Below are 57,671 nucleotides of genomic sequence, written 5' to 3' on the forward strand. Positions count from 1 at the left end.
ATCGGCAACCCCGGTTCCGGTCAGCGTGGCACGATGGAAGTCCTGCTGGGCGAAATGGGTTGGACCACCGACGATTTCGAACTTGCGACCGAGCTGAAAGCGGCTGAACAGTCGGCGGCTCTGTGTGACAACCAGATCGACGCGATGGTTTACACCGTTGGTCACCCGTCGGGTTCGATCCAGGAAGCCACCACAGCCTGTGACTCGGTTCTGGTGAACGTCAGCGGCGACGCCGTCAGCAAGCTGGTAGACGACAACTCGTTCTACCGTACTGCGACAATCCCTGGTGGCATGTACCGTGGTTCGGATGGCGACACCTCGACCTTTGGTGTGGGCGCGACGTTCGTGACCTCGGCAGACGTGTCGGATGACGCGGTTTATGCGGTTGTCAGCTCGGTCTTCGAGAACTTCGACGACTTCAAAAAGCTGCACCCTGCATTTGCCAACCTCAAGCCCGAAGAGATGATTGCAGATGGCCTTTCGGCTCCGCTGCATCCGGGTGCCGAGAAATACTACAAAGAAAAAGGCTGGGTTCAGTAAGCCAGACCTAAAGCAGGGTGCCCAACGGGCGCCCTGCAACCAAAACCCGAACAAATCGGGTGGTTCAGAAGGCCAAAAATGGCCGCGACGGGGAGACATTTCATGAGTTCCGACACACAATCCAATCGTCCGCTATCCGAAGAAGAGCTACAGGATCTTGTGGCCTCATCCGATGCGGGTGGACGTAATCCGGTCGGTAATGTCGGGATATTCCTGGCCGTTGTGGCCGCGATCTGGTCGATCTTTCAGGTCGTCCTGGCCTCGCCACTTGCGAACTATGTGCTGCCCGGCAGCGTTGTGAACAACGCGCGGCAGTTTCACCTGGCCTTTGCGTTGTTTCTGGCCTTTGCAGCCTATCCGGCGCTGAAATCAAGCCCGCGCAACTATATCCCGGTTCAGGATTGGATCATGGGGCTGCTGGGCGCGTTTGTCGCGCTGTATGGCTATTTCTTTTACAACAAGATCGTCGATGCAGGCGGTCTTGCGGATGACACCGACAAATGGGTCGCCCTTGTTGGTCTGCTGTTGTTGTTCGAGGCCGCGCGTCGCGCGCTTGGCCCCGCGATGGCGATCATTGCGACGATTTTTCTGGTTTATGTCTTCTTCGGTTCATCCGACTGGGTGCCCGAAGTTATCCGCTGGAAAGGCGCAAGCCTGAAAAAGGCGATGAGCCACATGTGGATCACCTCTGAGGGCGTGTTCGGTATTGCCTTAGGTGTCTCCACCAAATTCGTTTTCCTGTTCGTTCTGTTCGGGGCCTTGCTGGATAAGGCCGGGGCAGGGAACTACTTTATCAAGATGGCTTTCGGTGCCTTGGGGCACCTGCGTGGTGGTCCTGCCAAGGCGGCCGTCGTGGGTTCGGCCGCGACCGGCCTGATCTCGGGTTCGTCCATCGCCAACGTTGTGACAACGGGTACATTCACCATACCGCTGATGAAGCGTGTTGGGTTCAGCAGCGAACAAGCCGGATCGGTCGAGGTTGCCTCATCCGTGAACGGGCAAATCATGCCCCCGGTGATGGGGGCCGCGGCCTTCCTGATGGTCGAATATGTGGGCATCTCATATGTCGAGGTGATCACCCACGCCTTCCTGCCTGCCGCGATTTCCTACATCGCGCTGGTCTACATCGTGCACCTTGAGGCCGTGAAGCGGAACATGCCCACGCTGGGCGACCGCGACGTAAAGCTGGCGCGCACAGTAGTCGGTATGTTGTCCTTCTTCCTGGTCTTTGCCGGGCTGTGCTACGGTTCTCAATTCCCGGTCGAAGCGGTTACAAACTGGGTGCCGTCATCGGCTGGGCTGGTCCTCAGCCTGATCATCTGTGCCATCTATGTGGCACTGCTGTATCTGGCCGCTCAGGTGCCGGATCTTGAGCCGGACGATCCAAACGCCAAAGAAGTGACCTTGCCGGTCATTGCCGACATCTACAAAGCTGGGCTGCACTACCTGTTGCCGATTATCGTGCTGGTCTACTTCTTGATGATCGAGCAGAAGTCACCGGGTCTGTCGGCTTTCTGGGCCACGACGCTGCTCTTCGTGATCCTGCTGACGCAGAAGCCGCTCAAGGCGATATTCCGCGGGCAAAGCAACGTCTACAACACGTTCATTGATGGTGTCGCTGACCTTTGGCAGGGCATGATCGACGGCGCGCGGAACATGATTGGTATCGCGCTGGCAACGGCAACAGCCGGCGTCATCGTGGGCACTGTGACGCTGACTGGTGTCGGACAAGTGATGGCCGACCTGGTTGAGTTCCTGTCAGGCGGCAATCTGATCCTGATGCTGATTATGGTCGGCCTGCTGAGCCTGATCCTGGGCATGGGCCTGCCGACCACCGCAAACTATATTGTGGTCAGTTCGCTGATGGCTGGTGTGGTTGTTGAGCTGGGTGCGCAAAGCGGACTTATCGTTCCGCTGATCGCGGTGCACCTGTTCGTCTTCTACTTTGGGATCATGGCAGACGTGACCCCGCCGGTTGGGTTGGCGAGCTTTGCGGCCGCTGCAGTATCCGGTGGTGACGCAATCAAAACCGGGTTCATCGCGTTCTTTTACAGCCTGCGCACCGTGGCCTTGCCGTTCGTGTTCATCTTCAACACGGACCTGCTGCTGATTGATGTGACGTGGGTCGAGGGGATAACGGTGGCGATATTTGCGACAATCGCCATTCTCGTCTTCACGGCCGGGACAATGGGGTACTTCCTGACCCGCAGCCGGATCTATGAAAGCATCGCACTGATCCTGGTGGCGTTCGCGCTGTTCAGGCCTGACTTCTTCATGAACCGCATCGCGCCACCGTTTACCTCGGTCGAGCCTGCTGCGTTTGTGGAGACCATCGGCGAAACACCTCCGGGTACCGAGGTGCGCATGGTCATCAGCGGGCCAGACTTTGACACGCTTGAGATGACGGACACGACGGTTGTTGTTCCCGTTGGCAGCGAAGAGGGCGGGCAAGCGCGTGTCGACGCGATGGGCTTGCTGCTGCTTGAAGAAGACGGGTTGGTCAAACTCGAAGAGCCATTGTTCGGGACACCTGTCGCGGATGACTTGGATATCTTCGACTACTACGGGGATGAGGCAGTGCGCCTGACCTCGGTCAGCTTGCCGGCTAGCCAGCCACCGAAACAGTTGATCTACATTCCGGCAATGCTCTTGCTGGGACTGATCGCTTTCCTTCAGCGCGGCCGCGCCGCCAGACAAGAGGTGACCGCATGACAAACGCTGTTCTCTGTGCCGTCGATATCAGCAACGGCGATCTTGATACGCATGTTCTGAAGAAAGCTGCGAAGCTGGCCGATCAGGAAGGTGCGCAACTGGATGTGGTGACCGTTCTGCCGGATTTCGGAGAAAGCTGGGTGTCTGGCTTTTTCGAAAGTGATTTTCACGACAAGGCGCTGGAAGAGGCACATACCAAACTGGCCGAGATGTGTGTGTCCACACTGGGGGCGGATCGGAATGAAAAGATCCGCCACGTGGTCGCGACGGGTACTGCTTATCAGGAAATCCTGAAAACTGCGGACAGTGCTGGTAGCGATCTCATCGTGATTGGCGCGCACAAACCAGACTTGAAAGATTATCTGCTGGGCCCGAATGCTGCACGGGTCGTGCGGCATTCAGACGTCTCTGTCTACGTGGTGCGCTAAGAAAACTGGGCGGATCAGTACCCTGTCATCTCAAGATATCCCCGTCCGGAATGGCTGCCGCTGATCTGGACGGGACCTTCCCAGTATTCAAACCGTGTGGCCATCCACGCGTCGGGTGTCAGCGCTGATACCTCGACGTCCAGATCCCGGTCAGGCAATGTGACGCGCCATCGTACAGGTACGTCGCGGCCAGCAACGGGCGCGGTCGTCAGCGGCTCAAACGCGACCGAACCATCGGGGATCGCGGTCGTCGTACCATCGGCGGCGATCCACGTGGCCGCGGTGAAATCACCTCGGTCGCCGCGCAACCGAAAAGCCATCATCTTGTCGCCATCGTCAAAGCTGAGCGAGAACCAGTCCCAGCCGCTTTGATCTGAGGCCAAAGGTTGTGATGACCATTCGCGGTCCAGCCACCCTTGTCCGGTGACGGCGACATCTCCACCCGGCAGGCGCAAGACGCCTTCGACTTCGTAAAACGGCTGGGAATAGTAATAGCTGGCTTGCCCGTCGCCGGATTTCACCGAAAACCCATTCAGGCCGTGAAAAACGAACGGCCCGTTGGCTTCGAGTTTTAGGTCATAGCCGAAATCCGCACCGTTCGCAGAAAGGCTGACCGCGTTTGGGTCTGACCCGCGCATGTGCCATTCGTCGATCCACGCCTCGAATGGCGCTGCCGTAACCCCTGCCTGACCGATGCCGCCGCGCGACAGACGCTCCGCGAAATAGTGTTTGTCGGGCGTGGTCACCGCAGCATGGCCCATCCATATCTGCGGGCTTTGCCACCCCTCGACCTCATGCGGTTTCAGTGCCGACCGAAACAGGGTCCACTGGATACCATAATCGCGCCCGTCTTCACCTTTCAGGTTTGCTGTCAGATACCACCACTCGATCCGGTAGTCCGGGTGGGGGCCATGATCCTGCGGAAATTGAAACGCATACCCCGGCTGCGGTACAGTGAACCCTTCGGCAGAACCGCCCAGGCCTGCGTATCCCTGCGCGCGGGCAATGTCCGGCACGGCCAGCAGCAAGACGATCAGCCAGATCCTAACGTTCATTGGCAAACACCTTCAGTAGATCCGCTGGCGGCAGGCGCAGCAAACGGGCGGCGGGCAGGGCCGCTGCGACGGTGGCCGCAAGAAGCGTGAGCCCCAACAGATAGACCCAGTCGACAGGGAACAGGTACATCGGCAGCCTCCAGCCGAATGCTTCGACATTGATTACGGCCAGCAACGCCCAGGCCAAAGCCAACCCCAGCGGCAGCGCAAGAAACGCTGTCAAAACAGCCAGCAACACACTGCGCAAAACTTCTAGCCTTGCCAGTTCCGAACGTGTCAGCCCGAGCGCCCAGACGGGCGCAATCTGCGGCAGGCGCTGCGTCCACAACGTCAGCAGGCTGGTCAGAATGGCGAACCCTGCAACCCCTAGCGTCAGGATGTTCAAGGCCGAGGTAACAACGAAGGTCTTTTCGAACACCTGCATGGATTGCGCCTTCATTGCAGCTTGCTGGACGACTGCTCGGCGGGGCAGGTCGAACTGCTCGCGCAAGGCCTGGGCCAGATCCGTGGCCCGATAAGGCGCGACACGAATGCCAAATCGGCGCGCCTCAGCGCCGGGCGCGATCTGATCAAGTTGGGCCATGGAAACGATGGCCTGACCGGTTGGGTTGCCATAGTCCGAATAGACACCTGCGATGGTCATCGTGTCGGCAGGTGTGATGGCCAAAGAGTCGCCAGGCCAAAGGTTTTCCCGGCGGGCAAGTTGTTCGTTGATCAGCACAGCGGTTCCGTCGTGGACCCGGTCCCAAACACGTTCCGAGGAACTGATCAGCGGCCATTTCTCACGATAAGTCTGATCGTCGATGATGCCATAGAGAAACAAGGGCCCCGACGAATGCGCCAGTTCAACGCTTCGGATCGGCAGGATGGCATCTACCTGCGGGTTCAGCCATTCCGCGATGTTCCGACCGTGCTGATCGGTGGTGGCCGTGACGTAGAGCTCGGATGTCATGCGCTGATCCAGCCAGCCAGTAAAGGTCAGCCGAAAGCTGGAAACCATTGTGCCCACACCGATATTCGCGGCAAGCGCCAGCAACAAGGCCATCAGCGCCAAAGATAGGCCCGGCAATTGAGCGCGCATGTCCGACCAGACCCATTGGGCGATCGGCCCTTTCGCTGAACGCTGAAACAGGATCAGGACGCGCGACAAGGCATAGGGCAATACCAACGCGGACCCGACCAGCATCCCGGCGACCATGACGAAACCGGCCACCAACCCTCCGAACAACAACAGGGTCAGAATGCCACCGACAATAGCGGCGACACCGGCAAGGGCGACGACCCAGCTGCCCGAAGCCGCGCTGCGCCAGGCCTGTAAGCCTGCGCCGCTTAGAATCGGCATTCGCGACAGGCGATACAAGGCGTGTCCGCTGGCCAGAAAAGTGCCACCCAAGGCCATCGCCAACCCGGACAGTGCCCATTGTGGTTGCAATGATATCTGGCCGCTGACAGGTGCGCCGTAAAGTCCACGCAAACTTGCAGCCACATCCGGCAACAGCGCGCCTGCGAGGAAAAAGCCAAGCACCAAACCGAGTACTCCGCCGACAATCGCCAGCACGGAAAGCTCAGCCATGATCAGCCAAACCAGCCGCCGCATCGAAACGCCCAAAGCGCGCACGGTCCGGATCATGCCGCGCCGTTGGGCAAAGGCCAGGCCCACGGTTCCGTGCACGATGAACAGTCCCACCGCAAAGGACAGCAGGCCAAAGGCGGACAGGTTCAGGTGAAAACTGTCGGTCAGTTGTGCGGTATCCAGTTGTTCCTGTGCCGGGACCCGCTCCAGTTCGGGGGCAATAGTCGACAGCGGTGGAATTGAACCGGGCTGATCCGGTAAAATGATCAGGTGCGAAATCTCTCCCGGCTTCTTCAGTAACGACTCGGCCACACCAATGTCGGTCAGGATCAGATCGGGCGGTAAGGCATCGCTGATCAGGATCGGAGGCAAACCGGTCTGGCCGGCCAATAGCGGCTCCAAAACCGGAGCCGTCAGCAATCGCCCCGGCGCAGTCAACATATCGGCAGGGTTGGGTGGCGTGCCGCTTTGTTCCATCTGTGTGACAGCGGGCAGGGCGGGATAGGCCACCATATCAACGCCAAGGACCCGTAAGGTCTGACCCTGAACGCGAAATGGGCCTTCCAGTACCGCTGCAACCTGCCAGCCCGCGCGCCTCAGCTCGACGTAACGCGACAGGGGGATCGGGCCGGAGGGGTTGTGCAATTCGTCAAACCGACCTAGCGCCAGTTGATCTGCGGCCCGGTCATAGCTGGCACGAGCCTCGGCATTGATGGCCTGCACCGCAGACCAAAGACCGGTTGCAAGGGCCAGGCCGATCAGCAGGGTCGCCAGTTGCAGCCGGTGTGCCCGCCAATGAGATGCCAGCGCCTGAATGACGGTCAGCGTCATGCGATAAGCCCGCCAGACAGATGCACACGCCGATCCAAACGGGCCGCAATCTCGTGCGAATGGGTGACCAAAAGCAGCGCGGCCCCGGTATCTGCGACAAGAGCCAACATCAGTTCAAGAACGGTGGCGCTGGCGGTTTCGTCCAGGTTTCCCGTAGGTTCATCCGCCAGCAGCAATTTGGGCCGTGCGGCCATGGCACGACCGATGGCAACGCGCTGTTGTTGCCCGCCCGACAGGTTCTCGGGATATCGATCAAGCAGATCGGAAAGGCCCAGCCGCTGGGCCAGATGGGCGCACCAATCGGGGTCGTGGCATCCGGCCAACCGGGCATGAAACGACAGGTTTTGACCTGCTGTCAAAGATGGGATCAAGTTAAATTGCTGAAACACCAACGACAAGGACGTACGGCGCAGGGCGGCACGGCCCGGATCATCCAGTTGCGACAGGGCTACCCCGTCCAGTGTGATTTCCCCGCTGTCCACAGTGTCCAATGCAGCAGCAAGGTTCAGCAAGGTGCTTTTACCGCTGCCGCTTTCGCCGGTCAGGGCTAGCGTTTGGCCGCGATCCAGCGACAACGACACGTCGCGCAGGACCGGCCGACCACCGGGATAGGATTTCTGAACCTTGTCGAATACTACAAGCATGTTCGCCCTCATTTTCACAAGGATTTGCAACAGTTTCGCCAACTGTCCAGCGCTGACACGTCATAGGTTCCTTTCGCCGCACTATGAACATGGGTGATCGGGTTGTCTCAGCCGAAAGTGCAGGTCATTGTGAGGCGATCCGTCGTCGGTACAATTCAGGATGCGAAAACATGACCTTGTCACAGCAGATCCTTTGGGGCAGCACGTTTCTCGGGCTTTGCTTTCTGGTCGAAATCTTTCTTCTGACAATGTGCACGCTAGCCATCAACAGGCTGATCGAGCGTTGGGAAGCCAGAGGTGCAATTTTGGCAACGGCCGGACCAATTGCAACCGCGCTGGCCTTTATCGTCGCGACCCACACCATTCAGGTCTGGATTTGGGCCATCGTCTGGGTGTTCGGCGATGTACTGCCCGACTGGAACACGGCGCTGTATTTCTCGCTGGTGTCGTTCACAACGCTTGGCTACGGCGACATCGTCTTGGGCGAAGACCTGCGGATTTTCGGTACATTTGCTGCAGTTACAGGCCTGTTGGCCTTTGGGTTGTCCACGGCCTATATGGTCGCCCTTATGACCCGGGTGTTCCAGGAAAGGTTCATGGCCTAAAGGATGGGCGAGAATAGTCGCGCCAGCGGAGCGCCGAGACGTATATGCACGGGTTGCTGTTCCAGATAGCGCGTCAGCTCATAGCTTTTGGCAAAATCGTCTTGCAGCATCGCATCGACTGCGGCGGTTGTCTGGGGATCAAAGAACAGGGCCATTGCCTCGAAATTTAACCGAAATGATCGATTGTCCAGATTGGTCGTGCCCACTGCGGCCAGTGAGTCATCCACAACGAAGACTTTTTGATGCATGAACCCGTGCGTGTAACGCAGGACTTGTGCACCACAGGCGCGAACTTCATCAAAATAGGCAAAAGCCGCCAGCCACGGCAGGCGGTGATCAATGGCGTCGGGCACAAGAATACGAACATCGACACCACGCAAAGCTGCGTGTTTCAGGGCGGTCATGATATCGATGTCGGGTACGAAATACGGCGATGCGATCCAGATCCGGTTCCGTGCCTCAGTGATGGCGGCGAAGAACATCATCGACCCGGTTTCGGTTTCATCGCCCGGGCCTGTTGCGACCAGCAATGCGTTGATATCCTGATCCGCCTCGGACCCGGCCCAATCCAACTGGTCGATCAGATCTTCTTCATGCGCCCAATGCCAGTCTTCGATGAAGATCAACTGCAATTGCCGGACTATGTGGCCGGTCAACCTGACATGGGTGTCGCGCCAATGTCCGAAATGCGGGTCTTCGCCCAGATACTCGACCCCGATGTTGTGACCGCCGATAAATCCCGTTTCGCCGTCGATAACCACGGTTTTGCGGTGGTTGCGGTAGTTCAATTGGAAACGGAATTTTGGTCCGCGTTGTTCTTTTGGATCCGAAACCGCGATACCGGCCTCGCGCATCTCTTCGATGTAGTCATTGGAAAGGGCGTAACTGCCTACGGCATCCATCATGAACCGGACGCTGACTCCGCGTTTGGCTGCTTCGATCAACTTGTCTTTCAGCTTCTGACCCAGCGCATCGGCCCGAACGATATAGAACTGGATCAGGACGTAAGTCTTGGCCGCATCAATCGCCTCAAAAATCGCATCGAAGGTGGCCTGGCCATCGACCAACAGCTCTGCCCCGTTGCCGCGCGACACGGGCATATGCGCCAGCGCCTCGAACGGTTTGGGGTTGATAAGCAATTTGTCGGCATCGGGTTTTGAGTAGTCGGCGAAAGTCTTGATCCCCTGAACCACGCGCTGACTTTCCTTGCGCGCGATACGGTAACCCCGAAATCTATGATGTCCCAAAAACAGGTAAAGCGGCACGCCAAACATCGGGGCCGAGATCAGGAAGACCACCCAACCGACCGCGCCCTGAGGTGTCCGCGCGGTTTGGGCCGCGCGGACAGAAAAGAAAACTGCTGTTGTATAAAGCGCAAAGACGAAGGCGGAAACAAGCAGTGTCCACATAGGGTTATCGGGCTCCGTGGTGGTTCAGTTCGCCCCAGTGTAGATGCGCGACCAGTCTTGCGCCATATCTACAATCACCCAACCCATGTCTGGCCCTTTGTCCAATCCATCGACCAGTTTGCCGATTGAGCTTTCCCGGTCATAGGCCCACTCTCGTTCTGCATCGGTATGGTGAATCAAAACACCCAACCGTGGCCCATCGCCTGCCGTGGTCCATTCCAACATGGCAAAATCGCCATCCGAATTTCCCCCGGCCAGAATCGGGCGTCTGCCGATCGTCCTCTCGATGTTGATCGGTTTGCCTTCTTTGTCGTCCACAAAAGCGATGCCATCGGCTTTGGTGATAACCGGTTCGCCTTCCGCGCTGTCATAAGTGGTGTCCATGTATGTACCCAGAATCTGTTCGGGCGGAATGCCATAAGCGTCTTCGGCGAAGACGCGCATAAAGTGTACTCCACCGCCGGAGACGATGTAGGTCTTGAACCCTTTGTCTCGCAGATACCGCAGCAACTCGACCATCGGCTGATAGGTCATCTGGTCAAAGGGCAGGTCGGTTTCCGGGTGGCGGGCGGTTTCCAGCCAGTCGGCTACGGAAGCTTGGAAATCATTCACTGAGACACCTGAGTGCGAGGCATTCAACACCTCGATCAAAGCATCATGACCACCTTCCGCGACCGTCTTCAGATCGCCTGTCGCTGCGGCCTGCAAAACGGGCGTAGTCAGGATCGAGGGGTCATCCTCAGCCATCTGAGCTAGCCGGTCCATCGCAAAGATTAGTTGAAAATACACAGGCTGTTCGGCCCAAAGCGTGCCGTCATTGTCGAAAACGGCGATCCTTTCAGCCGGCGTCACGTATTCCGGGCGCTGTGGGTCGGTCACGGCGGCGACAAACTCGATGATCCTGTCTTTGCTTTCGGTCTCGGTCCAACTGGGCAGAGGGTCCGCAAGCAGGGACAGAGGGACACAGGACAGCAGGGCGCTTAGAACAAAATGTCGCATGAATTTCTCGTTCAATTTCAAGATGAAAAGGGCCGCCTTTTAAGGGGCGGCCCGATTGGATTTTAGATACGACTTAGTTGTTTGTCGGTGTCGTCAGCTTGTCCATGACCTGATCCAGGTTGAAGCTTGCCGCTTTCTGGCGCGGCGGGAATTCCTGGAAGGTTGCCAGGAAGTTGCCCACGTATTCCTGTGCCGGAACCAGGAAATATGCCCGATCCAACAACCAGTCATAATATGTGTTGGAGGTGCGATAGGCGCGCTCATAAGGGTCACGACGCAGGTTCACGATCAGAGGAATACGCAGCTCGGTCCAGGGCTCGATCCATGCACGCAGGGTCGCCCATGCTTTCTGCTCAAGGAAGATCAGCTTCCAGTCGTCATAGCGCAGAGCCGTCAGGTCACCATCATCCGAGAAATAGAAAATCTCGGCGCGTGGGCTTTCGGTTGTTTCGCCGGTCAGCATGGGCAGGATGTTATATCCATCCAGATGCACCTTGTAGTCACGGCCCATGCCGGACGAGCTATAGCCAGTTTTCAGCTTTTCCTTGATGTCCGGGTCGCCAGCAACCGCCAGGTATGTCGGCAGCCAGTCCATGTGGTGCACGATCTCATTGGTGATCGAGCCCGCTTCGATCTGACCAGGCCAGCGAACCATTGACGGAACGCGCCAACCGCCTTCCCAGTTGGTGTTCTTTTCACCCCAGAACGGCGTCGCAGCAGCATCCGGCCATGTGTTCATGTGCGGACCATTGTCGGTCGAATAGTGCACGATGGTGTTGTCCGCGATGCCAAGCTCGTCCAGCAGGTCCAGCAATTGCCCGACATGCATGTCATGTTCGATCATGCCAGCTGTGTATTCGTCAGCAACGCCACCAAAGATCTCGTTGGCCTGTTGGCGCATTTCATCTTTGACGTGGGTACGGAAGTGCATACGCGTGCCGTTCCACCAGACATAGAAAGGCTGACCTTGCTCGTGTGCCCGCTTGATGAAGTCAATCGCGGCTGCGACGGTTTCATCGTCAACGGTCTCCATGCGCTTCTTGGTCAGCGGGCCGGTGTCTTCGATGGTTCCGTCCGCTTTGGATTTGATCACGCCGCGCGGGCCATAGGCTTCTCGGAACGTGCGTCCATCGGCCAGAACCGCATCGCCCGGATAGTCTTCATTCTCCGGTTCTTCTTCGGCATTCAGGTGGTAGAGATTTCCGAAAAACTCATCAAAACCGTGGTTTGTCGGTAAATGCTCATCTTTGTCGCCAAGGTGGTTTTTACCAAACTGACCGGTCACATAGCCGTGGTCCTTCAGCAAACCCGGAATGGTCGGGTCTTCGACCTGCATACCCAGATCAGCGCCCGGCAGGCCAACTTTCGACAGGCCCGTGCGGAAAACAGACTGGCCCATAATGTAAGATGAGCGACCGGCGGTGCAGGATTGTTCACCATAATAGTCGGTAAAGATCATGCCTTCTTTCGCGACACGGTCGATGTTCGGCGTCTGGTATCCCATCAGGCCCATCGTATAGGCCGAGATATTGGATTGTCCGATGTCGTCGCCCCAGATCACAAGAATATTGGGCTTTTGATCCTGGGCCCAGGCGGGCAGGGCCAGCGCAACCGCGACGGAAGCTACGGCGAATTTGCGCAATGTGCCGCGCCAACTATCTGCAATCAATAGGGGTGGTGACATGGTCTACTCCTGAATTGGCCGGATCTTAATGATCCGTTGATCTAAAAGTAATTGATGGCGGTGACTATCTTTTCCGCCAACAACGTATTGATTCCCGGTAGGAAAAATTCACATTACGTCGAGAATCGAATAGCCTTACCTTAGGCTATGACAATGCTCGGAAACCTATCATATGATGAGATTGATGAATACTAATGTTTGAAAACCCACGTGACCGACAGATGCTGCTTGCCTCAGGGTGGTTCGGGGCGCGAGGCGCAAGCTTTCAATCGGATTTACTTGCATGTGGGGTCGCAAAATCTTTCGATGAGGGTGAGGCGCTGTATAACTACGGAGATCCCGCCAACGGGGTCTTTGCGGTTCTAGAGGGTTCCGTTCAAATCACTGCACCTGCGGATGATGGACAGGACTTCGTTGTCCACAGACAGGGTGGCGGGTTCTGGATCGGTGATCTTGCGTTGTTAGCCGAGTCCAACCGACTGGTAAGTGTTGTTGCGACACAGAAAACGCGGGCATTGTTTTTTCCATCTCGGCGGCTGGACCGACTTGTTCGTGACAACCCCGAATATGTTCGTGATTTCTATGCTTTATCGCATGAGAACATGCAAACTGCGCTGCGTATCATGGCAAATCTGGCGGTGACCGGGGCGGAAAAACGGTTGGTTCTGCGCCTTTTACACCTGGATGAAGGGGCCTCAAAATCCGATGGGTGGATCGTCGTGTCACAGGATGAACTGGCCGAAATGGTGGCAGTGTCGTTGCCTACGCTACACCGTAAATTGCACAACTTGGTAGAGCTGGGATTGATCGAGCTTGGGTATGGCCGCGTACGGCTTAAGGATAGGCGCAAGCTGATCGCCGCCTGCCAGTGCTGACCTTACGGGTTAAGCGGCGGTAACGAGTTCCAAGCGCGGTGTTCCGCCTGTTTCATACCCTTGAGTTCGGACAATGCCGCAGCCCAATCCTTGGGGTTTGAGCCGGTGCGGGATGAGTATTTTGCGGCCCCGATCCTAGCCAGTTGTTCCTGCAGTCCAATTGCCTTTTCGGGCGCATCGCTGCGCAGTTTCCACAATTCCAAGGCGGAATAAGACATTGAGATATCATGCGCTTGCAAGGCTTTCCTCAATGCATCCAGCGCAAAGTCCGAAGATTTCTGATATCTGTCCCGCCGCGCTTTTTTCCATCTTTTGACACGCGGACCAAGGAACCGTACCAAGCCCCAAATAACCAGCGTCAACGCGGCCGCCAAGGCGAGCAACCTGAAAATCGTATCTGCATCCGGCGGTTGCCACTCCGGTGGCGCAAGCGTTAGTTCAACTGCACCGATATCAATGTTCTCAACCTGATTGGTATCCAGATTGTACCACCGGATCGTGACAGGCGGCAGTTGGGTCTGGCCACCTTGCTGCGCAAGGTAGACGATCTCATCAACGCGCTGCCCGGACAGAACGCCCCGGTCTTCGCTTTCGGTAAAACGCGGCTCTTTCGGATAAGCGCTCAGCAGCGGGTCCTGCATGTCGGGGATCAATTCAGGCACCAGAAGGGGCGTCGTGCCGGCAATTTTTGCGGTCAGGCGTCGGGTGATGGCACCCCCGTTTTCCATATCGGTTGATCCGTCGATCTGCTGGTCGACCGTGAACCCCGTGGCCAGGATCAGCGGGTCCAGATCGCGAGCGCCCTCTGGTACAACGGCGTTCAAGGCCATTTCGGGCAAGGGAACACTGACCGTCGTTGGAGCATTCGTTTCGGGATCGGCAAAGGTCACCACAACCTCTTGCTTGCCGAATTCAATCGGCCCAGCCTGAAGCGGATACAGACGGTAGCTGCGTTGAACACCGGACCAGGTCTCGCCATCCACAGTTTCGCTGATTGGGCCGGAAGCACGCTCAGGCAGGCGAACAAGCATGTTTTCTTGTTCGAGCGACGGAAAAACCGGCGGGGACGGCATGAAAGTGGGGACAAGTACTTTTATCCGTACGATGGCCGGTTGCCCGACAGTAACCGGATCGGTCGGTGCCTCGGCTGTGACCTGCGGTTGAACACCTGTCTGCGCGCCCAGTTGTAGCGGGAAAAACAGCATGAGGAATATGAGGTATCTCATTGCTGCTGCTCCTGATTTTCCAACAGGAAGCGATTTCGCAGAAAGTCCTGCATATCTGTGTCGATCGTGCTGATCCACTGATCGGCAGACATAGCCTGCGCACCTTCGGTCGGGGCCTGAATGGTCGTGTCCTCGCCGCGCCCGGCTTCATTGTCAAAGACTGTGTCATCGGCCCCGATGCCCGCTTCTTCGCCTGTGTCCGACTGCTCCCGGGTTGTTTCAACGAAGTCGAGGATAGCTTTGGAAACTTCCAGGTTGTGCTGCGCTTCGGACCAGTCTGGTCGACGCTCCAAAGCTGTTTCAAACGCTGCTATGGCCGGCCTGTACTCGCGGTTTCGAATGCGCGCCATTCCCTCGGAAAAGGCAGCCTCGGGTGTGTCCAGTTCGGCAAAGACTGCCGCGGCTTCGGGGTACTGACCTGCTTTCAGCTGTGCATACCCCCTGTGGTATGGGTCTCCAAACAGCTCTGCCGCCTGAACGTAGCGTTTCTGGTTCATCGCAATCTGTCCCTGTTGATCCGGGGTCAGGAACCAATCTCGCCAACCATCGGCTTTTGCGGGTCCTGATGGAGCCGCAAAAATCACTGCCAGCAACAACAAACGGATCACCCAACCGCGCCGGAACCAAAGCAACGACAAAAACGCGGCGGGCCAGGCCAACATCCACCCTCTCTCCTGCCAGTCCAATCGATCATCGTCGTCCAGCGCCGCAGTGTAAGCGGATTGAATTTGACGCTCTAAGCGATTGATATCACGTTCATCGTTAGAGAATGGAACAACCGTCGCGGTCCTCAGATCACTTAACTGAGCGATGTTTTGACCGTTCGGCAGCATTGTCAGAAAAAACACGGGCACGGTTGTGTTCTCAAAAGCAGAGAGTTGAGACGGGTCCAGATCGTCCAGAACAAACAGGACTGCGCCGGGTGTATCACTGTCGTTCAGGATCGTTTCGGCAAGGGTCAGTGCGTCTGCGGCTGCATCCCCTTGTTTTGGCATGACTGCTGGCGCGAGGCCCTCCAAAAGCGGGCGCAGGATGTTGGCGTCTTCGGTCAGGGGAGCAACGCTGTGTGGGGTTCCGGCGTAGGCAATCAACGCCGTCTGTGCTCCGACACGTGCATTGATAAGATCAGTCACTTTGAACTTGGCCCGATCCAGCCGGGATGGTGGCAGGTCCGGGTCCTTCATACTGTCCGTGACCTTCAGTGCTATTACCAGCGGTGCCGTGTCCGCGACCAAAGGGTTCGGGGCCCGTGACCATGTCGGTCCGGCCGCGGCTAAGGTGACAAAGATTGCTGCGATCATCGCGACGTCTATCGGGTACACACGCTTCTTGTTTTCTGCCCCCAGGGTCAGGGCGGCGGCAAGGTGCGGCGCGATGCCGGTTATGGATTGGGAGTGCGAATTGGGTTTGGGCCGCATCACCCACCAGAGTATCGCAATAGGGATGAGGAACAGCAGCCAAGAGGCTCGCAAGAAATGGAAATCCGCCAACGCGTCGCTCATGCTGCACCTCGGCGCCGCTGGATTACAAGTTGACCGGTCATAGTGACGAGCATTGTCAGCAATGCCAACGCAAGCGGGTAATGTGCAAGGCTTTCACGTGGTCTATAGCTTTGTGTTTCCACGACGCGGGGATTGAGTTCGTCAATGCGTGCGTATGTGTCAGCCAATGCCTCTTCGTCGTCTGCAAAAAAGTATTCGCCGCCCGTACGGTCTGCAATGTCCTTCAAGGCATCCAGATCCACCCGGTCCTCGCCCGAGGCGTCTGGATCACCAACGCCGATCGTGTAGATGACGACGCCTTTCTCGGCCGCGATTGCTGCGGCATTTACCGGCGTCATGCGGCTGGACGTATCCGCCCCGTCGCTTAAAACGATCATCAGGCGCTGGTCGACCTCGCTGGAGTCAAAGGTGCGTATGCCCAGACCAATTGCATCCCCCAACGCGGTATTGGGACCGGCCATGCCAACTTGAGTTTGATCCAGGAACCCATTCAAACTGTTCAGATCTTCGGTGAAAGGGGCTTGAACAAAGGCCCGAGTACCAAAGATGATCAAAGCCATCCGGTCGCCTTGGCGTTCGGCAATAAATTGACGCAGCACATCCTTAACCGCGGCCAGTCGTTGCTTTGGAGCGCCGTCCGTTGTTGTGAAGTCCCGCTGGTCCATTGATCCTGAAATGTCCAAGGCAAGCACCACGTCGCGCGCCGACTTTTCGATAACCAATGGTTCACCAAGTTTTTCGGGGCGGGCCATGGCTGCTACCAAGAGAAGCCAGATTAATGCGATTGTGGCGGACTGAAACCGTGCTCGGCGGGGAATGACGGATCCTGACTTGGGTTCAACTCCAGCGGCCTGTACGACATGGCGAAAGAATGGGATGCGGATCGAGCTGCTTTTTTCGCGATACGGTGGGGCAAGCCGATACACTAAAAATGGCAACGGGAGCAGGAGAAAAACCCAAGGCGCGGCAAAGGAGAACATCACGCTGTCCTTTCCCGCTTATGGGACTTGATCCAATTTCGCGCGAGGATTTCCAGATCAGGATCGGCTTTTACATCTCTGTATGGTGCTTCCAAAAGTTGGCGGCCAGCGCCATCAGTAAAGGTAACATTATCAGAGGTTTGGTTTAGGAAGTTTGTCCATTCTTCTCCATGCAATGCAGCGACTTTCCGACGTGGATATGCAGCCAGAGCCGTGCGGCGGAGTATCTCGGCTATCTTTGCGGCGTCATTGTCTGACGCGGCCAATTCGATCAACGCTTCACGCCGGTATGCATTCAACTGTCGGTGGCGAAGAAAGGCATAAACGCCAAGGATGATAAGCCCAGCAAGGATTAAGGCTAAAACGCCCCATCCCCAGGTCTGCGGCATCATGGATATGGGCTCGGGCACCGGGGCAGGTTCCAGCATGTCCAGCAGGTCGACCAGTGATTTGCCTTCGACATCGACGCTCATCTTCGGCCTCCGGAATGACCAAATAGCTTGAGCAACTGGTCGAGCGTTGGTTCCGCAGTGGTCAGAGGCACGACCGGAAACCCATAGCGGCGCGACCACGTCTGCAGTTGAGCAACGCGATCTTCCAGCGCTGTTCTTATTCGGTGCGACAAGTCGGGGTCCGAGCTGTCGAGCTCAATCTGACGGTCGCCATCGGACACCGTAAGCTGAAGGTTCGGGGCAAGTTCACGCGAACTGGGGTCAGAAATATTGAACAATATCAGATCATTCGAGGCGGAAAGTCTGCTAAGTAGTTTCTCTGACACCTCGTTCAGCCGATCGAAATCGGAAAAGACACACACCAAAGTATTGGTATGCGCGATCCGCGCGGCCTGTTTCAGTACATCATTCAACGCCACGGTTGGTTCATCCCGCAGCGTTGCACGTAGGTTTGAATTCAGCGCGCCCACCGACGACAGGAACCGCGTCAGTGCAGCGGGTCGGCGTTGGGGTCGGTGCTCGGCCACATCAGTATCGCCAAAGACGATCCCGCCGACCCGGTCGCCTTGCCCCAGCACCCGGTGCGCCGCGATCGCCGCGGCTTCGGCTGCGATGACCGATTTCATGTAGACTTGCGTGCCGAAAAACATCGAAACGCGCTGGTCCACAAGCAAAAGGGCGGGGCGGTCGCGTTCCTCGGTATAGACCCTAACATGGGGCTCTCCGGTGCGCGCGGTCACTTTCCAGTCGATCGTGCGGATGTCATCCCCGGGCAAGTAGTATCGCAGTTCCTCAAAGTTCAGGCCGCGCCCCCGCAGGCGCGAGGCATGGCGACCGTTAAGGATCGAACGGGCCGGTTGCCTGGGCAGCAGGCTAATCGCGCGGGATTTTGGGCCCAGCTTTAACAGGTGGTCCGCATCAACGTGTATGCGTGGGTCGTCGGGATATGCGGCGGTCTGGGACACGCGGCTTTCCTTTGGTTTCAGGGCAGCGCAACAAGCTGCAGGATTTCCGAAATCACATCATCCGCCGATTTGGCGCTTCCTTGTGCCTCGAAGCTCAGGGTGATGCGGTGGCGGAATACATCATGTGCGATGGCGCGAATATCGACGGGGTCGACATAGTCGCGTTGGTTCATCCAGGCATGCGCGCGACCGCATTTGTCCAATGCCAGCGAGGCGCGTGGGCTTGCTCCTATGTCGATCCAGCTGGCCAGCTCGTCACTGAGCGCGCCGGGCGTTCGCGTGGCCTGCACCAGATCGGCCATGTAGCGGTCCATTGCGTCGGATACGTGGATCTGGCCGATTTCGGCCCGTGCAGCAAAAACAGCGTCCTGAGGGATTGCTGGTGGTGTATCTTTGGATGCGCCCTTGCCCGCAGAAATCTCTTCCCCGCGAACCAAGCGGATCACCTCAACCTCATCCTCGACCGGAGGGTAAGTGATCTGAACGTGCATCAGGAACCGGTCCATCTGCGCTTCGGGCAAGGGATAGGTGCCTTCCTGTTCAATCGGGTTCTGGGTCGCCATCACAATAAACAGCGGTTCCATTTTATGCGTGGTTCCCGAGACGGTTACCTGCCGTTCCTCCATCGCTTCAAGCAACGCAGCCTGAACCTTGGCGGGCGCGCGGTTGATTTCGTCCGCGAGAACGATATTGGCGAAGATGGGGCCTGGCTCGAAACGGAATGTGCCACCGTCATCGGTCTGCTGAAACACCTCGGTCCCCGTAACGTCCGATGGCAGCAGATCTGGAGTGAACTGAATCCGGCTGAAACGTGCGTCCAGATTGCGGGCCATTGCCTTGACCGCGCGGGTCTTGGCCAAACCGGGAAGCCCTTCGATCAGCAAGTTTCCGTTGGCCAACATCCCGATCAGCAGGCGGTCGATCACGTCAGTCTGTCCGATAATGGATTGTCCCATTCGGGCTTTGAGATCATTTATCTGATTAAGTGCATTCATTTGGCGGGTCCAATCGACGTCAATTTTCCAAACTGACTTTGTTATTTTGTGCGGTAATTAGAAAATGTGTCGTAGCAGCGGTATGTTAGCAGCCTTTATTTCGCCGATCTACTGTGAAATCCGCGCGGTCAGTCGGTGCAAGTCCTCATTTAGTTCTGGCCGGATAGGACCGTTGTTTGGTGTGTCACGCAGGGTTTGAAGCCAATGGATCGGAGGGTTTCGACCGGCTGCCCGGCTCCAGTTCAGGGCTTTAAGGATGGCCTGTGCGTCCACGCCCAGCGCATTGGGGATATCAAAGTCATTCAATGTGGCCCAAACACCGGTCCACAAGCGGCCAACCGACCATGGGTTATACCCGCCGCCGCCCAGAACCAGAACCCGGGGCGCAATGCCCTTCAGCGCGGCAACGGCCTTCCAGTGAGAGTTGTTTGACAGCGCCAGTCGAGACAACGGATCCTCGGCAACCGCATCGGCACCACATTGAATGACAAGGGCCTGCGGTTTGAAGGCCGCGGTGGCAGGTAGGATAAGCTGGTCGAGAATGGCGTCAAATTCATCATCGTTGAGGTTTCTGGACACCGGAAGGTTGAACGCCGCGCCATCCGCGTCATCATCAAGCCTGCCGGTGAACGGCCAACGGCGGGCTTCATGAATGGAGATCATCCGAACCGTGTCTGAACCCTGAAAGGCGGCCTCGACCCCGTCGCAGTGATGGGCGTCGATATCGACGTAGACAATCCGGTCCAGGCCCATTCGCAACAGTGTCAGGATCGCCAGCACCGGGTCGTTCAGATAGCAAAAGCCATTGGCACGGTCGGGCAAGCCGTGGTGTGTTCCGCCGGCAGGATTAAATACGATGCCGCCGTCGCGGATCAGTTCGGCGCCCAGCATCGATCCTCCGGCCGCTGTAGCCGGTCGTCGATACATCTCGGGGAATATCGGGTTGGACAATGTGCCCAGCGCATAGGTCGTGCGCACGTCATCCGAGACGCATTGAGTTCTTTCCGCAGCCTGCAGCGCATCAATGTAGTCCGGCGTGTGAAAGCGGTACAACGCGTCGGGTTTTGCGCGTGGGCTGACCCTGTAATTTTTCGAATTGATCCAGCCCAGCGCGCGGCACAGGTCCATGACCGTGGAAACGCGCGGGATGGCCAGCGGGTGTTTAGATCCATAGGTCGAATGGCGATAGATTTCGGACCCTATGAAAATCGGGCTATGCACAGGTTATTGAGTCCGTGCAGGCACGTTGTCATCACCAAGGCGGCCATCAAGAGACATCAGAATAGCCACCGGTCTAAGCGCAGGAATATGGCTGAAGATGATCAGAATGCAGACAGTCAACGGAACACTCAGGAACGCACCGATAAGCCCCCAAACGGTTGTCCAGAACGTCAGCGCGAGGATCACCAGAAACGTAGACATGTTCAGCGACCGGCCCAGCAAGGCGGGGTCCACAAAATTGCCGATCAGAAACTGGATGGTGCCGCAGCCAAGCACGATGATCAGGAAAGGCCCGATCGTTTCATATTGAACCAGCGCAATCATGGCAGGAAAAATCACCGCGATGATCGAACCGATTGACGGGATGAAGTTCAGCGCAAATGTCAGCACGGCCCATGTCTCGGCGTATTCAAGTCCAAGCGCCTTGAAGACCGAGTAACTGATGCCCGCGGTGACCAGACTGATGAAGGTTTTTACCCCGACATAGCGCTGCAGGCTGAATGTGATCGCATCCAGAATTGTGGTGAATTCGGCCCCGGTTTCGGGATTGCCCGCAGCCAGTTGTATCTTTTTGCGAAAGGCCAGACGCTCGGCCATCAGGAAGGCCACGTACAGGCTGATCAGGAAAAACTGGTTCAGCAACGATGTTGCACTGCTGAGCAACACACGCGCGACATAGGACATATCGATACTGACCAGATTGTCACGGATAAACGTGGTGACGTCATTGCCAACCAGCCCCGTGACCCGGTTCACGGCGCCGTCGAATTGGGTTTCATACGTGCTGATGGATCGGGCGAACTGCGTCGCCTGGCTGCCGAGGATGTACATGATCACGAACAAACCAGCCAAAACAACTGTGACCGCGGCGATGTTGGCCAGCCAGACGGGCACCCGCGCCATCGAGATAACCCGGTCGCTCAGAGCGATAATCAAAACGTTGATCAACAAAGCCATGGTCAGCGGGATCAAAAAAGCCGAGCCGGCGTAAAGTCCCAGCACAATCAGCGTGGCAACAATTGTCGTATCGCGGACAACCGACAGCCTTAGCCGCGGGCCGCCCGTGTTCTGATCAGGTTCCAAAGTCATCGCTTAGCCCGCCTGTGATGCCGCGTGGCACGTTACAACGATTGGTGGTCGCTCTGGAAGATGATCCTGCACCGCTGGTCGAGATTCTGCAATGTGCCCAAACATTTGGGCCAGATAATTTACGTTCTGAAGGGATTTGCCATTTCAGAGCAAAGCCGAGGCGGGTTAGGCTGAGCGCATGAATGCACGTGTGATTCCTTTCGTTGGTAAACCGTTTCAAGCCCTGTGGCTGGCCGTAGGGCGGTTCAACAACAAAAACGGGTTCGTGATGAGCAGCCACGTCGCCATGTCTCTGATGATGGCCTTGTTTCCATTTGTGTTGTTCACTGTGGCTTTGGCGGGGTCGTTGTCTCAGGGTTATGTCACCGACGAACTGATCGAGCTTGTGTTTGGGGCGTGGCCCAAAGACGTCGCGGGGCCGATCGTGGCTGAATTGCGGGCCGTTCTGCAGGAATCCGGCTCGGGCGTTATAACGCTGGGTGGTCTTTTGGCGATCTTCTTCGCCTCGAACGGCGTGATGGCGGTGCGGGCGGCGATGAACCAGGCTTATCACGACAGCGACGTTTGGCCGTTCTGGAAAACCCGGTTGCTGTGCCTGGGGCTGGTGATTGTTGGTGGTGTTGCCATTCTAGGCATTGCAGCGGTCGAAGTCGTTTTGCCTGCATACACCCAATTGGTGAGCGAGAAGACTGATGTGAATGTCTCGGACTGGTTGTCGGTGGACAGGTTGCGCTGGACCTTCACGGTCGCGGTTCCGGCGGGCACTGTCCTGTTGGCGCATCTGATCCTGCCAACGCGGCGGCACAGGCTGATGCAAATACTGCCGGGTGTTGTTCTGACGTTGGCCTTGTGGGCGGCCGGCGGGTGGGGGTTCTCGATCTATATCGCGCAATTCGCCAGCTACAGCGCCACGTATGCGGGTTTGGCGGGCGTCATGGCGGCGCTGATCTTTTTGTACCTGTGCGCGGCAATTCTGATCCTTGGTGCCGAATACAACGGCGCTTTGATGGATCTGGAAGACAATCAGGATCGGGGTTCTCAGTGAAATTTCTGACGTTGTGCGTCGGGCTGTTTGTGCCTGTGGCCGCCTTTGGCCAGTCTCCGGCCTATGTCGGGTCGGATCAATGTGCCGAATGCCACAAGGACGAGGCGGCGGCATGGTCCAAATCCCACCACGCACTGTCCTGGACAGAGGTTGAAGACGGGGCTGTAGTTGCCGATTTTGACGGAACGCAATTCGACCATGACGGGATGTCGGTTGAATTCAACGACACCGAAGGCGCGTTGAGTGCGAAAGTCACGGAAAAGGACGGGGTGACCACCGAATACGGCGTACATTCCGTCGTCGGCATTGAACCGTTGCAGCAATACTTGTTCGAAACAGAACCCGGCCGGTTGCAGAGTTTCGATGTTGTTTGGGATACCGAGAACAAGCAGTGGTTTCACCTCTATCCCGATCAGGATTTACCCCCTGATGACGGGTTGCACTGGACCGGACCTTACAAGAACTGGAATGCGCGGTGTGCGGAATGTCACGCGACCGGTTTTGAGAAAAAGTACAACGCTGAAACCAGAACATACGACTCGGTTCAGGCCGAGATCGGGGTAGGGTGCGAAAGCTGCCATGGCCCGGGTTCTGCGCATATCGATTGGGTCGGGGGACAAAGTCTGCCGCAGGGTCTGGGCGATACCGGGTTCCTGATGGATTGGGGTAAAGGGCAGACCGAGGCTGAGATCCAGCAATGTGCCGGCTGTCATTCCCGCCGTGAGGCGCATGGAGACGGCAATCCGCTGCCCGGAACGCCTTATCATGACGCGTATAATCTGGCAGTCCTGCGTCCCGGGCTGTACCACCCGGACGGTCAGATTTTGGATGAAGTCTATGTTTATGGCTCGTTCCTGCAATCCAAGATGTATGACCGCGGCGTAGGTTGCATGGATTGTCACGAGCCGCATAGCGCAAGTCTGAGGGCAGATGGAAACGGGGTGTGTACGCAGTGTCACTCGCCTGCCGCGAATCCCAAGTTTCCAACTCTGGCTGCCAAAGAGTACGATGTGCCGGAACATCACAATCACCCAGCGAATAGCGAGGGTGCGCAGTGCAAGTCCTGCCATATGATCGAGCGTGTCTATATGGGTGTCGACGGTAGGCGCGATCACAGTTTCCGTGTTCCTCGTCCCGATTTGGGGCTTGGGCAGGACGCCTGCACCGATTGCCATTCGGATCAGGATCAGACATGGGCCGCCCAGCAGATCGAAGGCTGGTTCCCCGACAGCGCGCATCGAAAGCCGCATTTCGGGACGGCCTTTCAGGCGGCAGCGTTGGGTCGCGCGGATGGGCCGGAGGAACTTCTGGACATTGCGACCGACCGTGATCAACCCGGTATCGTGCGCGCCACGGCCACCTATCTGCTTCAACCTTTTGGGTCCGTTGATATAGCGGCCAGAACGGCTGGGCTTTTGGAGGACGAGGACGCTCTGGTTCGCGCAAACGCAGCGCCGTTGCAGCGTCAGGCCAGCTTGCCCGATCAAATCCAACGGCTTGAGCCGCTGCTGTCCGACCCGTTGCGAAACGTCCGCATTTCGGCGGCAAAAGAGTTTCTGAACATTCCGCCGCAGGCCCTGACTGCGGAACAACAGCAATTGTCGGGGCAGGGCATGTCCGAGTGGCAGTCGGCGATTTCCAACCGTCTGGATTTTCCTGAAACGCATCTCGTGCTTGGCGGTATGGCCCTGACGTTCCGCAATGCTCCAGCTGCCGAGCGGGCGTTTCAAGAGGTCGTTGCGCTGGACCCGCAACGCGCCGAAGCCTGGCCAATGCTGGTGCAACTGGCGCAGATCAATCGTGGGCCTCAGGCCGCACGCGATGTTCTGGAGCAGGGGTTAGGGATCATCCCAGAGGACCCGAACCTTTTGCAGTTGAAACAACAACTGGGCCGCTGAAACGGCACGGCTTGGCCCGGTTTCCGTCATTTTCCCGGCAAATTTCATAGTTACCGATCAAGCTGAGGCAAGAATTGCCCCAGCTTATAGGTGACACATGTTTCTCAAACCGGTCCACACGTCCAAGCTGAAAAAGCCACTGGCTTTGTCGCAACGGATCGAGGAATTGCGGGCCCGACCACCGGAATACATCAATCACGGCGAAGCGTTGTTGATACAAGGTATTGCCGCCGCTTCACTGCGCGAACAGGTGCTGACAGAGGATCGGATTTCGCTGGACGACTGATCTAGCCCCGGAACCCGGTTGCGACAACGAACTTCTCGGAACTGTCCGAACGCGACGCGGGTGGTTTCACATTCGCAACCTTGTCGAATTTCTGCTTCAGCAGCTTTTGCAGATCGCCTTCGGCGCCACCGGCCAGAACCTTGGCAACAAACGTGCCGCCTTCTTCCAGTACGTCAAAGGCGAAATAGGCCGCCGTTTCGCACAGAGCCATGATGCGCATGTGGTCGGTTTGCTTGTGCCCAGATGACGACGCGGCCATGTCCGACATCACCACGTCAGCCTTGCCGCCCAGCCACTCTTTGACCTTGTCGTCGGCATCGTCTTCCATGAAGTCCAGCACATGTGCCTCGGCACCTGCGACCGGTTCGACCTCTTGCAGGTCGACACCCAGAACTGTGCCTATCCGTTTGCCGGAACGTTCGCCCAGCGCATTCACTCGTTTGACCGCGACTTGCAACCATCCACCCGGCGCACAGCCAAGGTCGACGACACGTGCACCCGGCACGAGGAACCGGTACTTTTCGTCCAGCTCCAATATCTTAAACGCTGCGCGCCCACGGTACCCTTCGACCTGCGCACGTTTCACATAGGGGTCGTTCAGCTGCCGCTCGAGCCAACGGGTCGAGCTGAGCTTACGCCCGCGTGCAGTCTTTACCTTGACCTTCAGGTCACGCTGCCCGCGCCCCGAGTTGTTTTTGCCACTTGGTGTCTTCGCCATCAGAACGGTCCGTCTTCCAGTACGCCGTCCGCACTCATCTGCGCATAAAGCAGGCCTTCGCGCAGCCCCCGGTCTGCCACTGAAAGGCGATCGGTGGGCCAGCATCTTAACAGCGCCTGCAAAATGGCCGAGCCGGACATGATCAGCGCCTGCCGGTCATCCCCAATCCGGGGATCACGTCGGCGACCCTGAGGGCCGAGTTCTAGATACCCTCGTATGACTTTGTCAATCTGATCGCTGGTCATGCGCAAACCATCGACCTTGGTCCGGTCATAGCGCTTGAGTCCAAGGTGAGAAGCCGCAACGGTTGTAACCGTGCCACTGGTACCGACGATCTGGAACCCGAGGCGGGCTTGCTCGTCCTTGTAAGGTGCGAAATCGGCAAGGTTTTCTTCGAAAAACCAGCTCATCAGGGCAAAGCGAGCGGAGTCATCTTCGACGTCGTTGAACTGATCGCGCAGGGTTGCAACACCCAGGGGTACGCTGATCCAGTCGACGACTTTTGCCGCAGGGAAGGGGCTGTCAGTCGTGTGAAACCCATGGTGCAGCCGCATGATCGCGGCGGGGCGGTCCCGGCGCGGTACGGATGAGATGTCGATCCACACCAGTTCGGTTGATCCGCCACCAATATCCACGACCAGCAACTGCTCGGTCTTGGTGGATACCAGAGGTGCACAAGAGATCACGGCCAAGCGTGCCTCTTCCTCGGGCTGGATGATCTCAAGCGTCAGTCCGGTTTCGCGTTTGACCTGTCGGATAAATTCGCGTGAGTTTTTGGCACGCCTGCACGCCTCGGTCGCGACCAGACGCATGCGCCTGACCTTGTTGCGTTTCAGCTTTTGCTGACAGATGCGCAGCGCCTGAATGGTGCGCGCCATCGAAGACCGAGACAAACGTCCGGTCCGTTCCAAACCCGCGCCCAACTGCACGGATTTGGAAAAACTGTCTACCACATGAAACCCACTGCCCTTGGGCTGGGCTATCAACATGCGGCAACTATTTGTCCCCAAATCCAGCGCCGCATATAACGCATCTGGATCGGGTCTTGCCGGCGCGGGGCTTTCGACCGCCTTCGGGAACGCGCCCGCACCTTTGGGACGCTTGGGCGCCATATTAAACGCCCTCCGATTTTCGAGTTACCCCGACCATAGGTCGGGCGTGTGCGTCGTGCAAGACGCTCATTAAAGTGATGAGAATTTTGATATGCGCGTTTGGTTCAGTCTTCGTTACAACCCTGGTATCCCATCGCGGGCAAAAACGTCGCTGAAAATGCGCCTTGTGTCGAAAATCGACCGACTTGCCCCCACATAGACGTTTAGAACCGGTCCATCTGGTTAGGAGGAATCAAACGCAATGCCTGACGTCACCATTGTTTACTGGCGCGATATTCCCGCCCAAGTCATCGTCGGCAAAGGCCGTCGTGGCGCTAAGCGGCAATTAGAGGAACGGTTCGAACAAGCCATCGACCGCGCGGCCATGAAGGTGAACGCCAAGGACAGCGATGCCTATCTGGCCGAATGGCGCAAGGCGGCCCCCTTTGCAGTCGACGGCGACCCGTCCGAGATTGCCGAGGCCGAAGCCACGCGTTTGGAAACGGAATACGATCAGGACCGCATCAAAGCCCTGATCTCCAATGACGGTTGGGCTTGAGCCCGAGACATCTATGGGAGGCCGCAATGGCTTTGCTGAACTTCAAGAAACGTGATGCGGTCGAAAACGGCCCTGTAAACCCGACCGTCGAAGCCTTTTTGCAAGGCTATTCGATCGAGGTGATGCCGCGCACCGTCGAAAAGGTCGAAGATTTCCGCGCGTTGCTGCCCGAAGGCACGCGCGTTTACATCGCCCATATCGAAGGCACTCCGATCGAGGATATGGTCAAGACCGCCAAGCGGATCGCTGACGAAGGTTATCCGGTGATGCCGCACTTCCCTGCGCGGATCATCAAGGACGCCGCCACGCTGGAAAACTGGATTTCCATGTATCAGGGCGAGGCGGGCGTTGATCAGGCATTGCTGCTGGCCGGTGGTGTTACCAACCCGCACGGCGATTTCGACAGCTCGATGCAGTTGCTGGAAAGCGGTTTGTTCGACAAGGCGGGTTTCAAGCGCCTGCACGTCGCAGGTCACCCCGAGGGCAACAAGGACATCGACCCCGACGGCTCGACGAAGAATGTCGACGACGCCCTGCGCTGGAAGCAGAAATTCAGCGAAACCACGAATGCCGAAATGGCGCTGGCAACGCAGTTTGCGTTTGAAGCCAAACCGATCATCGAATGGGCCGACAGTCTGAAAGAAGCTGGTATTGATATTCCGATCCATATTGGTATCGCGGGTCCGGCCAAGCTGCAGACCCTAATCAAATTCGCCATCGCCTGCGGTGTTGGCCCGTCGCTGAAGGTCCTGCAAAAGCGTGCGATGGATGTGTCGAAGCTGCTGCTGCCTTATGAGCCGACCGATGTGATCACCGAACTGGCCAACCACAAAGCGGCCAACCCGGATTTCAACATCACCAATGTACACTTCTTCCCGCTTGGCGGCATCAAGACCAACGCCAACTGGGCCATCAATAACGGCGGCGCTTCGGCAAAGCCTGTAAACTCCTAAGGAACGGACATGACGCGTACAGTCGTAGAATCAAAAACAAAAACTGCCGTTCTGGGCTTTGACGAACCGTTCTGCGTGATCGGTGAGCGGATCAATCCGACGGGCCGTAAGAAACTGGCGGCCGAGCTGGAAGCCGGCGATTTCTCAACCGTTGAAAAGGACGCCATTGCGCAGGTTGCGGCCGGTGCGACCGTTCTGGATATCAATGCGGGCGTTGTCTACAACTCGAACCCCAACCCGAACGAGACCGAACCGCCACTGATGCGTAAGATCGTCGAGCTGGTGCAGGGTCTGGTTGACGTTCCGCTATGTGTCGACTCGTCCGTTCCCGGCGCACTGGAAGCTGGTCTTGAAGCTGCCGAGGGCCGCCCGTTGCTGAACTCGGTCACCGGCGAAGAAGATCGTCTGGAACTGGTTCTGCCGCTGGTCAAAAAATACAACGTGCCGGTTGTTGCGATCTCGAACGATGACACCGGTATTTCCGAAGATCCCGATGTGCGCTTCGAAGTGGCCAAGAAGATTGTTGAGCGGGCCGCCGATTTCGGCATCCCGGCGCATGACATCGTAGTTGACCCGCTGGTGATGCCCATCGGCGCGATGGCAACCGCTGGTCAGCAGGTCTTTGCGCTAGTCCGTCGCCTGCGCGAAGAACTGGGCGTTAACACCACTTGTGGTGCTTCGAACGTGTCCTTTGGTCTGCCAAACCGCCACGGCATCAACAATGCGTTCCTGCCGATGGCAATGGGCGCAGGCATGACGTCGGCAATCATGAACCCGGTGGCGCTGCCTGTGGGTCCCAAAAAGCTGGCCGAGAAAAAGGCCGAGGTCGAAGCCAAGGGGATCATTCTGCCTGCGGACATGGATGACGAAACCTTCTGTCAGCTGTTCGGTCTGGGTTCGACCAAACCGCGCGCCGGTAAGGAAATGGAAGCCATCCGTGCCGCCAACCTGCTGACCAATAATGACCCGCATGGTGGCGAGTGGATTCGGTTCAACAAATCCCCGGAAGAGGCCGGCGCAGCGGGCGCTGTAGGTGGCCGTCGTGGTGGCGGGCGTCGTCGTCGCGCCTGATCCAATCACTTGTTCCAGTGAACAAAGGCCGGACCATGTGTCCGGCCTTTGTTCGTATTGGTGCTGATCGCCGCCGGAACCTGACAAGATCGCTAGATTAGTGGCGATATCGCGATACCCGTCACGTACGAAGATGAGCCAACATCGTCGCCCAACACAGGCAGACGCTGACTTAAGCAAGCGTTTGGGAAAAATGAATATTTCGAGGGGCTGGTCGATCTGCAAGCGCAACTGGCGTTGAGGCAGAAGATATTTCTATTTAACGGAACCAGGTGCGTTGTCCTGTTCGAAGGTTGGTGTGTGTCAGGACGGAACAAGGCGATGCCGCTTTTCCGATGATGGGTTCTTGAAGTCGATAAGCCTCTGGTGATATCGGTGAAAAACGCGGCGGGTATGATGTAATGGTAGCCTGTCAGCTTCCCAAGCTGAACGCGCGGGTTCGATTCCCGCTACCCGCTCCAGAACTCAATTTGTCATCGGAAAAGCTTAGAAATCAGCGCTTTGAGCGTGGTTGTGTCTGTGATCATTTACTCCGGGCGACGCGCCTGAAATAGGTTGATATCAGCCGGGATGTGCACCGCACCATTTTTGGCAAAGGGGTGAAACGCTTCGGCGACGGCGTGTTGGATCGTAGTCACGTCTTCGGGGTTACCGTCGAAATGGGTAATAACACGGGCGGCGGGGCCAACGCGGGTGCACAGGGCGGCGCAATCCAGCAAAGAGCCTTGAAAGTCCAACATCAGTTTAACAGAATCGGCGCGAGTATTGCTTAGACCTGCCTTTTCCAGCAACCCGGTAACACGCTCACGATCATGAAACGCCAAGGGGCCCGGTACATTCCGGTCGACCTTGGGCGGCGTGCCCAGCCGTTCCGTGGCCGCGATATGGGGCATTCTGAACCATGGGTTTCCGGGCAATGGCCCCCAGGCGGCAAAGGTCATCGTGCCGCCGGGTTTAAGCGCGCGGGTCATGTTGGTAAAGGCGGCAACCGTATCCTCAAAAAACATGACCCCAAATCGCGAGATCATGGCGTCTCGGTCTGCTGCTTCAAAGGCGTAGGTCTGGGCGTCGGCGAACTGGAAGGTGATGTTTTGCGATCCGTCATCGGATGCCCGTTCCGATGCGCGGTCCAGAAATGGCTGCGAGACATCTGCAGCCAGAACGTGGCCTTCTAGCCCCACGGCATTTGCGGCGGCGATCGCGCTTGCACCCGTACCACAGCCGATATCCAGAACACGCATGCCGGGTTTTAATCCGGCACGTTCTAGCACCAGATCAAGGACCGGGGCCATCAGTTGATCCAGCTGGTCCTCATAGGTCAGCCATTTGGCTCCGGACGGGGATTTCCCCCAATATTCAGCCTGTTCCTCGTTTGCGATTTGCATGCCGCCCCCTTTGTCAGGAGTGACTATGACCGTCTGCGGCGTCTGCGACCAGAGCCTTCTTCTCCACCACCGGCATTGAAGGAGGGCGAGGGCAGAGTGACCACTTGCGACAATTCCGGGAACGGATCCGTCTTGTGCGGGATGGCATTGGCGGCAACGAAATGGTCCTGAAATTTCGGCTCAATGGCCGTTTCGACCTTGGTGATCTCACGCACGACACGCTCAATCTCGGACCGGGCACCAATGTTGCACAAGGCAATCCGCGCGCCGGTGCCAGCCGCGTTGCCTGCACTTGAGACTTTGTTCAAGGGCGCATCGGGGATCATACCCAGAACCATCGCGTGCTTGGTCGAAATATGTGCGCCGAACGCCCCGGCCAGCACAACGCGGTCCACCGTGTCGACGTTCATTTCATCCATCAACAGGCGTGCACCGGCATAGAGCGCGGATTTGGCCAGTTGGATGGCGCGGATATCGCCCTGCGTGACCGTGATGCGCGGACCGCCCTTGGCGCTGGCGTCGTGGATCAGATAGGCGTGGGTGCGGCCTTCGGGGACGCAACGGGTGGTGCCGGTCTGTTCTGCAGACCCGATCAGCCCGCTTTCGTCCAATAGCCCGGCAATACGCATCTCGGCGACCGCTTCGATGATGCCCGAGCCACAGATGCCTGTGATGCCGCTTGTGGCAATCTCTTGATCAAAGCCTTCTTCATCGGACCATTTCTCGGACCCGATCACGCGGAAACGGGGTTCTTTGGTGACCGGATCAATTTCGATACGCTCAATGGCGCCGGGTGCTGCGCGTTGGCCGGAGCTGATCTGGGCGCCTTCGAACGCCGGACCTGTGGGCGAAGAGCAGGCCAGAACGCGGCTGGTGTTGCCGAGCAAGATTTCTGCGTTTGTGCCCACGTCCACGATCAGCACAAGGTCTTCGGACTTTCCCGGTTCTTCTGACAGTGCCACCGCGGCGCAGTCGGCGCCGACATGGCCCGCAATGCAGGGCAGGATATAAACCTGAGCGCGCGGGTTCATATTTGTGAGGTCCATCTCCCGCGCGGGCAGGGACATGCTTTCCGATGTCGCCAGCGCAAAGGGGGCCTGACCCAACTCAACCGGGTCCAGTCCCAGCAGCAGGTGGTGCATCACCGGGTTGCAGACGAACACCGTTTCCACGATCAGTTCGGAACTAATCCCGGCTTCCTTAGAAATTGAGGTGGTCAAATCGTTGATCGCCTCACGCACGGCTTTGGTCATCTCCTTATCACCGCCGGGGTTCATCATCGAATAGGAAACTCGGCTCATAAGGTCTTCGCCAAAGCGGATCTGCGGGTTCATCAGGCCGGAAGACGCCTTGACCTCACCTGTTTCCAGATCGGTAAGGTGGGCCGCGATTGTGGTTGAGCCGAGGTCGATGGCCAGTCCGTACAGCCCATGTTCGTGCAGACCGGGCCAGATTTCGACCACGCGGGCGACCTCGTCCTTGTGGCCTTTGTGAACGGCGACCGTGACTTCCCATTTGCCTTTGCGCAGAACGGGTTGCAGTTTGGACATCAGGGACAGGTCAGCGGTGACGGCCTCAATGTTCCACTGCTCGCGCAGGGCGCGTTCAAGCCGTTCCAGATCACCAGTGGGCGAATGCATGTCCGGCTCTTCTACCACAACGAAATACAGCCGTGTCGCCGGATCCATTGTGATGGCACGCGCCGCGGCGGCTTTGCGGACAACCTGACGGTGGACCTGGCTTTCGGGTGGGACGTCGATCACAACGTCGCCTTGGACTGTCGCCTGACATCCCAGGCGACGACCCGGCTTCAGACCGCGCTTGTCGTCATAGCGCTGTTCGACCGCGTTCCATTCACTCAATGCGCCTTCGGAGACGGACACGCCGTGCTTGGGAAACTCGCCATAGCTGGGCGTGATTTGACACTTCGAGCAAATCCCGCGACCGCCACAGACCGAATCCAGATCAACACCCAACTGCCGTGCAGCGGTCAGAACCGGAGTACCCACGGGGAAATGCCCGCGTTTGCCCGACGGGGTAAAGACGACAAGGGGGTCGGTGGTCATGTTTGGCCTGCCTTTTGTATTCGCGCGTATGTCGCGCAAGATATGGGTTTGTGCGCAAAGTGAAAGGCCAATCAGCGGCACGTTTTGTACGTCTAGCGTCGTTTTTTGCTGCGGCATCTGCCCGCAACGACAAACTAGTTTAGGTCAGGGGCTTTTCCTTAGGTTAAATCCATGTAATAGGGTCACCGCCAAACGGGCTTTTGCATGGGGTTAACAGATGCAGATTCGTGAGGCACTTACCTTTGACGATGTTCTTTTGGTTCCGGCGTCCTCGTCGGTGCTGCCGGCGACGGCGGATACGACCACGCGTGTGACGCGTGAAATCACGATGAACATCCCGCTGCTCAGCTCGGCCATGGACACGGTGACCGAGGCGCGCATGGCCATCGCAATGGCGCAGGCAGGCGGTATCGGCGTTGTTCACAAGAACCTAACGGTCGAAGAGCAAGCCCGAGAGATTCGTCGCGTGAAGCGATTTGAGTCGGGCATCGTGTACAACCCGGTCACGCTGAGCGTGAACCAAACGCTGGCGGACGCGAAGGCGCTGGTGCAGCGCTATAACTTTACCGGCTTCCCGGTCGTCGATGAAAGCGGGCGCGTCGTGGGTATCCTGACCAATCGCGACATGCGCTTTGCGACCTCGGACGAGACGCCGGTTCACGTGATGATGACATCGGACAATTTGGCGATGCTGCAGGAACCTGCAGATCTGGAAGAGGCCAAGAGCCTTATGAAAGCCCGCCGGATCGAAAAACTGCTGGTGGTCGATGGTGAGGGCAAGCTTACAGGCCTGCTGACCCTGAAAGATACCGAGCAAGCCGTGCTGAACCCGACCGCCTGTAAGGACCGGCTGGGACGCCTGCGGGTCGCTGCGGCGACTTCTGTTGGTGATTCTGGTTTCGAACGGTCCGAACAGTTGGTGGATTCGGGCGTTGATATCATCGTGGTCGACACTGCTCATGGGCATTCGCAGGGCGTTCTGGACGCGGTGCGGCGGGTCAAGACACTCTCAAACGAGGTCCAGATCATTGCGGGCAATGTAGCGACGAGCGAGGCCACCAAGGCGCTTATCGATGCCGGTGCGGATGCAATCAAGGTTGGCATAGGGCCGGGCTCCATCTGCACAACCCGGATGGTTGCAGGCGTCGGCGTACCCCAATTGACAGCGATCATGGACTGCGCGACGGCTGCCGGAGATGTTCCGGTCATCGCCGATGGTGGCATCAAATTCTCAGGCGATTTCGCCAAGGCCATTGCCGCAGGCGCGTCCTGTGCAATGGTTGGCTCGATGATCGCGGGAACGGATGAAAGCCCGGGTGAGGTGATCCTGTACCAGGGCCGTTCGTTCAAATCCTATCGTGGTATGGGCAGCCTTGGCGCCATGGCACGCGGGTCGGCGGATCGCTATTTCCAGAAAGACGCGGCCAGCGACAAGCTGGTTCCCGAAGGGATCGAAGGGCAGGTGCCCTACAAGGGATCGGCCAGTGCAGTAGTTCACCAGCTGGTCGGCGGCCTGCGCGCGGCGATGGGTTATACCGGCTGTGCAACGGTCGAAGAAATGCGCAAGAACTGTAACTTCGTCAAAATCACCGGCGCTGGCCTGAAAGAAAGCCATGTGCATGACGTTCAGATCACGCGTGAAAGCCCGAACTACCGGGTAATGTGACGCAACAGAGTTTGCAGCACGGCGCTCCAACGCGGGCGCCGTTTTGCGTTTTTTGGGTTTGGCAGAGAAATCGGAAATATCTTATGACCCCAGCAGCGCGTGTTCAGGCTTCGATTGAAATCCTTGATGATATCCTCGCAGGGGCACCGGTTGAAAAGGCTTTGACAGGATGGGCGCGCCGCAGCCGGTTTGCGGGCTCGAAAGACCGGGCCGCCGTGCGCGATCACGTTTTCGAAGCGCTGCGTTGCAAACGGTCCTTCTCGGCCTTGGGCGGGGCAGAAACCGGGCGCGGGTTGATGATCGGTTCGATCCGGTCAACCGGCGGTGATCCAGAGGCGCTGTTTACAGGCGAACGATATACGCCAGAGCCGTTAACCGCCGCCGATGCACCGCGCGCGTTCAGCTCGGATGCCGAGCGGTGCGACATCCCCGAATGGCTCTGGCCGCGCTTTCAAACGTCGCTCGGGGATCAGGCAGAGGCGGCGGCACAGGTATTGCAAACCCGTGCACCTGTTCATTTGCGTGCTAATCTTGCCAAAACCGATCGTGCTGGTGCGATTGCTGCTTTGACCGTTGATGGGATCAGCGCGCAGGACCATCCGGCGTGTGAAACCGCCCTAGAGGTCACTGAAGGGGCCCGGAAAATTGCCCAAAGCCGCGCTTATTCCGAAGGTCTGGTTGAATTGCAGGACGCAGCCAGCCAAGCCGTGGTCGCAGCGCTCGATCTCCAGCCAGGTCTGCGTGTTCTGGATTATTGCGCAGGCGGTGGCGGCAAGTCCTTGGCTCTGGCGGCCCATTCGGGTGTCGAGGTCTTTGCGCATGATGTGAACGTAGGGCGCATGCGCGATCTGCCGACGCGGACGAAACGGGCCGGTGTGCGTGTTACCTGCCTGCAGCCGGAAGATGTGGCCCGTCAGGCGCCGTTCGATATTGTCCTGACGGATGCGCCATGCTCGGGCAGCGGCTCGTGGCGGCGTGCCCCGGCAGGTAAATGGTCACTGTCGGAAAAGGGGTTGCACGCGCTAAATGTACTTCAGTCCGACATCCTGAATTCCGCCGCTCAACTGGTTGGACCGGGTGGAATTTTGACCTATGCAACCTGTTCCATGTTGGATGACGAAAACGGCGATATTGTCGACGGATTTCTGAAACTGAATCCCGACTGGACCGAAACGCTGCGAAAGTCGTGGCTTGTGACACACGGTGTAGACGGGTTCTTTACGTCGCACTTGACGCGATATCACGTCATTGAATAACAACCTTGGGTAGAAGTTTCCGCTGTCCTTAAGGAGGCGTTAACCAAATTCGGGCTGAGTGTGACAAAGCCTTTTGACCTGAGTTGTTAATGTCCGACACTGCAGAGATCTTTTCTGAACCGACCTCGCGAAAAACGCCGGCCTTCTCGCGCCTTGTACCGCTCGTTGTTCTGGGCACATTGCTGAGCGTAACACCGTTGACAGACGTGTTACCGACCGCCTGGAATACGGGGCTTGTTGTTGCTGGCGTCTCGCTGTTATCCGCCGGTCTTCTTGTTGTTTTTCGGGGGTTCACGGCCGAACGGACGGCACGCAATTCGGCAGAAGTGATGGCCGTCTTCACCGAACAGGACTTGTGTCCGACGGTGATCGCCAACGCAAATGGCGATATTCTGAGCGCGAACACGCGGGCAAGGGCGCAGATAAATGCTTTTCCGGGTGCGCGATTGCAGCATTGCCTGAAATCCAAATTCGCTAACCCCGCAGCGATCCTGCTGCGCCTGCAATCCATCGCAGAAATCCACGAACGCGCCCGCGAAGATATCGTGACCGTTGGCTCGACAATCCCGATCTCGGTTTTCAGCGTGGGGCAGGATGTGTTCTGCTGGCGGTTTCATCTAATTGAAGGCGGGCAATGGGATGACGCCCCTGTTCCAGTGCTGACAGAGGGTCGCAATGGGGCAATTCTGCGCGTGAATGGAATGGCAGAGGCCATGATCGGTCACAGGCCCGACGTTATGGGTAAGATATTTCCCAATGACATCCCGCAACCGGGTGAAATCTCGCTGGCTGAAACTTCGGACGGGCGGGTGCCTGTGACCGTGTCTGAGCTGTCCCGCTCGGGCACTGTGCGCGATCTGCTTTTGTTGCCGATGAAATCTGCGGGTCCATCCGGGGGCGATGCCCCGTTCGCTGAGTTGCCAGTGCCGGTGATGTGTCTGTCACCCGAAGGCGAAATTCTGGATGCGAACCGGATGGCGATCAAGCTGATCGGAGAGATCCAGCCGGGCAAGTCGAATGTGGCCGAAATCATGCACGGGCTCGGCTATCCCATCCTGGATTGGTTGACCCGCACCGCGACCGAAGAGAATGCCGTTCCCCGGTCGGAATTTCTTCGCCTGTCACGTCAGGACAAAGAAGTTTTCGTGCAGGTCACACTGAACCGAGTGACGTGCAAGGGACAGACTTGTCTGATCGCCGTCCTGAATGATGCGACCGAGTTGAAGACACTGGAAGCTCAGTTCGTGCAGGGGCAAAAGATGCAGGCTGTCGGGCAATTGGCGGGCGGCGTGGCTCATGATTTTAACAACCTTCTGACTGCGATTTCGGGGCATTGCGATCTATTGCTGCTGCGGCATGATCAGAATGATCCGAACTATGGTGACCTGGTTCAGATCAACCAGAACGCCAACCGGGCCGCGGCGTTGGTCAGTCAACTTCTTGCATTCTCGCGAAAGCAGACTTTGCAGCCCGAGGTTCTGGACCTGCGCGACACAATTTCCGACCTGATCCATCTTTTGAACCGCTTGGTGGGCGAAAAGGTTCGCCTGACGTTAAGCCATGATCCCGTGCTGAAGCCTGTGCGCGCAGACAAAAGGCAGCTCGAACAGGTGTTTATGAACCTGGTTGTGAACGCACGGGACGCGATGCCCGAAGGTGGCGAGGTGCGCATCGAGACTGAGGTTATTTCTCTGACTGAACCGTTCCGGCGGGATCGTGCAACGGTTCAACCCGGCGAATACGTCACCGTGAAAGTGATCGACAGCGGCACAGGCATTCCCGCAGACAAGCTGCAAAAAGTGTTTGAGCCATTCTATACGACCAAGCGCACCGGTGAGGGGACCGGTCTTGGATTGTCGACGGTCTACGGCATCGTCAAGCAGACCGGAGGGTTCATCTTTGTCGATAGCATTCAGGGCAAGGGAACCGAATTTACCGTGTATCTGCCGGTTTCAACGGCACCGCAGAAAATTGATCAGGACATCACCAGCCTTCCGGAAAACCCAACGTCCCGGCAGGGTGAAGGCGTAGTTCTGCTGGTCGAGGATGAGGCCCCGGTTCGGGCCTTTGCCACACGTGCATTGCGATTGAAGGGCTACACCGTGCTCGAAGCCGGGTCCGCTGAAGAGGCGCTGCACCTGCTGGAGGATGGGTCGGTGCATGTGGATGCTTTCGTGACAGACGTGGTCATGCCCGGCATGGACGGGCCAACCTGGGTGCGCAAAGCGATGAAGACCCGACCGAACGTGCGGGTGATCTTTATGTCTGGCTATACCGAAGGCGCCTTTGGTGATTCAGGCCCCGAGGTTGCGAATTCCACCTTTTTACCCAAGCCGTTCTCTCTGACGCAGTTGACCCAGGCTGTGTTTAACCAACTAAACTGACTAAAGCGCCGTTTCGTGGCAGGAAAATTCGGCGGCGTGGTGTTTGCGGAACTTCTTTTCCGTTTCCGGCGACAAGAATAGGTCGCGCTTTGGTGAGACATTCTCGCGCTGCAGGGTGATTTCCATGTTCAACCGGTCCTGCAGAAAGTTCAGGATCTTGTCTTGATTTTCGTATTTAAAAACATGCGTCGCACCGAAACCGTTGTTACGGGTGCGGAAAAACTGGCTTTGACTGCCGACATCTGCGAATTCCGGGCGGGGGTTTTGCATGTAACCTTGCACAAAATCATCAAAGTTCAGGTCGCGGGTTGAATGCGGATGCCCGATGCGATCGTCCCGGCTGCGGTATTTGTACCAACTGCCGAGCCAATCAATAGGTTCGCGCACGACGGCCATGATTTCCATCTCGGTGTCATACATTTTGCGAAAAATGTTCTGAAAAAACCTGTCATAACGGCGTACAGGCGCATGTTTCAATTCGGGCGGGCCGGTGACCACAAAGTCGGCCCGCGCGCTCAGGGCGGTGTGATAGGCCGTGCTGCCTGTTTTTGGAACTGCCAGAAACGCAAGGCGTTCTTTATAGAAAACAAGCATTTATTCGCCCTTCGCAGCTTGATTTTGTAGTCGCAGATTGGCGTAAACGACTCTTTAACACAATTGCCGAACAGTAAGTATTGTAAGTTTTAGTTGAAATGTTCTCTTTTTGGTCCCATAAGGAACAAGAGGCGAACAAAGCAGTGATTGCCGCCCGATCATGGGTGTGACAAAAGAGAAGGCGACAGGACAATGGCGGATCTTCTGACAATGAGCGACAAGAAAAACGCAGACAAGCAAAAGGCGCTTGATAGCGCGCTGGCGCAAATCGAACGGCAGTTCGGCAAGGGCTCGATCATGAAGCTGGGCGAGGATGCCAAGCAGGACATCGATGCAAGCTCGACCGGGTCTTTGGGCCTGGATATCGCGCTGGGTATTGGTGGTCTGCCGATGGGTCGGATTGTTGAGATTTATGGCCCGGAAAGCTCGGGTAAGACCACGCTGACGCTGCATTGCATTGCAGAACAGCAAAAACGCGGTGGTGTGTGCGCATTCGTGGATGCCGAACACGCGTTGGACCCTCAATATGCCCGCAAACTGGGTGTTGATCTGGATGAGCTTCTGATCTCGCAGCCCGACACCGGTGAACAAGCGCTTGAGATCACCGATACGCTAGTGCGTTCGGGCGCTGTGAATATGGTTGTCGTCGACTCAGTTGCGGCTTTGACGCCGAAATCGGAACTCGAAGGCGACATGGGCGACAGCAGTGTTGGCGTGCAGGCCCGATTGATGAGCCAGGCGATGCGTAAACTGACAGGCTCGATCAGCCGCTCGAATTGCATGGTGATCTTTATCAACCAGATCCGGATGAAGATCGGCGTAATGTTCGGCAGCCCTGAAACCACGACCGGTGGTAACGCGCTGAAATTCTACAGCTCGGTTCGTTTGGATATTCGCCGCATTGGCGCGATCAAGGACCGCGACGAAGTTGTCGGCAACCAGACGCGCGTCAAAGTGGTCAAGAACAAGGTGGCGCCGCCCTTCAAGCAGGTGGAATTCGACATCATGTATGGCGAAGGCATCAGCAAGATGGGTGAGTTGCTGGATCTGGGCGTCAAGGCTGGCGTGGTTGAAAAATCGGGCTCGTGGTTCAGCTATGGTGACGAACGGATCGGGCAGGGGCGTGAGAATGCCAAACAATACCTGCGCGACAACAGCCGCATTGCGCTGGATATTGAAGACAAGATTCGCGCCGCGCATGGTCTTGAGTTCGACATGCCACCCGGTTCTGCCGAGGAAGACGACATCCTCGAGGCATAACGGACGCAGTCGGGGGCTGCAAAAATCCCCCGGTTTTGCAAGAATTGAGAATACTCGAAACAAGGCGGTCCGCATGGCCGCCTTAACTCGTTCTGTATGCGGTGATCTTGTATTATTAGTGTGTACGGATCTTGTTGAGGGGTTTTATAGCCCTTCAAAAACAAGGCCGATTTATCTTTGTGGACTATCCTTGGGGACGGGGATAAACCAATTCAGAACACTGAGATTGCGCGCCGAGAGAGCCATATGCCCACGCTGAACGAAATCCGCTCAACCTTTCTGAATTATTTTGCCAAACAGGGGCATGAAATTGTCGCGTCCAGCCCGCTGGTTCCGCGCAATGACCCGACATTGATGTTCGTGAACTCGGGCATGGTGCAGTTCAAGAACCTGTTTACCGGCGTTGAAACCCGAGATTATCAGCGCGCCACGACGGCGCAGAAATGCGTGCGCGCCGGCGGTAAGCACAATGACCTCGATAACGTTGGCTATACTGCACGTCACCACACTTTCTTTGAAATGCTGGGCAATTTTTCGTTCGGCAACTACTTCAAACACGAGGCGATCCCTTTTGCGTGGGAGTTGATCACCAAGGAATTCGGTATCGACAAGAACCGCCTGCTGGCAACGGTGTATCACACGGATGACGAGGCGTTTGAAATCTGGAAAAAGGTCGGCGTGCCCGAAGACCGGATTATCCGCATCGCCACCAGCGACAATTTCTGGCAGATGGGTCCGACTGGTCCGTGTGGACCGTGTACGGAAATTTTCTACGACCATGGCGATCACATCTGGGGTGGTCCTCCGGGATCGCCCGACGAAGACGGCGATCGGTTCATCGAAATCTGGAACATCGTTTTCATGCAGAACGAGCAGTTCGAAGACGGCTCGATGGTCGAACTCGACATGCAGTCGATCGACACCGGCATGGGGCTGGAACGGATTGGCGCGCTGCTGCAGGGCAGCCATGACAACTATGACACCGACCTGTTCAAGACATTGATCGAAGCGTCTGCTCATGCCACCGGGGTTGACCCCTATGGCGACCAGAATGTGCACCACCGGGTAATTGCGGACCACCTGCGCGCGACTTCCTTCCTGATCGCTGATGGCGTGATGCCGTCCAATGACGGGCGTGGCTATGTGCTGCGCCGGATCATGCGTCGCGCAATGCGTCATGCGCATCTTCTGGGGGCGAAAGATCCGGTTATGTATCAGCTGGTGCCAAGTCTGGTGCAGCTGATGGGCGCGCAATACACTGAGTTGGGACAGGCGCAGCCATTGATCGAAGAGACGCTCCTGTTGGAGGAAACGCGGTTCAAGCAAACCCTCGATCGTGGTCTGAAACTCCTGGATGATGAAGTTGCAGGCTTGCCCGAGGGCGCGGCACTTCCGGGTGATGCGGCATTCAAATTGTACGACACGTATGGGTTTCCGCTGGACCTGACGCAGGACGCCCTGCGTGAAAAGGGTCGTTCCGTGGACACGGACGGGTTCGACGCGGCCATGGCCGAACAAAAAGCCAAGGCCCGTGCGGCATGGGCTGGTTCGGGTGAAGCTGCAGATCAGGCAGTGTGGTTTGATGTGCTGGATACTGCCGGGGCTACGGATTTTCTGGGCTATGACACGGAAAAGGCCGAAGGGCAGGTTGCTGCGTTGGTGGTTGACGGTGCGTTGGTCGACACAATTAAAAAAGGCGGATCTGGCTGGGTGATTGTCAACCAGACACCGTTCTATGGCGAAGCTGGCGGTCAGATCGGTGATACTGGTGAAATCCGGCGTTTGGAAGAACGCGATGACATGGCGCGGGTCGAAGACACCAGAAAATTCGCTGATGGCAAAATCTATGCCCACAAAGTGACCGTTGATCAGGGCGCTTTGTCCAAAGGTGACGCGGTCGAGCTTGAGGTCGACCATGCGCGGCGCACGGCAATTCGCGCAAACCACTCGGCCACGCACCTGCTCCACGAGGCGTTGCGTGAAACGTTGGGCGATCATGTTGCACAGCGCGGCTCGCTGAACGCGGCTGACCGGTTGAGGTTTGACTTCAGCCATTCCAAGGCGCTGAGTGCGGATGAGATCCAAAAGGTCGAACGCGATGTAAATGACTTCATCCGTCAGAACTCGACTGTCGAAACGCGGATCATGACCCCTGATGATGCGCGCGAACTGGGTGCACAGGCGCTGTTTGGCGAGAAATACGGCGACGAAGTCCGTGTCGTGTCCATGGGCAAAGCTCCGACCGGTAAAGGTCAGGATGGCGAGACCTGGTCGATTGAACTGTGCGGCGGCACCCATGTACGTCAGACTGGTGACATCGGTACTTTTGTGGTTCTGGGCGACAGCGCCAGCAGCGCGGGCGTACGCCGGATCGAGGCTCTGACCGGTGACGAGGCGCTGCGGCATCTGTCCCAGCAGGATCAGCGTCTGGGTCAGATCGCATCAGAACTCAAGGCGCAGCCAGATGACGTTGTTGGCCGCGTCAAAGCACTGTTGGACGAACGCAAATCGCTGCAAAACGAAGTGGCGCAGCTGCGCCGCGATCTGGCCATGGCCGGCGGGGCCGGGCAGAGTGGCGGCGAAGCGCGTGAGGTGAACGGGGTCGCTTTCCTTGCGCAGGCGCTGAACGGCGTATCGGGCAAGGACTTGCCGGCGTTGATTGATGAGCACAAAAGCCGTCTGGGGTCCGGCGCCGTTCTGCTGATCGCGGATGCGGGCGGTAAGGCTGCTGTTGCGGCCGGTGTGACGGCCGATCTGACCGACAAGGTTTCGGCAGTCGATCTGGTTCGTGCGGCCGTCTCAGAACTGGGCGGCAAGGGCGGCGGTGGACGCCCCGACATGGCGCAGGGCGGTGGCAAGGACGCGTCGAACGCAGATGCGGCGATCAAGGCCGCAGAACAGGTTTTGGGAGGATAAGATGGCAGCACTCTGGATTGCTCACGTCACCGTGACGGATGCGGACGCATATGCGAAATACGCAGAACTCGCAGGGCCTGCGATTGCCAAGCACGGCGGGGCGTTTATTGCCCGCGCTGCACGTTATGTCCAACTGGAAGGCAAAGAGCGTCCGCGCAATGTGGTCGCCAAGTTTCCGTCCGTCGAGGCCGCGGTCGAGTGCTATAATTCACCGGAGTACCAGCAGGCCCTGGACCACGCGCGCGGCGCAAGTGAGCGTGAACTGGTGGTTGTAGAAATTACCGAATAAGAATAAGCCAAGTCTGATCCGCGGGTTTTCTGCCAATCAGATCCATTCATGGGCGAAATTCAGCCGAACTGTTCACAAGTGAAGTGAACCGTATTGTGGCAGTTTTCCACCCAATCGGAATCTTCGTGATTCCAGTATCTTATTTTATTGGAATGAGAGTTATTAGGTATCTTCCCGCCTAGATTGTGGCGCTTTTTTCTCAATTCCTGCGCGAAATGGTCATATTGAGTGACGAATTTCCGCCTTTTTTCCCCTTCACTTTCGCCAAAGATTGTACAAGCGCTACCGTTTACCATTAGGTTTTTCTAATCGAATACGGTCCTGCTTGTCGTCAATCGTTGCGTAGACAGGGATCGAGGTACGGGCATGAAATCGGAAGATATCGGACTCAAGGCCGCTCTCGGGCGGTTGAAGACATTTTCAGGTCGGGCAGTGGGGATTGCTGCTTTGGTTTACGGGGCCGCGGTTTTCGCGTCTCAGGCGGATGCGAGCGAGGGCAACTTCATCCGTACTCTTGCGGCGTCCCCTCCGCCTTCCGGTGCGCAGCAGTTGTGCCGACAGTACGCTTGGGCGTGCTCAAGCAAGACGTCAGTACGCATGACGTCCCAACAGGAAATGCAGATCATTGAGCGGATCAACCGTCAGGTCAACGCAACGACGCGCGCGGTTACGGATCAGACGCAATACCGCACCACCGAGCGGTGGGCTTTGCCGACAACGCGCGGCGGGGATTGCGAGGATTTTGCTCTTTTGAAGAAAAGAGATCTGATCAGGGCAGGCGTTGATCCAAACAAATTGCTGATTGCGACAGTGTTGGATACGCGCCGAAATGCACATGCAGTTCTTGTCTATCGCTCCGCTCAGGGCGATTTGGTGCTGGACAATTTGACCAACCGGATCAAACCCTGGTCGGCCACGCGGTATTTGTTCCTTCGGATGCAGGATCCGGCGAAACCCAGCCATTGGGTTGGTGTGTACGGAAGAAGTTAAAAATATCGACTGATCTATCAGGCTATGCATGGCAAAAGGGGCGACACGATAGTCGCCCCTTTGTTTGTCAGGCCGAACGTCGAGACGTTTTCGGCGTTTTTCAAGGCGTCGCCAAAAATTTCAGGCTGCTTTGCGGTTGATCGCGTCAGAGTGTGCCGCCGCTGCCATCGGCGCCGCCGCCACCGGCACCGCCGCCGCTTCCGTCGCTGCCACCGCCACCGGCTCCACCGCCGCTGCCGTCGCTGCCACCGCCGCCGTCGCCGCCACCGCTGCCATCGGCACCGCCACCACCGGCACCGCCACCGCTTCCGTCGCTGCCACCGCCATCGTTGCCGTCGCCATTGCCGCCGCCATTGCCGTCGCCGCTATTGGAGTTTCCACCGTCATTGCTGCCGCCATTACCGCTGCCGCTGTCGGAGTTACCGCCGCCATTGCTGCCACCGTTACCATCGCCGCTGCTGGAGTTTCCGCCGCCATTACTGCCGCCGTTGCCGTCGCCGCTGCCGGAGTTACCGCCGCCGTTGCTACCGCCATTGCCATCACCGCTGCCGGAGTTTTCGCCGCCATTGCTGTCGCCGTTGCCGTCACCGCTGCCGGAATTACCGCCACCGTTGCCACCGTCGTTGCTACCACCGTTGCCGCCGCCATTGCTTCCGCCGCCGTTTCCGCCGCCATTGCCGCTGCCGCCATCACCACCATCGCCGGATTCACCACTTGTGCCGGATACTCCGGCACCGCCGCTGCTTTCGGACGAACCGTTGTTACCACTTGAAGAGCTTCTGTCATCGCCGTCGCTGGTGCGGTTCCTTGCAACGGTTGCCGTCGGGATATCAGTCAAAATCGCTGCGAACAGAGGACAGGCTTGCGATGTGCGGGCCAAGATATCCTCAAAGTCGGCCCGGCGCTGAATGTAGCGCAGCATCCGCTTGTCGACGACTTTGCAACTACAAAGCGTTTCGGTGGATACAGATTGCCGGGCTGTTTTGACTTTGCAAACTTCAGCTGCATGAGCCGCGCTTGTTGCCATCAGTGGGAATGTCGCGGATAAAAATACAAACGAATATAATCGGGATCTTACGCGCATAGCGCTACTCCTTTAAACTCATTACCAACACCTATTAACAAAGTAATTGTGCCACAGTTTGGACAAAAATACATCCGTACTTTGCCTCAATTGTTGGTCGAGTAACAGCGATAAACCCCAGTAGATTTGCAACCTATTGGTGAAACTGTATGAAAAACTTAAGAAAAAGCCCGTCAGTAAGACGGGCTTTCTTTTGATTTAGATGGTAATTCTAGAATTAATTCTGCCACGAACGGCACATTGTTTAGATTATGTAAACAATGTCACAGACCGGTTCAGGCCGATCTTGCCATCCGTTTCCGCTCGTGCGGGTCAAGATAACGCTTGCGCAGTCGAATGGCGTTTGGAGTGACCTCAACCAGTTCGTCATCATCGATATAGGCAATCGCCTCTTCCAGAGAATACTGGATATGAGGTGTCAGGCGCACGGCGTCATCGGAACCGCTGGCGCGCACGTTGGTCAGTTTCTTGCCTTTGAGCGGGTTCACCTCAAGGTCGTTATCGCGTGAGTGTTCGCCGATGACCATGCCCTGATACACGTCGGTTTGCGGGGCAACGAACATCCGGCCGCGCTCTTCCAGGTTCCACAGCGCATAAGCCACGGCCTGTCCGTTTTCCATCGAGATCAGAACCCCCGCACGACGACCCGGGATCGGGCCTTTGTGGGCCGCCCAGCCGTGGAACACACGGTTCAGAACACCGGTGCCGCGTGTGTCGGTCAGGAACTCGCCGTGATATCCGATCAATCCGCGCGACGGTACATGCGCGATAATACGGGTCTTGCCCGCGCCGGCCGGGCGCATTTCGGCCAGTTCACCTTTGCGCGCGCCAGTGATCTTTTCGATCACCGAGCCTGAATATTCATCGTCGACGTCAATGGTGACTTCTTCGATGGGCTCCATGCGCTGACCATCTTCTTCGCGGAACAGAACCTGTGGACGCGAGATGCTGAGCTCAAACCCTTCACGGCGCATGTTCTCGATCAGAACGCCCATCTGCAATTCGCCACGGCCAGCGACCTCAAAGGCATCGCCGCCGGGTGTGTCGGAAATGCGGATCGCGACGTTCGACTCGGCCTCTTTCATTAGGCGGTCGCGGATAACACGCGACTGAACTTTTTTGCCGTCCCGACCGGCGAGCGGCGAGTCGTTGATGCCGAAGGTCACGGTGATGGTCGGCGGGTCGATGGGCTGTGCGGGCAGGGCTTCGTCAACCTGGGGCGAAACCAACGAGTCGGCCACGGTTGCCTTGCTCATGCCTGCAATGGTGACGATGTCACCGGCTTCGGCGACATCGATTGGCTGTTGGGCCAGTCCGCGGAACGCCAGAATTTTCGAGGCGCGGAAGTTTTCGATCAGCGTGCCATCGCGGCTCAGCGCCTTGAGGTTGTCGCCGGCTTTCAAAGTGCCGCTTTCCACACGACCGGTCAGGATGCGACCGATGAACGGATCGCTGCCCAGCGTCGTGGCCAGCATGCGGAAGGGTTCTTCTTTGTTTTCGACCTGCTTTGGGGCAGGGACGTGATCGACGATCAGATCGAACAGGGCGGTCAGGTCCTTGCGTGGCCCGTCCAGCTCCATATCCGCCCAGCCCGAGCGGCCCGAGGCATACATGGACGGAAAGTCCAGCTGGTCATCGTCAGCGCCGAGGTTGGCGAACAGGTCAAAGCATTCATCAAGTGCGCGGTCTGGTTCAGCGTCGGGTTTGTCTACCTTGTTCAGAACCACGATGGGACGCAGGCCCAGCGCCAACGCCTTGGACGTCACGAATTTGGTCTGCGGCATCGGGCCTTCGGCGGCGTCCACCAACAGGACAACACCGTCGACCATGCTGAGGATCCGCTCAACCTCGCCACCGAAATCGGCGTGGCCGGGGGTGTCAACGATGTTGACCCGGGTGCCTTTCCATTCGACCGAGGTCGCTTTGGCAAGGATGGTGATTCCGCGTTCGCGCTCCAGATCATTGCTATCCATGGCGCGTTCGGCCACCGCCTGGTTTTCCCGGAACGCACCGGATTGTTTGAGCAGCTCATCCACCAGGGTCGTTTTACCGTGGTCCACGTGAGCGATGATTGCGATATTGCGCAGGTCCATGAGAGGTCAGCCTTTGAACGGGAAGTTGCCGCGCGCATAACGCGGATTGACTGAATAGGCCAGCCCTAACCGGTCGTCAGTGGCCCGCTGTGCTGGAAAACAGGTGAATGATCAGGATTCCGGCCAATATCATCGCCAAACCGAGCACCGCAGGCCAGTCCAGGCGCTGACCAAAAACAATGAAGCCGATGATGGCGATCAGAACGATCCCCAAGCCGGACCAGATGGCATAGACGATGCCGACCGGCATAAATTTCAGGGTGAGGCCCAGTAAGTAAAAAGCAACTCCGTAACCCACGACAACCAAAACAGAGGGCCAAAACCGGCTGAACTGCTGGCTGGCCTGCAGCGCCGTTGTGCCAATTGTTTCGGCGAAAACCGCCAGCAATAGGATGAGATAGGCTTTGGGCACGGCAGGTCTCGATTCAGTTGCAGTTGGGGAGGTTGACCACAAATTCCCAATTCCCGACAAGGGGAATTTGAATGGATATCGGGAAAAGTTCGGTGCCGGAAGCACCGGCGTTGCCCACCGAAGAGGTCAGGATAACCATACTATTTCAAAGAGAAAAATTCTGATATGAAATGGGTGGTTTTTAGTTTTCTTTTATGAGTTTTCAATGACGAAATTTGCGATATCCGTGATCGTTGCTTCGGCATTCATAGTGGCGCTTGGGTGGCTTGCGGGCGGGGGGTCCGTCGACATAAACGCAGCCAGTGGTGTTGAGCGGTTTGAAAGTTTTAAGGTTTAAGTGCCTGCCGGAACGATTGGAAAAGGGGCCTTTGTGCCCCTTTTTCTATTAGCTCAACCGACAGTGTTTTCTGAAAAATACGTGCTCAGTTGCGGTCGCAACCATGACCAAAGCGCTGGTGCGCCGCGATTGATCGGCGTTCCCACACGGCGTTCGATCTGGGCAAAGGTCACGTTGTAATCCACCCAGGATCCTCCACCCGTTTCAAGGTTTCCGACCGGGGTTTGAAACCGATCGATCGCCTTGGCAAATCGCGCGTCTGGCGTCTCGGCCGCCTCGAACTCCTCCCATAGCGTCCGGAAGGCGTGCTGCGGTGCCTCGGGCAACAACCCGAACAACCTGTCGGCTGCGGCCCGTTCTTCGGCTTCTTGCGCGGCGTGGTCGACTTGGCCGTGGATGGGGTGATCTCCGGCATCGATTTCGACGATGTCATGCAGCAGTAGCATTTTCAGGACACGGTCAAGCGACACATCGGACTGCGCGTATTCCGACAACACCCAAGCAAACAGCATGATGTGCCAGGAATGTTCGGCCGAGTTTTCAAACCGATCATCAGACAACAGGCGTGAGGCGCGGTAAACGGACTTCAGGCGGTCTGCCTCAGTCAGAAAAGCCAGCCGTTCAGAAAACGCAGTTTCAGGCGTTGACTGCGCGTGCAGCAGGGCGCTGGCCAGAGCGTGTGCTTGGGGGAATTCCCGTGCCAAATACGCGGCGCGACCACTGCTGAGGTTTTCCCGCGCTACTTCAACATGATCCGGGTTGGGGGTTGGCGCGCATAGGACTTGAAACAGCGGTTGGCATCGGTCCAGATATTTGGCGAATTTCGCGTCCGGCGTCGTGTCGGCCTCGAACTCTTCCCACAGGGCTTGAAACGCAGACGTCTGATCGTCCGGCAAGAGACTAAACAACTCGTCCGCCGCCGCGCGCTCGGCGCGTTCCACGGCGTTCCAATCGGTTTCCAGGTGAATGGGGTGATCGCCGACGATGATCTCGACCAGATCGTGCAACAGCAGCATGCGTATGACGCGGTTAATGTTAACGTCGTCACCCGCCAGCGGCTCCATCGTCAATGCCCATAAGGCCAGGTGCCAGCTGTGTTCTGCAGAGTTTTCAGGGCGGGACCGATCCAGGAGCGCATTGGCGCGATCGACCGACTTCAGCCTGTCCGCGCGTTTCAGGAATTCAAGTTGCGCGGACAGTCTTTCAGTCATTTCTTTTCAATCGCTTTCACCTGGGATCGATGTTTGGTCAGTGCGTCGATGACAAACTTGCGCGCTTTGCGTTCAGCAATGCGTACACGCATTTCGGTCAAAAAGGCCTCTTCCAAGGTCTGGGAGGAGGCGCCCAAAAGCTCTCCCACCTCGACAAAGAAACGATCATTGCCGGTTTCGTCCATCACCTTCATTGTGTCCTCGGCCAGTTTGGCCGCAAGTGTTGTGATGGTATTCGACATTAGCGCGTGTTCTCGGTCAGGCGACGCTTCACATAGTCACTGACATCGGTGATCAGCGTGTCCATGTGACGGTCCTGGAAGAAGTGATCAGCACCCTCAACCTCGTTATGGGTGATGGTGATGCCCTTTTGTTCGTGCAGCTTGTTGACCAGCGACGTTGTGTCGGCGGGCGGGGCCACACGGTCGGAAGAGCCGTTGATGATCAGGCCAGAGGACGGGCAGGGCGCCAGGAACGAGAAGTCATACATGTTGGCTGGGGGCGACACGCTGATAAAGCCCGTAATTTCGGGGCGGCGCATCAGCAGCTGCATTCCGATCCAGGCACCAAACGAGAAACCGGCAACCCAGCAGTGCTTGGAGTTGTTGTTCATCGACTGCAGATAGTCCAGCGCTGACGCTGCATCGCTCAGCTCACCGATGCCCTGATCGTATTCGCCTTGGCTGCGGCCCACGCCGCGGAAGTTAAAGCGCAACACGGTAAAGCCCATGTTGTAAAACGCATAGTGCAGATTATAGACCACCTTGTTGTTCATGGTCCCGCCGAATTGTGGATGCGGGTGCAGCACGATGGCAATCGGTGCGTCTTTTTCCTTTTGCGGGTGGTAGCGGCCTTCCAGGCGGCCTTCGGGTCCGGGAAAAATCACCTCGGGCATGTGTGCTTTGGTCCTGTCTTTTTCTTCCTGATGCCATGATATACTTGACGGTAATCGTAAGGCACTTTAGAACGGTTCTAATTATGATGCTTTGCGCAAGGCGCTGCCTGTCGGAGATACGCACTGGCGGCGGCGGCGTCAATGTTTTCGCTAATAACCTGCCACGAGGGAAAGACAATGAAGCTTTCGACAAAGGGTCGTTACGCGATGGTTGCACTGGCTGATATTGCTCTACAGCCCTCGGACCGCTTGGTGACGCTTAGCGAAATTTCCGAACGTCAGGATGTCTCGCTTCCTTATCTTGAACAGCTTTTCGTCAAATTGCGCCGGGCCGAACTGGTTTCGTCCGTACGTGGACCGGGCGGCGGGTATCGTTTGGCGCGGCCTGCTTCCGAGATTCGGGTGGTCGAAGTTCTGGCGGCGGTGGATGAAACCGTGGACGCGCTGCAAAAAGGTGCTGGTGCATCTGGGGCATCCTCGGGCAGCCGGGCGCAGTCATTGACCAACCGTCTTTGGGAAGGTCTTAGTGCGCACGTCTACGTCTTTTTGCACCAGACGTGCTTGTCAGATGTAATCAAGAACGATCTGGCACCGTGCCCGGCAGTTCCCAGTCTGTTTTCCATCGTTGATGAGTAATCTAATGCTGTTTGCCTCTTGGGTTTCTTCCCCGCTTTGCGACGACGAAAAGATGTATCCATGAATCGTATTTATCTGGATCATAACGCAACAACACCGCTGCGCCCCGAGGCGCGTGAGGCCATGGTGGCAGCGATGGATTTGTGCGGGAACCCCTCATCCGTTCACGCCGAAGGCCGCGCGGCCAAGGCTCTGATCGAACGGGCAAGGGCGCAGGTTGCAGCCGCATTTGGTGCGGATGGGGCAGACGTTGTATTTACATCAGGTTCGACCGAAGGGGCCGCGCTGACATTGGGCAATCGTGATTTGCACGGGTCCGCGATTGAGCATGACGCGATCAGATCATGGATCAACGAAGACTTGCTCACGTCGCAATCCGGTCAGGTGGATGTGTCAAACCCCGAGCAGTCGACCCTGCAATTGGCGAATTCCGAGACGGGGATTGTCCAATCTTTGCCAAACGGATTGGCCGTGACGGATGCGACACAGGCCTTTGGCAAGTTGCCGGTGGCCTTTAACTGGCTGGGCGTCCAGATGGCGCTGATTTCGGCCCACAAGCTGGGCGGCCCGAAAGGGATTGGCGCGGTGGTGATGAAACGTGGCACCGAACTGCCTGCAATGATCAAAGGCGGTGGGCAAGAGATGGGTCGTCGGTCAGGTACCGAAAATGTCATTGGAATCGCGGGGTTCGGGGCGGCAGCTGAAGCTGCGGCGCGGGATATTTCAAATGGTATCTGGGAACAGGTTCGTGAATTTAGAAATATTCTAGAAAATGCCCTTGAGGCTGGTTCTAAATCTACTATTTTTGTCGGGAAAGGTCAGGACCGCCTTCCGAATACCTCGTGTTTCGCAACCCCCGGCTGGAAGGGCGAAACGCAGGTCATGCAGATGGATCTGGCAGGCTTCGCTATCAGTGCAGGTTCTGCCTGTTCCGGCGGCAAGGTCCGGGCAAGCGCGGTGCTGACCGCGATGGGTTTTGATGAGGTCACAGCAGCAAGCGCGATCCGCGTGTCTCTGGGACCTTTGACCACTGAAGAAGATGTGCTGCGTTTCGCCGAAACGTGGCTTGAAAAAGAAAAGAAGCATCGCGCGCGCGCTGCGTGATCTGACGGAGGTGTCATATGGCCGCTTTGGACCAGACCCAGGTAAAAGAGGGTGTCGATCAGGAAACCGTGGATGCGGTACGCGAGGTCAGTACCTACAAATACGGTTGGGATACCGATATCGAGATGGAGTACGCGCCCAAGGGCGTGAACCCGGATATCGTCCGGCTGATCTCGGAAAAGAATGAAGAGCCCGAATGGATGACCGAATGGCGTCTGGCGGCCTTCGAACGCTGGACCAAGATGGATGAGCCGAACTGGGCTATGGTCCACTATCCCAAGATCGACTTTCAGGACCAATATTACTATGCCCGCCCCAAGTCGATGGAGGAAAAGCCCAAATCGCTGGATGAGGTCGATCCCAAGCTTCTGGCAACATACGAAAAGCTTGGTATCCCTCTGAAAGAGCAGATGATTCTGGCCGGCGTCGAAGGCGCCGAGGATATGCCTGCCGAAGGTCGCAAGGTGGCCGTGGATGCGGTGTTCGACTCGGTTTCGGTTGGCACGACCTTTCAGGACGAACTGGCCAAACACGGTGTGATCTTCTGTTCGATCTCAGAGGCGATCAGGGAACACCCTGAACTGGTCAAAAAATACCTTGGCACAGTGGTCCCCGTCTCGGACAACTTTTACGCCACGCTGAACTCGGCCGTGTTCTCGGATGGCTCGTTTGTCTACATCCCGCCAGGTGTACGCTGCCCGATGGAGCTGAGCACCTATTTCCGCATCAACGCGGAAAATACGGGTCAGTTTGAACGCACGCTGATTATCGCGGACAAAGGTTCTTACGTTTCGTATCTGGAAGGCTGCACCGCACCGCAGCGCGATACAGCTCAGCTGCACGCCGCCGTTGTTGAGATCATCATCGAAGAAGATGCCGAGGTGAAATACTCGACCGTTCAAAACTGGTTCCCCGGGGATGAAAACGGCAAAGGCGGTATCTATAACTTCGTGACCAAGCGCGCCGATTGCCGGGGTGACCGGTCCAAGGTGATGTGGACCCAAGTGGAAACCGGATCCGCCGTGACCTGGAAGTACCCGTCCTGCATCCTGCGCGGTGATGAAAGCCAGGGTGAGTTTTACTCGATCGCCATTACCAACAACATGCAGCAAGCTGATACCGGCACCAAAATGGTGCATCTGGGCAAGAACACCAAGTCGCGCATCGTGTCCAAAGGGATCAGCGCGGGTAAAGCGCAGAACACCTATCGTGGTCTGGTTTCGATGCACCCGAAGGCGAAGGACAGCCGCAACTATACCCAGTGCGACAGCTTGCTGATCGGTGATAAATGCGGGGCTCACACGGTGCCGTATATCGAGGTTCGCAACAATTCATCGCGCGTGGAGCATGAGGCGACGACATCCAAAGTGGATGACGATCAACTGTTCTACTGCCGTCAGCGCGGCATGGACGAGGAAGAGGCCGTGGCCCTGGTCGTCAACGGGTTCTGCAAGGACGTCCTGCAGGCGTTGCCGATGGAGTTTGCCATGGAAGCGCAGCAGCTGGTGGCCATCAGCCTTGAAGGATCAGTGGGTTAACCCCGCATTTCTCTGAATTCAGAACATATCGGGGCCGGATGGCCCCTTGCGGTACGCAAAAGGACAAAAAATGCTGGAAATCAAAAACCTGCACGTGAAACTTGAGGAAGAAGAAAAGCAAATCCTTAAAGGTGTCGACCTGACCGTCGAGGCCGGAAAGGTGCATGCGATCATGGGGCCGAACGGCTCGGGCAAGTCGACACTCAGCTATGTGCTGTCGGGCCGCGATGGGTACGAAGTGACCGAAGGCTCTGCCACGCTGGAAGGTGAGGACCTTTTGGAGATGGAGCCGGAAGAGCGCGCTGCGGCGGGTATCTTTTTGGCATTCCAGTACCCTGTGGAAATCCCGGGCGTTGGTAACATGACCTTCCTGCGCACGGCCGTGAACGCTCAGCGCAAGGCGCGCGGCGAAGACGAATTGTCAGCTGCTGATTTCCTGAAGGAAGTTCGGGCCAAGGCGAAATCGCTGAAAATCGACGCGGATATGCTGAAGCGCCCTGTGAACGTCGGCTTCTCGGGTGGTGAGAAGAAGCGTAACGAAATCCTGCAGATGGCGATGCTGGAACCCAAGATGTGCATTCTTGACGAAACGGATTCGGGTCTGGACGTCGATGCGATGAAACTGGTGGCCGAAGGCGTGAACGCGTTGCGTGATGAAGGCCGTGGTTTCCTGGTCATCACCCACTATCAGCGCCTGTTGGACCACATCAAACCCGATGTCGTGCACATAATGGCAGACGGTCGAATCGTTAAAACCGGCGGTCCCGAACTGGCATTGGAAGTTGAAAACAACGGTTATGCCGACATCCTGGCCGAGGTGAACTGATGGCTTTGCCCGAAGTAAAGCAAACCGCGACCGAGGCACGGCTGGCCACGCTGACCATGCCCGATGCCGGGTGCACCCGTGCCGCACGCGAGGACGCGCTGGCTCGTGTGTTGGAAATGGGTCTGCCGGGTCGGCGCGACGAATATTGGAAGTACACGCGCCCCGACACGCTGATTTCGGCCGAACAGCCGCATGCCGCTTTGTTCCACTCGGACGAACCGCTGCTGTTTGGCAATCTCGACCGGTTGAAGATCGTGTTCATCGACGGTGTGTTCAGCGCTGAAGACTCGGATGATCTGGAACTGGAAGGTGTCAATATCGACCGGATCGAAGATATCTGCTGTAAGGATATTCACTGGGCCAAAGAGTTGTACGGCGTTCTGGAATCGCGCGGGCAATCCCCGGTTCAGCGGCCGTTGGCTGCTTTGAATACCGCCTTTGCCGCAGATGGCGTTGCGATCCACGTCACCGGCAAACCGACCAAGCCGATCAGCCTGATCTATCGCCATGCATCCGAGACCTCGGACGCCATGCTGCATCACATCATCCGTGTCGAAAGCGGCGCTGAAGTGACGGTTCTGGAAAACGGTCCTGCGGCGTCGCGGTTCAACAAATGCATCGAGATCGACATCGCCGATGGCGGTACATTGCATCACGTGCGCGCGCAGGGCAGGGACCATGAACGTCGCGCCGCGACACACATGTTCACGCGGCTGGGACAGAAATCTGTCTTTAAATCCTTCACGCTGACAGTGAATGGAGTTTTGACACGTAACGAACAGGTGATCGAACTGACCGGCGACGACGCTATTGCTCATGTGGCAGGCGCCTGCGTAGGTGATGGTGATTTTCACCATGACGACACGGTTTTCGTTACCCATGACGCAGTGAACTGCGAAAGCCGCCAGGTCTTTAAGAAAGTTCTGCGCAACGGCGCGACCGGCGTGTTCCAGGGTAAGATCCTGGTCAAAGAAGGCGCACAGAAGACTGATGGATATCAGATCAGCCAGTCCTTGCTGCTGGATGATGACAGCCAGTTCCTCGCCAAGCCCGAACTTGAGATCTATGCCGATGATGTTGCGTGTTCACATGGCTCGACCTCGGGTGCGATTGATGAGACGGCGCTGTTCTACCTGCGTTCGCGTGGGGTTTCGGTTAAGGACGCCACCAATATGCTGACACTGGCATTTTTGGCCGAAGCCGTCGATGAGATCGAAGATGAGGCATTGGCAGAGGCCATCGTGAACCGCCTTGAAGGCTGGCTGTCGCGACACATCTGATGCCTTTGACCTCGGATATCGTGGCCACTTATCGGGGGCCGGGTCGTGTCGTGCGGCGGCTTCTTGACCTTGGCCCGCGCGAGGACAGGGCGTTGATGTTTGTCATGGCGTTCTGCGTCGTGGCATTCATCGCGCAATTGCCCAGCCTTGCGCGACGCGCGCATATCGAAGGGCTTGAACTGGATATGTTGATGGGCGGTGCCTTGATGGGCACCGTCATTATTCTGCCTCTGTTTTTCTACCTGCTGGCATTTGTCTCATACGGCGCGGCCCGATTGGTCGGCGGTCAGGGGACGTCCTATGGCGCTAGATTGGCTCTGTTCTGGGCGCTATTGTCCTCAACACCTCTGGTTTTGTTGAATGGTTTGGTCGGTGGTTTCATAGGATCTGGCCCGGCCCTGACACTCGTCGGGATCGTCTGGTTCGCAGTTTTCCTGTGGTTCTGGCTGGCAGGTCTCAGTCAAGCGCAAAGGCGGCAAGAATGAATCCCACTGGCTTTGTCGATCTTGCGATCTTGACCCTGACACACCCCGCCCAAGCGGCCCGACGCCTTTTGGACATGCGGCCTGGGCGTGAATTCCTATGGCTGGCTTTCTTTTTGGCTGTGGTGCTGAATGGCCTTGTGCAACTGGGTATTGATCACTTGATTCCCGTCCCCAGTGGTGAATCCGTACCCCCACCTACGCCTGTGTTCCTGGGTCTGGTCCGATCTGCGGGCGCCATGTTGCTCAGCGTCGGGGCATTCCTGTTCGTGGGGCGGTTACTGGGTGGCCGTGCAACATTCGATGACATTCTGACGCTGACGATCTGGCTGCAATACCTTCAGATCGCTGCGATGGTGATCACGCTGGTCATCACCATCGTGCTGCCGTTTTTGATGCTTATGTTTTTGCTGGCCACGGCGATTATCAGCCTTTACGTCACGCTCCATTTTCTGAATGAAGCGCATCAGTTCGGTTCGCTTGCTAAATCCTTCGGGGTCATCGTGTTATCTGCCTTGATTGCAGTGCCCTTTGTCCTCGCATTAACGCCCGGCGGCCCCGTATAGGGAATAAAAGACCATGTATGACGTGCAGAAAATCCGCTCAGACTTTCCAATCCTGTCTCGGGAAGTGAACGGCAAGCCGTTGACCTATCTGGACAATGGCGCATCGGCGCAGAAACCGCAGGTCGTGATTGATGCGGTGACACGGGCATATTCCGAAGAATACGCGAATGTTCACCGCGGCCTGCATTACCTGTCCAATCTGGCGACCGAAAAATACGAATCCGTTCGCGGAACCATCGCCCGTTTTCTGGGCGCGGCGGACGAGGATGAAATTGTCTTGAACTCAGGCACGACCGAAGGCATCAATCTGGTCGCCTATGGCTGGGCCATGCCGCGCATGCAGGCCGGGGATGAGATCGTGCTGAGCGTGATGGAACACCACGCCAATATCGTTCCCTGGCATTTCCTGCGCGAACGTCAGGGCGTCGTCCTGAAATGGGTCGACGTGGACGCTGACGGTGGCCTTGACCCGCAGGCCGTGATCGACGCGATCGGTCCCAAGACCAAGCTGGTTGCAGTGACCCAATGTTCGAACGTGTTGGGCACGGTGGTCGATGTCAAAGCGATCACAGAAGGCGCGCACGCAAAAGGCGTACCGGTGTTGGTCGATGGCAGCCAGGGTGCCGTGCACATGCCTGTCAATGTCGCTGATATCGGATGCGATTTCTATGCAATTACTGGCCACAAGCTTTATGGCCCTTCGGGGTCGGGTGCGATTTACATAAAATCCGAACGCATGGCCGAGATGCGCCCCTTTATCGGTGGCGGCGACATGATCAAAGAGGTCAGCAAGGACCAGGTGATCTACAACGACCCGCCAATGAAGTTTGAGGCCGGAACGCCCGGTATTGTCCAAACCATCGGTCTGGGTGTTGCGCTGGATTACATGATGGATCTGGGGATGGAAAATATCGCCGCTCATGAGGCCAGGTTGCGCGACTATGCTATGCAGAAACTGACCGGTCTGAATTGGTTGCAGGTTCAGGGCACACGCC

The 57,671-nt window shown here is 57.2% G+C and carries 51 protein-coding genes and 1 tRNA gene (2 of these 52 cut by a window edge); 27 read left to right on the top strand and 25 right to left on the bottom strand.

Annotation, left to right across the window (positions count from 1 at the left end):
- The 3 genes from AC2FFH_RS04015 to AC2FFH_RS04025 form a co-directional block, all read left to right on the top strand.
- Positions 1-540, top strand: partial view of a TAXI family TRAP transporter solute-binding subunit gene (locus AC2FFH_RS04015; protein ID WP_058271718.1) — the 3' portion only. Its footprint begins 429 nt before the window's first position; the window shows 540 of its 969 coding nt (coding positions 430-969); its start codon lies beyond the left edge, outside the window; the stop codon is at positions 538-540.
- Between the two features lie 102 nt (positions 541-642).
- On the top strand, positions 643-3,252 hold the full coding sequence (locus AC2FFH_RS04020; RefSeq protein WP_472723826.1) for a TRAP transporter permease: 2,610 nt from the start codon (positions 643-645) through the stop codon (positions 3,250-3,252).
- Positions 3,249-3,680: a universal stress protein gene (locus tag AC2FFH_RS04025; protein WP_058271716.1), complete on the top strand. Its 432-nt coding sequence runs from the start codon at positions 3,249-3,251 to the stop codon at positions 3,678-3,680. The genes AC2FFH_RS04020 and AC2FFH_RS04025 overlap by 4 nt, the downstream gene beginning before the upstream one ends.
- A gap of 14 nt (positions 3,681-3,694) precedes the next feature.
- On the opposite strand, the gene AC2FFH_RS04030 is transcribed toward AC2FFH_RS04025, so the two are convergent.
- The 3 genes from AC2FFH_RS04030 to AC2FFH_RS04040 are packed head-to-tail and all read right to left on the bottom strand — an operon-like array spanning position 3,695 to position 7,783.
- Entirely contained in the window at positions 3,695-4,735 is a 1,041-nt protein-coding gene (locus tag AC2FFH_RS04030) for a lipocalin-like domain-containing protein (RefSeq protein ID WP_496843792.1), read from the bottom strand.
- The gene (locus AC2FFH_RS04035; RefSeq protein WP_496843793.1) at positions 4,725-7,139 is read right to left on the bottom strand and encodes an FtsX-like permease family protein; all 2,415 of its coding nucleotides are present in this window, start codon (positions 7,137-7,139) and stop codon (positions 4,725-4,727) included. Before AC2FFH_RS04035 ends, AC2FFH_RS04030 begins: the two co-directional genes overlap by 11 nt.
- The gene (locus tag AC2FFH_RS04040) at positions 7,136-7,783 is read right to left on the bottom strand and encodes an ABC transporter ATP-binding protein (protein ID WP_496764761.1); all 648 of its coding nucleotides are present in this window, start codon (positions 7,781-7,783) and stop codon (positions 7,136-7,138) included. Before AC2FFH_RS04040 ends, AC2FFH_RS04035 begins: the two co-directional genes overlap by 4 nt.
- A 170-nt stretch (positions 7,784-7,953) precedes the next feature.
- Here AC2FFH_RS04040 and AC2FFH_RS04045 point away from each other — a divergent pair, with 170 nt between their 5' ends.
- Positions 7,954-8,388, top strand: coding sequence for an ion channel (locus AC2FFH_RS04045; RefSeq protein WP_109311846.1), 435 nt, complete (start codon positions 7,954-7,956; stop codon positions 8,386-8,388).
- Here the strand turns inward: AC2FFH_RS04045 and cls are convergent.
- The 3 genes from cls to AC2FFH_RS04060 form a co-directional block, all read right to left on the bottom strand.
- Entirely contained in the window at positions 8,385-9,797 is a 1,413-nt protein-coding gene (gene cls / locus AC2FFH_RS04050) for a cardiolipin synthase (protein ID WP_496764763.1), read from the bottom strand. The two genes, AC2FFH_RS04045 and cls, sit on opposite strands and share 4 nt — an antisense overlap.
- A 24-nt stretch (positions 9,798-9,821) precedes the next feature.
- The gene (locus AC2FFH_RS04055; protein WP_496764765.1) at positions 9,822-10,796 is read right to left on the bottom strand and encodes an HAD family hydrolase; all 975 of its coding nucleotides are present in this window, start codon (positions 10,794-10,796) and stop codon (positions 9,822-9,824) included.
- A 73-nt stretch (positions 10,797-10,869) separates the two neighbouring features.
- Positions 10,870-12,480, bottom strand: coding sequence for an arylsulfatase (locus AC2FFH_RS04060; RefSeq protein WP_496764767.1), 1,611 nt, complete (start codon positions 12,478-12,480; stop codon positions 10,870-10,872).
- Between the two features lie 221 nt (positions 12,481-12,701).
- Between AC2FFH_RS04060 and AC2FFH_RS04065 the strand changes: the two genes are divergently transcribed.
- Entirely contained in the window at positions 12,702-13,355 is a 654-nt protein-coding gene (locus AC2FFH_RS04065) for a Crp/Fnr family transcriptional regulator (RefSeq protein ID WP_233493432.1), read from the top strand.
- 2 nt (positions 13,356-13,357) lie between these two features.
- Here AC2FFH_RS04065 and AC2FFH_RS04070 read toward each other — a convergent pair whose 3' ends face one another.
- The 8 genes from AC2FFH_RS04070 to AC2FFH_RS04105 all read right to left on the bottom strand — a co-directional run bounded on the left by AC2FFH_RS04070 (position 13,358) and on the right by AC2FFH_RS04105 (position 21,785).
- Positions 13,358-14,581, bottom strand: coding sequence for a hypothetical protein (locus AC2FFH_RS04070; RefSeq protein WP_496843794.1), 1,224 nt, complete (start codon positions 14,579-14,581; stop codon positions 13,358-13,360).
- The gene (locus AC2FFH_RS04075) at positions 14,578-16,083 is read right to left on the bottom strand and encodes a VWA domain-containing protein (protein WP_496843795.1); all 1,506 of its coding nucleotides are present in this window, start codon (positions 16,081-16,083) and stop codon (positions 14,578-14,580) included. Before AC2FFH_RS04075 ends, AC2FFH_RS04070 begins: the two co-directional genes overlap by 4 nt.
- On the bottom strand, positions 16,080-16,835 hold the full coding sequence (locus AC2FFH_RS04080; protein WP_496843796.1) for a VWA domain-containing protein: 756 nt from the start codon (positions 16,833-16,835) through the stop codon (positions 16,080-16,082). Before AC2FFH_RS04080 ends, AC2FFH_RS04075 begins: the two co-directional genes overlap by 4 nt.
- A 227-nt stretch (positions 16,836-17,062) precedes the next feature.
- Positions 17,063-17,536, bottom strand: a complete 474-nt coding sequence (locus AC2FFH_RS04085; protein WP_496843797.1) for a DUF4381 domain-containing protein — start codon at positions 17,534-17,536, stop codon at positions 17,063-17,065.
- Positions 17,533-18,480 (bottom strand): DUF58 domain-containing protein, encoded by a 948-nt coding sequence (locus tag AC2FFH_RS04090; protein WP_496843798.1) that lies wholly within the window; start codon positions 18,478-18,480, stop codon positions 17,533-17,535. Before AC2FFH_RS04090 ends, AC2FFH_RS04085 begins: the two co-directional genes overlap by 4 nt.
- A gap of 17 nt (positions 18,481-18,497) precedes the next feature.
- Complete coding sequence (locus AC2FFH_RS04095) at positions 18,498-19,475, bottom strand: AAA family ATPase (protein ID WP_496843799.1); 978 nt, start codon at positions 19,473-19,475, stop codon at positions 18,498-18,500.
- 108 nt (positions 19,476-19,583) lie between these two features.
- On the bottom strand, positions 19,584-20,696 hold the full coding sequence (locus AC2FFH_RS04100; protein WP_496764789.1) for an acetoin utilization protein AcuC: 1,113 nt from the start codon (positions 20,694-20,696) through the stop codon (positions 19,584-19,586).
- A 3-nt stretch (positions 20,697-20,699) separates the two neighbouring features.
- Positions 20,700-21,785, bottom strand: a complete 1,086-nt coding sequence (locus AC2FFH_RS04105; RefSeq protein WP_496727108.1) for an AI-2E family transporter — start codon at positions 21,783-21,785, stop codon at positions 20,700-20,702.
- 178 nt (positions 21,786-21,963) lie between these two features.
- On the opposite strand from AC2FFH_RS04105, the gene AC2FFH_RS04110 reads away from it, so the two are divergent.
- The 3 genes from AC2FFH_RS04110 to AC2FFH_RS04120 all read left to right on the top strand — a co-directional run bounded on the left by AC2FFH_RS04110 (position 21,964) and on the right by AC2FFH_RS04120 (position 25,014).
- Positions 21,964-22,830 carry a YihY/virulence factor BrkB family protein gene (locus AC2FFH_RS04110; RefSeq protein ID WP_496764791.1) on the top strand — a complete coding sequence of 289 codons (867 nt, stop codon included), beginning with the start codon at positions 21,964-21,966 and terminating at the stop codon, positions 22,828-22,830.
- On the top strand, positions 22,827-24,728 hold the full coding sequence (locus AC2FFH_RS04115) for a multiheme c-type cytochrome (protein WP_496764793.1): 1,902 nt from the start codon (positions 22,827-22,829) through the stop codon (positions 24,726-24,728). The genes AC2FFH_RS04110 and AC2FFH_RS04115 overlap by 4 nt, the downstream gene beginning before the upstream one ends.
- A 97-nt stretch (positions 24,729-24,825) precedes the next feature.
- Positions 24,826-25,014 (top strand): hypothetical protein, encoded by a 189-nt coding sequence (locus AC2FFH_RS04120; RefSeq protein WP_058277992.1) that lies wholly within the window; start codon positions 24,826-24,828, stop codon positions 25,012-25,014.
- Position 25,015: 1 nt separating this feature from the next.
- Here AC2FFH_RS04120 and AC2FFH_RS04125 read toward each other — a convergent pair whose 3' ends face one another.
- The gene (locus AC2FFH_RS04125) at positions 25,016-25,732 is read right to left on the bottom strand and encodes an RlmE family RNA methyltransferase (protein WP_058271698.1); all 717 of its coding nucleotides are present in this window, start codon (positions 25,730-25,732) and stop codon (positions 25,016-25,018) included.
- Positions 25,732-26,844, bottom strand: coding sequence for a Ppx/GppA phosphatase family protein (locus tag AC2FFH_RS04130; RefSeq protein ID WP_108858582.1), 1,113 nt, complete (start codon positions 26,842-26,844; stop codon positions 25,732-25,734). Before AC2FFH_RS04130 ends, AC2FFH_RS04125 begins: the two co-directional genes overlap by 1 nt.
- Positions 26,845-27,085: 241 nt before the next feature.
- Between AC2FFH_RS04130 and AC2FFH_RS04135 the strand changes: the two genes are divergently transcribed.
- The 4 genes from AC2FFH_RS04135 to AC2FFH_RS04150 all read left to right on the top strand — a co-directional run bounded on the left by AC2FFH_RS04135 (position 27,086) and on the right by AC2FFH_RS04150 (position 29,867).
- Positions 27,086-27,382 (top strand): virulence factor, encoded by a 297-nt coding sequence (locus tag AC2FFH_RS04135; protein WP_496764798.1) that lies wholly within the window; start codon positions 27,086-27,088, stop codon positions 27,380-27,382.
- Between the two features lie 26 nt (positions 27,383-27,408).
- Complete coding sequence (locus AC2FFH_RS04140; RefSeq protein WP_496764802.1) at positions 27,409-28,335, top strand: methylenetetrahydrofolate reductase; 927 nt, start codon at positions 27,409-27,411, stop codon at positions 28,333-28,335.
- A gap of 9 nt (positions 28,336-28,344) precedes the next feature.
- Complete coding sequence (locus tag AC2FFH_RS04145) at positions 28,345-29,406, top strand: methyltetrahydrofolate cobalamin methyltransferase (RefSeq protein ID WP_058271694.1); 1,062 nt, start codon at positions 28,345-28,347, stop codon at positions 29,404-29,406.
- Positions 29,407-29,793: 387 nt separating this feature from the next.
- Positions 29,794-29,867: transfer RNA gene (locus AC2FFH_RS04150), tRNA-Gly, on the top strand.
- 66 nt (positions 29,868-29,933) lie between these two features.
- Here AC2FFH_RS04150 and AC2FFH_RS04155 read toward each other — a convergent pair.
- Both AC2FFH_RS04155 and AC2FFH_RS04160 read right to left on the bottom strand, forming a co-directional pair.
- Entirely contained in the window at positions 29,934-30,791 is an 858-nt protein-coding gene (locus AC2FFH_RS04155; protein WP_496843800.1) for a class I SAM-dependent methyltransferase, read from the bottom strand.
- Positions 30,792-30,814: 23 nt separating this feature from the next.
- The gene (locus tag AC2FFH_RS04160; protein ID WP_496843801.1) at positions 30,815-32,857 is read right to left on the bottom strand and encodes an ASKHA domain-containing protein; all 2,043 of its coding nucleotides are present in this window, start codon (positions 32,855-32,857) and stop codon (positions 30,815-30,817) included.
- A gap of 217 nt (positions 32,858-33,074) precedes the next feature.
- Here AC2FFH_RS04160 and guaB point away from each other — a divergent pair, with 217 nt between their 5' ends.
- The 3 genes from guaB (at position 33,075) to AC2FFH_RS04175 (ending at position 38,163) form a co-directional block, all read left to right on the top strand.
- Positions 33,075-34,523 (top strand): IMP dehydrogenase, encoded by a 1,449-nt coding sequence (gene guaB / locus AC2FFH_RS04165; protein ID WP_496764808.1) that lies wholly within the window; start codon positions 33,075-33,077, stop codon positions 34,521-34,523.
- An 83-nt stretch (positions 34,524-34,606) separates the two neighbouring features.
- Positions 34,607-35,779: an RsmB/NOP family class I SAM-dependent RNA methyltransferase gene (locus AC2FFH_RS04170; protein ID WP_496843802.1), complete on the top strand. Its 1,173-nt coding sequence runs from the start codon at positions 34,607-34,609 to the stop codon at positions 35,777-35,779.
- A gap of 89 nt (positions 35,780-35,868) precedes the next feature.
- A complete protein-coding gene (locus tag AC2FFH_RS04175) occupies positions 35,869-38,163 on the top strand; it encodes an ATP-binding protein (RefSeq protein WP_496843803.1) in 2,295 nt (764 codons plus the stop codon).
- Here the strand turns inward: AC2FFH_RS04175 and AC2FFH_RS04180 are convergent, their stop codons facing one another.
- On the bottom strand, positions 38,164-38,757 hold the full coding sequence (locus tag AC2FFH_RS04180; protein ID WP_496843804.1) for a sulfotransferase family 2 domain-containing protein: 594 nt from the start codon (positions 38,755-38,757) through the stop codon (positions 38,164-38,166).
- A gap of 192 nt (positions 38,758-38,949) precedes the next feature.
- On the opposite strand from AC2FFH_RS04180, the gene recA reads away from it, so the two are divergent.
- The 4 genes from recA to AC2FFH_RS04200 all read left to right on the top strand — a co-directional run bounded on the left by recA (position 38,950) and on the right by AC2FFH_RS04200 (position 44,212).
- Complete coding sequence (recA, locus tag AC2FFH_RS04185; RefSeq protein WP_108858591.1) at positions 38,950-40,017, top strand: recombinase RecA; 1,068 nt, start codon at positions 38,950-38,952, stop codon at positions 40,015-40,017.
- 246 nt (positions 40,018-40,263) lie between these two features.
- A complete protein-coding gene (alaS, locus tag AC2FFH_RS04190) occupies positions 40,264-42,933 on the top strand; it encodes an alanine--tRNA ligase (protein ID WP_496843805.1) in 2,670 nt (889 codons plus the stop codon).
- A gap of 1 nt (position 42,934) precedes the next feature.
- Positions 42,935-43,222 carry a DUF1330 domain-containing protein gene (locus AC2FFH_RS04195; protein WP_472723800.1) on the top strand — a complete coding sequence of 96 codons (288 nt, stop codon included), beginning with the start codon at positions 42,935-42,937 and terminating at the stop codon, positions 43,220-43,222.
- Positions 43,223-43,588: 366 nt separating this feature from the next.
- On the top strand, positions 43,589-44,212 hold the full coding sequence (locus tag AC2FFH_RS04200; RefSeq protein WP_496727097.1) for a transglutaminase-like cysteine peptidase: 624 nt from the start codon (positions 43,589-43,591) through the stop codon (positions 44,210-44,212).
- 145 nt (positions 44,213-44,357) lie between these two features.
- Here the strand turns inward: AC2FFH_RS04200 and AC2FFH_RS04205 are convergent, their stop codons facing one another.
- The 6 genes from AC2FFH_RS04205 to AC2FFH_RS04230 form a co-directional block, all read right to left on the bottom strand.
- On the bottom strand, positions 44,358-45,134 hold the full coding sequence (locus AC2FFH_RS04205; RefSeq protein WP_496764822.1) for a hypothetical protein: 777 nt from the start codon (positions 45,132-45,134) through the stop codon (positions 44,358-44,360).
- 437 nt (positions 45,135-45,571) lie between these two features.
- The gene (gene typA / locus AC2FFH_RS04210) at positions 45,572-47,389 is read right to left on the bottom strand and encodes a translational GTPase TypA (RefSeq protein WP_496843807.1); all 1,818 of its coding nucleotides are present in this window, start codon (positions 47,387-47,389) and stop codon (positions 45,572-45,574) included.
- 76 nt (positions 47,390-47,465) lie between these two features.
- A complete protein-coding gene (locus AC2FFH_RS04215) occupies positions 47,466-47,801 on the bottom strand; it encodes a DMT family transporter (protein WP_282151243.1) in 336 nt (111 codons plus the stop codon).
- 390 nt (positions 47,802-48,191) lie between these two features.
- Positions 48,192-49,349, bottom strand: coding sequence for an HD domain-containing protein (locus tag AC2FFH_RS04220; RefSeq protein WP_496843809.1), 1,158 nt, complete (start codon positions 49,347-49,349; stop codon positions 48,192-48,194).
- Positions 49,346-49,591, bottom strand: coding sequence for a hypothetical protein (locus tag AC2FFH_RS04225; protein WP_058271680.1), 246 nt, complete (start codon positions 49,589-49,591; stop codon positions 49,346-49,348). The genes AC2FFH_RS04220 and AC2FFH_RS04225 overlap by 4 nt, the downstream gene beginning before the upstream one ends.
- The gene (locus tag AC2FFH_RS04230; protein WP_058271679.1) at positions 49,591-50,244 is read right to left on the bottom strand and encodes an alpha/beta hydrolase; all 654 of its coding nucleotides are present in this window, start codon (positions 50,242-50,244) and stop codon (positions 49,591-49,593) included. The genes AC2FFH_RS04225 and AC2FFH_RS04230 overlap by 1 nt, the downstream gene beginning before the upstream one ends.
- Positions 50,245-50,421: 177 nt before the next feature.
- Between AC2FFH_RS04230 and iscR the strand changes: the two genes are divergently transcribed.
- The 8 genes from iscR to AC2FFH_RS04270 form a co-directional block, all read left to right on the top strand.
- Positions 50,422-50,880: a Fe-S cluster assembly transcriptional regulator IscR gene (gene iscR, locus AC2FFH_RS04235; protein WP_496843811.1), complete on the top strand. Its 459-nt coding sequence runs from the start codon at positions 50,422-50,424 to the stop codon at positions 50,878-50,880.
- Between the two features lie 60 nt (positions 50,881-50,940).
- Complete coding sequence (locus AC2FFH_RS04240) at positions 50,941-51,984, top strand: cysteine desulfurase family protein (protein WP_496843813.1); 1,044 nt, start codon at positions 50,941-50,943, stop codon at positions 51,982-51,984.
- Between the two features lie 17 nt (positions 51,985-52,001).
- A complete protein-coding gene (sufB, locus tag AC2FFH_RS04245) occupies positions 52,002-53,522 on the top strand; it encodes a Fe-S cluster assembly protein SufB (RefSeq protein ID WP_058271676.1) in 1,521 nt (506 codons plus the stop codon).
- A gap of 70 nt (positions 53,523-53,592) precedes the next feature.
- Positions 53,593-54,348 (top strand): Fe-S cluster assembly ATPase SufC, encoded by a 756-nt coding sequence (gene sufC, locus AC2FFH_RS04250; RefSeq protein ID WP_113790584.1) that lies wholly within the window; start codon positions 53,593-53,595, stop codon positions 54,346-54,348.
- Positions 54,348-55,628: a SufB/SufD family protein gene (locus tag AC2FFH_RS04255; RefSeq protein WP_496764832.1), complete on the top strand. Its 1,281-nt coding sequence runs from the start codon at positions 54,348-54,350 to the stop codon at positions 55,626-55,628. Before sufC ends, AC2FFH_RS04255 begins: the two co-directional genes overlap by 1 nt.
- Positions 55,628-56,113, top strand: coding sequence for a YIP1 family protein (locus AC2FFH_RS04260; RefSeq protein WP_058271673.1), 486 nt, complete (start codon positions 55,628-55,630; stop codon positions 56,111-56,113). Before AC2FFH_RS04255 ends, AC2FFH_RS04260 begins: the two co-directional genes overlap by 1 nt.
- Positions 56,110-56,676: a Yip1 family protein gene (locus AC2FFH_RS04265; protein WP_496764834.1), complete on the top strand. Its 567-nt coding sequence runs from the start codon at positions 56,110-56,112 to the stop codon at positions 56,674-56,676. The genes AC2FFH_RS04260 and AC2FFH_RS04265 overlap by 4 nt, the downstream gene beginning before the upstream one ends.
- 13 nt (positions 56,677-56,689) lie before the next feature.
- Positions 56,690-57,671 carry the 5' portion of a cysteine desulfurase gene (locus AC2FFH_RS04270; RefSeq protein ID WP_496764836.1) on the top strand. 239 nt of this gene lie beyond the right edge of the window, so 982 of the gene's 1,221 nt are visible here — the first part of the coding sequence; its start codon is at positions 56,690-56,692; its stop codon lies beyond the right edge, outside the window.

This window comes from Ruegeria sp. YTSC003, assembly GCF_059609785.1.

Excerpts from the sequence above, each read along its gene's own strand:
- AC2FFH_RS04020 (WP_472723826.1), top strand. The coding sequence starts at position 643 with ATGAGTTCCGACACACAATCCAATCGTCCGCTATCCGAAGAAGAGCTA.
- AC2FFH_RS04025 (WP_058271716.1), top strand. The coding sequence starts at position 3,249 with ATGACAAACGCTGTTCTCTGTGCCGTCGATATCAGCAACGGCGATCTT.
- AC2FFH_RS04030 (WP_496843792.1), bottom strand. The coding sequence starts at position 4,735 with ATGAACGTTAGGATCTGGCTGATCGTCTTGCTGCTGGCCGTGCCGGAC.
- AC2FFH_RS04035 (WP_496843793.1), bottom strand. The coding sequence starts at position 7,139 with ATGACGCTGACCGTCATTCAGGCGCTGGCATCTCATTGGCGGGCACAC.
- AC2FFH_RS04040 (WP_496764761.1), bottom strand. The coding sequence starts at position 7,783 with ATGCTTGTAGTATTCGACAAGGTTCAGAAATCCTATCCCGGTGGTCGG.
- AC2FFH_RS04045 (WP_109311846.1), top strand. The coding sequence starts at position 7,954 with ATGACCTTGTCACAGCAGATCCTTTGGGGCAGCACGTTTCTCGGGCTT.
- cls (WP_496764763.1), bottom strand. The coding sequence starts at position 9,797 with ATGTGGACACTGCTTGTTTCCGCCTTCGTCTTTGCGCTTTATACAACA.
- AC2FFH_RS04055 (WP_496764765.1), bottom strand. The coding sequence starts at position 10,796 with ATGCGACATTTTGTTCTAAGCGCCCTGCTGTCCTGTGTCCCTCTGTCC.
- AC2FFH_RS04060 (WP_496764767.1), bottom strand. The coding sequence starts at position 12,480 with ATGTCACCACCCCTATTGATTGCAGATAGTTGGCGCGGCACATTGCGC.
- AC2FFH_RS04065 (WP_233493432.1), top strand. The coding sequence starts at position 12,702 with ATGCTGCTTGCCTCAGGGTGGTTCGGGGCGCGAGGCGCAAGCTTTCAA.
- AC2FFH_RS04070 (WP_496843794.1), bottom strand. The coding sequence starts at position 14,581 with ATGAGATACCTCATATTCCTCATGCTGTTTTTCCCGCTACAACTGGGC.
- AC2FFH_RS04075 (WP_496843795.1), bottom strand. The coding sequence starts at position 16,083 with ATGAGCGACGCGTTGGCGGATTTCCATTTCTTGCGAGCCTCTTGGCTG.
- AC2FFH_RS04080 (WP_496843796.1), bottom strand. The coding sequence starts at position 16,835 with ATGGCCCGCCCCGAAAAACTTGGTGAACCATTGGTTATCGAAAAGTCG.
- AC2FFH_RS04085 (WP_496843797.1), bottom strand. The coding sequence starts at position 17,536 with ATGAGCGTCGATGTCGAAGGCAAATCACTGGTCGACCTGCTGGACATG.
- AC2FFH_RS04095 (WP_496843799.1), bottom strand. The coding sequence starts at position 19,475 with ATGAATGCACTTAATCAGATAAATGATCTCAAAGCCCGAATGGGACAA.
- AC2FFH_RS04105 (WP_496727108.1), bottom strand. The coding sequence starts at position 21,785 with ATGACTTTGGAACCTGATCAGAACACGGGCGGCCCGCGGCTAAGGCTG.
- AC2FFH_RS04110 (WP_496764791.1), top strand. The coding sequence starts at position 21,964 with ATGAATGCACGTGTGATTCCTTTCGTTGGTAAACCGTTTCAAGCCCTG.
- AC2FFH_RS04120 (WP_058277992.1), top strand. The coding sequence starts at position 24,826 with ATGTTTCTCAAACCGGTCCACACGTCCAAGCTGAAAAAGCCACTGGCT.
- AC2FFH_RS04125 (WP_058271698.1), bottom strand. The coding sequence starts at position 25,732 with ATGGCGAAGACACCAAGTGGCAAAAACAACTCGGGGCGCGGGCAGCGT.
- AC2FFH_RS04130 (WP_108858582.1), bottom strand. The coding sequence starts at position 26,844 with ATGGCGCCCAAGCGTCCCAAAGGTGCGGGCGCGTTCCCGAAGGCGGTC.
- AC2FFH_RS04135 (WP_496764798.1), top strand. The coding sequence starts at position 27,086 with ATGCCTGACGTCACCATTGTTTACTGGCGCGATATTCCCGCCCAAGTC.
- AC2FFH_RS04140 (WP_496764802.1), top strand. The coding sequence starts at position 27,409 with ATGGCTTTGCTGAACTTCAAGAAACGTGATGCGGTCGAAAACGGCCCT.
- AC2FFH_RS04145 (WP_058271694.1), top strand. The coding sequence starts at position 28,345 with ATGACGCGTACAGTCGTAGAATCAAAAACAAAAACTGCCGTTCTGGGC.
- AC2FFH_RS04155 (WP_496843800.1), bottom strand. The coding sequence starts at position 30,791 with ATGCAAATCGCAAACGAGGAACAGGCTGAATATTGGGGGAAATCCCCG.
- AC2FFH_RS04160 (WP_496843801.1), bottom strand. The coding sequence starts at position 32,857 with ATGACCACCGACCCCCTTGTCGTCTTTACCCCGTCGGGCAAACGCGGG.
- guaB (WP_496764808.1), top strand. The coding sequence starts at position 33,075 with ATGCAGATTCGTGAGGCACTTACCTTTGACGATGTTCTTTTGGTTCCG.
- AC2FFH_RS04170 (WP_496843802.1), top strand. The coding sequence starts at position 34,607 with ATGACCCCAGCAGCGCGTGTTCAGGCTTCGATTGAAATCCTTGATGAT.
- AC2FFH_RS04175 (WP_496843803.1), top strand. The coding sequence starts at position 35,869 with ATGTCCGACACTGCAGAGATCTTTTCTGAACCGACCTCGCGAAAAACG.
- AC2FFH_RS04180 (WP_496843804.1), bottom strand. The coding sequence starts at position 38,757 with ATGCTTGTTTTCTATAAAGAACGCCTTGCGTTTCTGGCAGTTCCAAAA.
- recA (WP_108858591.1), top strand. The coding sequence starts at position 38,950 with ATGGCGGATCTTCTGACAATGAGCGACAAGAAAAACGCAGACAAGCAA.
- alaS (WP_496843805.1), top strand. The coding sequence starts at position 40,264 with ATGCCCACGCTGAACGAAATCCGCTCAACCTTTCTGAATTATTTTGCC.
- AC2FFH_RS04195 (WP_472723800.1), top strand. The coding sequence starts at position 42,935 with ATGGCAGCACTCTGGATTGCTCACGTCACCGTGACGGATGCGGACGCA.
- AC2FFH_RS04200 (WP_496727097.1), top strand. The coding sequence starts at position 43,589 with ATGAAATCGGAAGATATCGGACTCAAGGCCGCTCTCGGGCGGTTGAAG.
- AC2FFH_RS04205 (WP_496764822.1), bottom strand. The coding sequence starts at position 45,134 with ATGCTGCGCTACATTCAGCGCCGGGCCGACTTTGAGGATATCTTGGCC.
- typA (WP_496843807.1), bottom strand. The coding sequence starts at position 47,389 with ATGGACCTGCGCAATATCGCAATCATCGCTCACGTGGACCACGGTAAA.
- AC2FFH_RS04220 (WP_496843809.1), bottom strand. The coding sequence starts at position 49,349 with ATGACTGAAAGACTGTCCGCGCAACTTGAATTCCTGAAACGCGCGGAC.
- AC2FFH_RS04225 (WP_058271680.1), bottom strand. The coding sequence starts at position 49,591 with ATGTCGAATACCATCACAACACTTGCGGCCAAACTGGCCGAGGACACA.
- AC2FFH_RS04230 (WP_058271679.1), bottom strand. The coding sequence starts at position 50,244 with ATGCCCGAGGTGATTTTTCCCGGACCCGAAGGCCGCCTGGAAGGCCGC.
- iscR (WP_496843811.1), top strand. The coding sequence starts at position 50,422 with ATGAAGCTTTCGACAAAGGGTCGTTACGCGATGGTTGCACTGGCTGAT.
- AC2FFH_RS04240 (WP_496843813.1), top strand. The coding sequence starts at position 50,941 with ATGAATCGTATTTATCTGGATCATAACGCAACAACACCGCTGCGCCCC.
- sufB (WP_058271676.1), top strand. The coding sequence starts at position 52,002 with ATGGCCGCTTTGGACCAGACCCAGGTAAAAGAGGGTGTCGATCAGGAA.
- sufC (WP_113790584.1), top strand. The coding sequence starts at position 53,593 with ATGCTGGAAATCAAAAACCTGCACGTGAAACTTGAGGAAGAAGAAAAG.
- AC2FFH_RS04255 (WP_496764832.1), top strand. The coding sequence starts at position 54,348 with ATGGCTTTGCCCGAAGTAAAGCAAACCGCGACCGAGGCACGGCTGGCC.
- AC2FFH_RS04260 (WP_058271673.1), top strand. The coding sequence starts at position 55,628 with ATGCCTTTGACCTCGGATATCGTGGCCACTTATCGGGGGCCGGGTCGT.
- AC2FFH_RS04265 (WP_496764834.1), top strand. The coding sequence starts at position 56,110 with ATGAATCCCACTGGCTTTGTCGATCTTGCGATCTTGACCCTGACACAC.